The sequence below is a fragment of the Amycolatopsis ruanii genome, from assembly GCF_003385175.1.
Taxonomy (GTDB): domain Bacteria; phylum Actinomycetota; class Actinomycetes; order Mycobacteriales; family Pseudonocardiaceae; genus Amycolatopsis_E; species Amycolatopsis_E thermalba.
This window is the reverse complement of the sequence record NZ_PQHY01000057.1, coordinates 1-46,993: the sequence shown is the minus strand read 5'-3', so window position 1 is coordinate 46,993 and position 46,993 is coordinate 1. Positions and strand designations below refer to the sequence as shown.

The window sequence follows — 46,993 nt, the reverse complement described above, 5'->3', positions numbered from 1 at the left end:
CGTCCGCAGCGTCATATTTGTATAAAAGCCAGATCCCCCTCCCGCCCGAGCCGGACGACGAGGAAGCCATGATGGCCGAGGCGGGCGGCCCCGTGCCGGACAGCGCGCCCGCCCCGCAGAACGACCCGGAGGAGCTGGCGCGCCGCCTGCTGGCCGAGCACCTGGGCGCCCAGCCGATCGACTGACCGCCCGGCGCGGGGAGCTGGCTGCCTGCTGGCGGGTGTTGGAGCCCGAGCCGATGGGCTGATGCGCGCGGTGAGCTGGGGAGCTGGTGGGCCCGCCTGCTAAGCGGGACGTTGGAGTCCGAGCTGATGTGCGCGGGGAACTGGCGCGCCGCCTGCTGGCCGAGCACCTGGGCGCCCAGCCGATCGACTGACCGCCCGGCAACGCACCTCCGCCCAGTACGAAGATCCCCGCCACCGCGCCGAACGCGGCGCAGTGGAGTGGAACTGGACAGCGCGAGCGCAGAACTCGCGCGCCGGAACGTGGAACTCGCGCACCGGAGCGTGGGACTCGCGCACCGGAGCGTGGGACTCGCGCGCGGGAAGGTGGGACTCGCGCGCCCCGCGAGTTCCACGCTCGGGCGGGCGAGTCCCACCCTCGGGGGCGTGAGTTCTGCGCTTGGGGGCGTGAGTTCTGCGTTTGGGGGTGCGGTCAGAAACCTCCGTGCTGCCTCAGGAACGACACCACCCCGGCGGCGATTCCCGCCGCGTACCGCTGTCGGCCGTCCACACTGGACAACACAGCGGCCTCCGCCGGGTTTCGCATGTTTCCGCACTCCACCAGGACCGCCGGCCGCTCCGAGAGGTTCAACCCGGCGAGGTCGTCGCGAGGTGCCAAGCCCTCCGCGCCCAGGTAGTTCGACACCGGGAAACCGCCCGACGACAGTCCCGCGCGCACGGCCTCCGCCAGCGCCACCGACGGCCCGCCCTGCGCCTCGTTCAGCGGTGGGCTCGAGTACGCGACGTGGAACCCCCGGGCCCCGGCCACCGTCGAGCCGTCCGCGTGGATCGACACCACCGCGGCCGCGCCGGCGCGGTTGCCGACCGCCGCTCGTTCGTCCACGCACGGGCCGACCCCGGAATCGTCCGGGCGCGTGTAGATCACCCGCACCCCCCGCGCCGTCAACAACGCACCCACCCGCTGCGCGACATCCCAGTTGAACGCGTGCTCCGCATACCCCCGGTCGGTCGCGGTGCCCGTCGTGTTGCACGGTTTCGTCCTGCCGCGTCCGGCCGGCACCGGCGCGTTGATCACGTCCGGCCGCCGCGCGTTGCCGCCGTTGTGCCCGGGGTCCAGCACCACCGTCACCGGCTCACGCGCGGCCGACGACGACACCGGCGAAGCACCGGACGACACCCGGGCCACCCCGGACGGCACCGGCCCGGGCGACGAGCACCCCGCGACCAGCAGCACCCCGCTCAGCACCAACCCCACCAGACTGCGCACGGCGAACACGGTCCCACAGCCGGCCGAGCTACGCTGGGACCCACAGGACAGGACGACGAAACGGGGATCATGGTGCAACCCGGCGGTGGAATGCCCGACATGCAGGCCATCCTGCAGCAGGCGCAGCAGATGCAGCAGCAGCTCGTCGCCGCGCAGGAGGAGCTCGCCCGCACCGAGGTGACCGGCACGTCCGGCGGCGGCCTGGTCAAGGCGACCGTCACCGGCGGCATGGAGCTGAAGTCCCTGCAGATCGACCCCAAGGCGGTCGACCCGGAGGACACCGAGACGCTCGCCGACCTGGTGGTCGCCGCGGTGCGCGACGCGATGAGCAGCGCGCAGAAGCTCACCGAGGAGAAGCTCGGCCCGGTCGCCGGCGCCCTCGGCGGCGGTGGCGGCATGCCCGACCTCGGCGGACTCGGTCTGCCCGGCCTGAAGTAGCGGGCCCCGTTGTACGAAGGGGTAGTCCAGGACCTGATCGACGAGCTGGGACACCTGCCCGGCATCGGTCCGAAGAGCGCGCAGCGGATCGCGTTCCACCTGCTCGCCGCCGACCCGGCGGACATCGCGGGGCTGCAGGACGTGCTCGGCAAGGTCCGCGAGGGCGTGCAGTTCTGCGAGATCTGCGGCAACGTCTCCGAACAGCAGCAGTGCCGCATCTGCCGGGACGCCCGGCGCGACACGTCGCTGATCTGCGTGGTCGAGGAACCCAAGGACGTGCTCGCGGTCGAGCGCACCCGCGAGTTCAAGGGCCGCTACCACGTGCTGGGCGGCGCGCTCGACCCGCTGTCCGGCATCGGCCCGGACCAGCTGCGCATCCGCGAGCTGCTGGCCCGGCTCGGCGCGGAACAGGTCACCGAGGTGATCATCGCGACCGACCCGAACACCGAGGGCGAGGCCACCGCGACCTACCTGGTGCGGATGCTGCGGGACTTCCCCGGCCTGACCGTCACCCGGCTGGCGTCCGGCCTGCCCATGGGCGGCGACCTCGAATTCGCCGACGAGCTGACCCTCGGCCGCGCCCTCTCCGGCCGCCGCGCCCTTTGACGCTGGTCGACGACGTACTGGCCGGCCCGCACCGCTATGGGCGGGTCCGGCTGGTCGCCGTCGACGGCCCCTCCGGCGCCGGCAAGACCACCTTCGCCGGGAAACTCGTCGAAACCTTCCGCGCGCGCGGCGCGAAAACCGCGCTCGTCGCCACCGACCACTACGCCACCTGGGACGACCCGGTCGCCTGGTGGCCGCGGCTCGTCGCCGAGGTCCTCGATCCGCTCGCCGCGGGCCGCCCCGCCACCTACCGACCACTGGACTGGACCACCGGCGAGCCGCGCCCCGGACCGGTCCGCGCGGTTCACCCGGTCGACGTAGTCGTCCTGGAGGGCGTGTCCGCCGGCCGTGCCTCGATCCGGCCCCGCCTGTCCGCCCTGTGCTGGGTCCCCGGACCGGACCCGGAAACTCGGCTCGAACGGGCAGTCTCCCGGGACGGGGAGGGCATCCGCGGCCCGCTGACCGCGTGGCAGAAGTTCGAGTGTGGTTGGTTCGCCGTTGACCTTACTTCCGAACACGTACACCCGAACGGCCTAGTACTTTCGTCCGCTCTCACGCAAAGTGACCACTGAACGTAACCTCGTAAGCCAAATGTGAGCGTCCGTCCGGTCTTACGTAGCGCGATCGTAACCTCACGCGCTTAACGAAATCCCACCATGCGGACTAGGGTCGTCGATCACGTACCCGAACTTTCTCCTAGGAGTGCCACCATGCTCCCCACGCGGGCAGTTGGGTTGCGCCGCATAGCCCTGATCGGGCTTGCCGGCGCCCTCGCGGTCACGACAGCAGCCTGCGCTTCCGAGCGCGGCTCGGGTGACAGCGCCAGCGACACCTTCATCTTCGGCGCGGCCGGTGCCCCGAAGAACTTCGATCCGCTCTTCAACGACGACGGCGAGAGTTTCCGCCCCGCGCGCCAGATGTACGACACCCTGGTCACCTACAAGCCGGGCACCACCGAGCTGCAGGGCGGCCTGGCCACCGCCTGGACGCCCAGCAACAACAACACGACCTGGACGTTCACCCTGCGCCAGGGCGTCAAGTTCCACGACGGCACCCCCTTCAACGCCGCGGCGGTCTGCTTCAACTTCGACCGCTGGTACAACATGAAGGGCGCCGCCGCCCAGAGCCAGATGATCTACTACGGCGACGTCTTCGAGGGCTTCGCCACCAACGAGGGCGACATCAGCGGCGACCCGGTCTACAAGAACTGCGAGGCCAAGGACGAGCACACCGCCGTCCTCAACCTCAACAAGGCCAAGGGCGCCTTCCCGGACGCGTTCGGCCTGACCTCGCTGTCCATGTCCAGCCCGGACGCGCTGAAGAAGTACAACGCCGACACCGTCACGCAGAGCGGGGAGGCGTTCACCTACTCCGAGTACGCCACCGCTCACCCGACCGGCACCGGGCCGTACAAGTTCGAGAGCTTCGACAAGGCCAACAACACGATCACCCTGGTCCGCAACGAGGACTACTGGGGCGAGAAGGCCAAGACAGCCAAGCTGATCTTCAAGATCATCCCGGACGAGAACGCCCGCAAGCAGGAGCTCGCGGCCGGCACCATCGACGGCTACGACTACCCGAGCCCGGCGGACTACAACTCGCTCAAGCAGGCCGGTGACCAGGTCCTGATCCGGCCCGCGTTCAACATCCTGTACCTGGGCATCAACCAGAAGAACAACCCGAAGCTGCAGGACGTGCGGGTCCGCAAGGCGATCGAGTTCGCGATCAACAAGGACCAGCTGGTCCGGAACCGGCTGCCGCAGGGTGCCTACGCGCAGGACCAGTTCCTGCCGAACAACGTGCCCGGCTACACCACCGCGGTGGAGAAGCACAGCTACAACGTCGACACCGCCCGGCAGCTGCTGGCCGAGGCCGGCGCGACCGACCTGACGCTGAACTTCTACGTCCCGACCGAGGTCACCCGGCCCTACATGCCGAACCCGGTGGACATCGCCGCGGCGATCACCGACGACCTGAAGGCGGCCGGCATCAAGGTCAACGTGGTGCAGGAGCCGTGGAACGGCGGGTACAAGGACTCCGTGCAGAAGGCGGGCAAGCACGACCTGCACCTGCTCGGCTGGACCGGTGACTACGCCGACGCGGGCAACTTCGTCGGCACGTTCTTCGGGCGCACCAAGCCGGAGTTCGGGTTCGACAACCCGCAGATCTTCGACGCGCTGTCCCACGCCGACGCCCAGACGACGCCGGAGACCAAGAAGGCGGCCTACGAGAGCGCCGGTGTGCTGATCTCGCAGTACGTCCCGGCGATCCCGATCTCGTCGTCCCCGCCGGCGATCGTGGTCCGGTCCGACGTCCAGGGCCTGATCCCGACCCCGCTGACCGACGAGCGCTTCTACACGGTCACCAAGGGCTGAGTTCCGCTGCCGACGGCGGGGAAGCGCGCCGCGCTTTCCCGCCGTGGCGCGGTGCTGAGGCAATCACATGCTCCGATTCGTGATTCGTCGGTTGCTGCAAGCGATCCCGACGCTCCTCGTGCTCTCCATCCTGGTCTTCGCCTGGCTCCGCCTGCTGCCCGGTGGCCCCGCCACCGCGTTGCTCGGCGACAAGGCGACGCCGGAGAAGATCGCGTCCCTGAACTCCGTGCTGGGCCTGGATCAACCGATCTTCGTCCAGTACTTCAAGTTCCTCGGCCGCGTTCTCACCGGTGACTTCGGCTCGTCCCTGATCAGCGGCGACACCGTGCTCGCCGAGATCGCCCGTGCCTTCCCCGCGACCGTCGAACTGTCGCTGGCCGCGCTGGTCCTCGCGGTCGGGTTCGGTATTCCGATGGGCTACCTCGCCGCGCGTCACCGGGGCCGGTTGCTGGACAACGCCACCGTCCTCACCACGCTGGTCGGTGTCGCGGTGCCGGTGTTCTTCTTCGGTGTGCTGCTCAAGTACGTGTTCGCGCAGAAGCTGGGCATCCTGCCGCCGTCCGGGCGCCAGGACGTCACCATCGACGCCACGCACATCACCGGGTTCTTCACCCTGGACGGGCTGCTCACCGGTGAGCTGGACGCCACCTGGGACGCGATCAAGCACCTGATCCTGCCCGCGATCGCGCTGGCCAGCATCCCGTTCGCGGTGATCGTGCGGATCACCCGCGCCTCGGTGCTGGACGTGCAGCAGGAGGACTTCGTGCGCACCGCGGAGTCCAAGGGCCTGACCACGGCGACGATCCGCCAGCGGCACGTGCTGCGCAACGCGCTCCTGCCGGTGTCGACGACGATCGGTCTGCAGACCGGTCTGCTGCTCGCCGGGGCCGTGCTCACCGAGAAGGTGTTCAACTGGAACGGCGTGGGCGCGCTGCTGGCGCAGGGCATCGAACGCCGCGACTACCCGCGGCTGCAGGCGTTGCTGCTGCTGGCCGCCGCGGTGTACGTCATCGTGAACCTCCTGGTCGACATCTCGTATGCGATCATCGATCCGAGGGTGCGGGTGCGATGACCTCCATGTTGCGGCGCAAGGCCGAACGCCTCGACGACCTCGCCGAATCCGGGGGCACCAGCCTCGCCAAGGACGCGGTCCGGCGGATGTCGCGCAGCCCGGTGGCGATCACCGGCGCGGTCATCACGGTCCTGTTCGTGCTGCTGGCGATCCTGTCCCCGTTCCTGGCACCGAAGAACCCCTACATCCCCTACGACGAGCTGCGCCTGAACCTGCGGCCGGACTTCATCCCCGGTCCGATGGACGGGTTCGTGCTCGGCAGCGACCACCGCGGGTACGACTTCTTCTCCCGCCTGCTGGTCGGCGCGCAGCAGACGCTGATCGTCGGTGTCGTCGCCACCCTGATCGGGCTGGCGGTCGGCATGGTCATCGGCGGTCTGGCCGGTGCGCTGGGCGGCTGGGTGGACACGCTGCTGATGCGGTTCACCGACATCCTGCTCGCGATCCCCTCGCTGCTGCTGGCGATCTCGGTGGCCGCGTTGTTCTCGCAAGGGACACAGTGGACGGTCATCATCGCGGTCGCGGTGGTGAGCGTGCCGGTCTTCGCGCGGCTGCTGCGCGGGGCGATGCTGTCGCAGAGATCCAGCGACCACGTGCTGGCGGCGACCGCGCTGGGTGTCCGGCGCAGCACGATCGTGTTCCGGCACATGCTGCCGAACGCGCTCGGGCCGGTGGTCGTGCAGGCCACGCTGACGCTGGCGACGTCGATCATCGACGTGGCGGCGCTGTCGTTCCTCGGCCTGGGGGACAACGATCCCAGTCGTGCCGAGTGGGGGCTGATGCTGGCCCAGGCCCAGAACCTGCTGGACGTCAAGCCGAGCCTGGCGTTCTACCCGGCCATCGCGATCGTGGTGGTGGCGCTGGGGTTCACGCTGCTCGGCGAGTCGCTGCGCGAGGCGCTCGACCCGAAGAACAGGCGGTAGCGCGTTGAGTCTCCTGCAAGTACGCGACCTGTCGGTCGTCTTCTCCCGCAAGGGAACCCGGCCGTTCACCGCGGTGGACGGGGTCAGTTTCGACGTCGAGCCGGGCCGCACGGTCGGTCTGGTCGGCGAGTCCGGCAGCGGCAAGTCGGTGACCGCGCTGGCGATCATGGGCCTGCTGCCCAAACGCGGCGCGAAGGTGACCGGCGAGGTCCGGTTCGAGGACACGGACCTGTTGCGGCTGTCCGACCGGCAGCTGCGCGACCGGCGCGGCCGCGACCTCGGCATGGTGTTCCAGGACCCGCTGTCGTCGCTGAACCCGGTGATCCCGATCGGTCTGCAGATCACCGAGGTGCTGGAACGGCACCGCAAGATGGACCGCAAGCAGGCCCGGGTCGAGGCCGTGGACCTGCTGGACCGCGTCGGCATCCCGGACCCGAACCGGCGGCTGTCGGAGTACCCGCACCAGCTCTCCGGCGGGATGCGCCAGCGCGCGCTCATCGCGATCGCGCTGGCCTGCCGTCCGCGGCTGCTGATCGCCGACGAGCCGACCACCGCGCTGGACGTGACGATCCAGGCGCAGATCCTGGCGCTGCTGTCCGAACTGGTGCGCGACACCGGCACCGCGCTGATCATGATCACGCACGACCTCGGCGTGGTCGCCGGGCTGTGCGACGAGGTCAACGTCATGTACGGCGGCCGGGTGGTCGAGCGGGCGGAGCGGCACGCGTTGTTCGCCTCCGCCCGGCACCCCTACACGCACGGGCTGCTCGCGTCGATCCCGCGGCTGGACGCGCCGCGCGGCGAGAAGCTGGTGCCGATCAAGGGGTCGGTCGCCGACAACATCCCGTGGTCGCAGGGGTGCGCGTTCGCGCCCCGCTGCCCGAACGCGCTCGACCTGTGCCGGGAGGTCACGCCGGAGCTCGAACCCGACGCGGACGGGATGTTGCGGTGCCACAATCCGGTGGGCCGTCCGGTCCCGGCGGGCGAGGGGGTGCGTTGATGTCCGAACCGCTGGTGCGCGTGGAAGGCCTGCAGGTGCACTTCCCGATCAAGCGGGGTCTGGTGCTGGACCGCACGGTCGGGCACGTCTACGCCGTCGACGGGGTCGACCTGGAGATCCAGCGCGGCGAGACCTACGGCCTGGTCGGCGAGTCCGGCTGCGGCAAGACGACGCTGGGCCGCAGCCTGCTGCGGCTGGTGGAGCCGACCGGTGGGCGCGCCGTGTTCGACGGGACCGACCTGTCCACGCTCAAGGGCGAGTCGCTGCGGAAGATGCGGCGGCGGATGCAGATGGTGTTCCAGGACCCGCTGTCCAGCCTCGACCCGCGGCAGTCGGTCGAGTCGATCCTCATCGAGGGCATGCGGGCGCACGGCCTGGACCGGGACCGGGACAGCACGCGCAAGCGGTTGCGTGAGCTGCTCAACGCGGTCGGCCTGCCGGAGAGTTCGCTGCGGAAGTACCCGCACGAGTTCTCCGGCGGGCAGCGCCAGCGCATCGGCATCGCGCGGGCGCTGGCGGTGGAGCCGGACCTGATCGTCGCCGACGAGCCGGTGTCCGCGCTGGACGTGTCCGTGCAGGCGCAGGTGATCAACCTGCTGGAGGAGCTGCAGGACTCGCTGGGCCTGACCTACCTGGTGATCGCCCACGACCTGGCGGTCGTCCGGCACATCTCCGACCGGATCGGCGTGATGTACCTGGGCTCGCTGGTCGAGGAGACCGACTCGGAGACCCTGTACGCCGAGCCGCTGCACCCGTACACGCGGGCGCTGCTGTCGGCGATCCCGGTGCCGGACCCGGTCGTCGAGGACAGCCGGGAGCAGATCCTGCTGGCCGGAGACCTGCCCTCGCCCGCCAATCCGCCGTCGGGCTGCCGGTTCCACACCCGCTGCCCGTGGCGGCAGGAGACCAAGTGCGACACCGAGCGGCCCGCGCTGCGGGAACTCGGCGCCGGGCACCGGGTCGCCTGCCACTGGGCGGAGGACATCCAGGCCGGCCGGATCACCCCGCACGAGGTGAAACCGGAATTGGTCGCGGCGCAAACATCACCCGATGCGGCGGTTCCGCAGGCCGCTTCCGTGGCCGAAATGCTGGAGCCCTGACCAGGGGTACCCTGGCGGCAATTCCGCCGGGGTACCCGAGGGGGCTTTTTTCGTGCACATCGACGCGTGGCTGGAGACCATTCCGCCGCTGGCCGTCTACCTCGCGGTCGGGCTGGTGATCGGCTGCGAAAGCCTGGGCATCCCGTTGCCGGGAGAGATCGTGCTGGTCAGCGCGGCTCTCCTGGCCTCGCACCACGACGGCCTGAACCCCTGGCTGATCGGTGCCCTCGGCAGCGGGGGCGCCATCGCCGGGGACAGCATCGGTTACCTCATCGGGCGGAAGGGCGGCCGTCGCCTGTTCGACTGGGCCGGGCGGAAATTCCCCCGGCATTTCGGTCCGTCGCATGTGGCCGCCGCTGAGCGAATGTTCCGGAAACGGGGGATGTGGGCGGTTTTCTTCGGCCGTTTCGTCGCTATTCTGCGCATTCTGTGCGGTCCGCTCGCCGGGTCGCTGCACATGCACTACCCGCGGTTCCTGCTCGCCAACGCGCTCGGCGGGATCGTCTGGGCGGGCGGCACGACGGCGCTGGTGTACTCGCTCGGCGTGGTCGCGGAGAAGTGGCTGTCCCGGTTCTCCTACCTCGGGCTGGCGATCGCCGTCGTGCTGGGCGTGGTCATCAGCCTGGTGATCAAGAAGCGGATGGGCCGCCGTCACGAGGAGACGAGCAGCGCCTCGGCCGAGCGCTGACGTCTGGGCAGCGAGCCGAACAGCACACCGGCCACCACGACCAGGCCGGCCAGCACCTCGACCAGCGCCGGGGTCTCGTCGAGCACGAAGAACGCCGCGGACATCCCGACGACCGGCACGAGCAGTGAGAACGGCGCGACCACGTTGGCCGGGTTGCGGCGCATGAGCACGGTCCAGACGCTCGACCCGAGGACCGTGCCGACCAGCACGACGTAGCTGAACCCGGCCAGGCCGAGCAGGCCCTCGCCGGTGCCGAGCGTCGCCAGCGAGTGCCACTGCACGGCCGGGCCCTCGAAGATCGTGGACAGGGCGAACATCGGGATCGGCGGGATCACCGACATCCACAGCGTGAAGTGGATCGGGTTCTCCGGCCTGGCTTGGCGGGAGCAGAGGTTGCCCGCGGCCCAGCACAGCGCGCCGAGCAGGGTGAGCACGACCGGCATGAGCACGGCGTTCTCCGCGCGGTGCCAGGCGATCACGCCCATGCCGGCGACCGCGGCCAGGATGCCGGTCAGCTGGCGGGCGGACAGCGGTTCGCGCAGGAAGATCCCGCCGAGCAGGACGGTGAACGGCGCCGAGGCCTGCAACACCAGCGACGCCAGGCCGGTCGGCATGCCGTGGGTCAGCGCGAGGAACAGGAACGCGAACTGCCCGGTGCCGAACCCGAGCCCGAAGCCGAGCAGCCAGCGCAGCTTCACCTTCGGCCGCGGGATGAACAGGATCGTCGGGACCGCGATCACCGCGAAGCGCAGCGCCCCCGCGAAGAGCGGCGGGAAGTGGTCGAGCATCGGGTGCATCGCGATGAAGTTGAGGCCCCACAGGACGACGACGAACAGGGCGAGGAGACGGTCGCGAGTAGGCACTCACCCAGCTTGCCCGCCACAACTTTGAAGTACAATCGAGATTGTTTGCATCTACTGTGTAGTGTTGCTTCATGGATGTCGGGCGGCTTCGGGTGCTGCGCGAGTTCGCCGATCGCGGCAGCGTGACGGCCGCGGCGAAGGCGCTGCACTGCACGCCGTCGGCGGTGTCGCAGCAGCTCCGGGCGCGGCGGGCGGAGGTCGGGCTGGTGCTCACCGAACCGGCCGGGCGCGGGCTGCGGCTCACCGACGCGGGCCGGGCGCTGGTGGTGCGCGCGGACGAGGTCATCGCCGCGATGGACCGCGCCGAGGCCGAGATGGACGTGTTCCGCAGCCTGCCGCGCGGCCGGGTGCGGGTGGCGATCTTCCCGTCCGCCGCGCTGATGCTGCTGCCCGGGCTGCTGCACCGGTTCGCCGAGGTCGAGGGCCTGGACGTGGAGGTGCGCGACGTCGACATGACGCCGGCCGAGGTGCCGGAGCTGGTCGCCGACTTCGACATCGTCGTCACCCACCGGGACGAGCACGCGGAACCGTTCCCGTCCGCCCGGCTCGACGTGGTGCACCTGCTGCGCGAGCCGTTGGACGTCGCGCTGCCGCTCGGCCACCGGCTCGCCCGGCGCCGCCGCGTGGACCTCACCGAGCTGGCCGGGGAGCAGTGGATCTCGGTGGACGTCGGCTTCCCGGTCGACGACGTGCTGCGGTCGCTGGCGGTGCGCACGGGGGTGCGGCCGCGGGTCAAGCAGCGGATCAACGACTTCCGGATCACCGAGGCGCTGGTCGCGGCCGGACACGGCATCGCGTTGCTGCCGCGCTACACGCTGGCCGGGACGTGGTCGCGGCGGATCGTGCGGCGGCCGCTGGCCGGCATCCGCGCGGCGCGGCTGATCGAGGCCGTCCTGCGCACCGGCGCCGGGACGCGCCCGGGGGTCGCCACGGTGCTGGAGCTGCTGCACGCCGAGGCGGCCGCGGTGACCACGTGACGACCGTCACTGTCACATCCGGGGCATGGCCGGTGCCTTGTGGTCGAAGCAGGAGCGACCACGAGGAGGACGAAGTGATGGAAACCCGGTTCAACCTGATGGCCAACGAGACCGGCGTGAAGCTGGCGAAGCGGTTCGCGGGGGTGGCTGCGGTGCTGCACTCGACGGAGTTGCCGCAGTCCACGCAGGAGCTGGTGTCGTTGCGGGCCAGCCAGATCAACGGGTGCGCGCCGTGCGTCGACATGCACACCAAGGAGGCCGCGGCCGCCGGGGAGACCGCGACGCGGCTCAACCTGGTCGCGGTCTGGCGCGAGGCGACGGTGTTCACCGAGGCCGAGCGGGCGGCGCTGGCGCTGGCCGAGGAGGGCACCCGCCTGGCCGACGCGCACCAGGGCGTGTCGGACGAGACGTGGGCGCAGGTGCGCAAGCACTACGACGACGACCAGACCGCCGCGCTCGTCACCCTGGTCGCGGTGATCAACGCGGCCAACCGGATGAACGTGATCGTTCGCAACCAGGGCGGCTCGTACCAGCCGGGAATGTTCTCCGCCGCGGCGAACTGAACGCAGAAGGCCGGCCGCTCCGGGGGAGCGGCCGGCCTTCGCGTCAGCGGTGGGCTCGGTTCACCGCGGAGACGACCGCCCGCAGCGACGCCGTCACGATGGACGGGTCGATGCCGATGCCCCAGAACACCTTGTCCCCGATGGCGCATTCGATGTACGAGGCCGCGCGGGCGTCGTCGCCCGGGGTGAGGGTGTGTTCGCTGTAGTCCAGCAGCCTCAGGTCGTACCCGACGGTGGACAGCGCGTCGAAGAACGCGGCGATCGGGCCGTTTCCGGAGCCGGTGATCTCCTGCTCCTCGCCGTCCACCCGCACCGTCGCGCGCAGCTGGTAGTCGCCGTTCGCGGTGACGTGCTGGCTGATCAGCTGCAGCGGCGACTGCGGCTCCAGGTACTCCTTCGCGAACGCGTCCCACATCGTGCGCGGGTCGACCTCGCCGCCCTCGCTGTCCGTGTAGCGCTGGATGACCTGCGAGAACTCGATCTGCAGCCGGCGCGGCAGGTCGAGCTGGTGCTCGGTCTTCATGATGTAGGCGACGCCGCCCTTGCCCGACTGCGAGTTGACCCGGATGACGGCCTCGTAGCTGCGGCCGACGTCCTTCGGGTCGATGGGCAGGTACGGCACCTCCCACGGGAACTCGTCCACCGGCACCCCGGCCTTCTCCGCGGCGCGGTGCAGCGCGTCGAAGCCCTTGTTGATCGCGTCCTGGTGGCTGCCGGAGAACGCGGTGAACACCAGGTCACCGCCCCACGGGGTGCGCTCGTGCACGGGCAGCTGGTTGCAGTACTCGACCGTGCGCTTGATCTCGTCGATGTCGGAGAAGTCGATCTGCGGGTCGATGCCCTGGCTGAACATGTTCATGCCCAGCGCGACCAGGTCCACGTTGCCGGTCCGCTCGCCGTTGCCGAACAGGCAGCCCTCGATGCGGTCCGCCCCGGCCTGGTAACCCAGCTCGGCGGCGGCGATGCCGGTGCCGCGGTCGTTGTGCGGGTGCAGTGACAGGATCACCGCGTCGCGGCGGTCCAGGTTGCGGCCCATCCACTCGATCGAGTCAGCGTAGACGTTCGGCGTCGCCATCTCCACGGTGGCCGGCAGGTTCAGGATGACCGGCCGCTCCGGGGTGGGCTGCCAGATGTCGGTGACCGCGTTGCACACCTCGGCCGCGTAGGACAGCTCGGTGCCGGTGTAGGACTCCGGCGAGTACTGGAAGCGGAAGTCGGTGTCGGAGTACTTCTGCGCGTACTCCACCACCAGGTCGGCGGCCTGCAGCGCGATCTTCTTGATGCCCTCGCGCTCTTCGCGGAACACCACGCGGCGCTGCAGGATCGAGGTCGAGTTGTAGATGTGCACGATCGCCTGCGGCGCGCCCTCCAGCGACTGGAAGGTGCGCTCGATCAGCTCGGGACGGCACTGGGTCAGCACCTGGATGCGCACGTCCTCGGGGATCGCGCCGTCCTCGATGATCTCGCGGACGAAGTCGAAGTCGGTCTGGCTCGCCGCCGGGAACCCGACCTCGATCTCCTTGTAGCCCATGCGTACGAGCAGCTCGAAGAACTTGCGCTTGCGGGCCGGCGACATGGGGTCGATCAGGGCCTGGTTGCCGTCACGCAGGTCCACCGCGCACCACAGCGGGGCGCGCTCGATGCGCTTGTCCGGCCAGGTGCGGTCGGGCAGCTCGATGTTCTCCACCAGCTTGTACCAGGGCTGGTAGCGGTGCACCGGCATGGAACTGCCGCGCTGCGGGTTCCACGCGGGCTGGTCGGCGGGGGCCGGACGCGACGGCTTGCGGATGCGGCTCACGGTGGGATCGGAGCTGGTCATTGCTGGGAAACTCTCCTGCCGGGTGATCGGGCGACCGGCGGCGTGACGAAGCCCCGCGACGGGGGGCCGGTCCGGATCAGGCCCCGTCGCGGCAGCGAAGCAGGAGAGCACGCGCCACGGATCCACTGTAGCCCGGTCGTGATGATGTTGAAAAGTGACCCGGTCGATACCCCCTCGGTTACTGGCAGGTAGCCAAGTGCGGCCGGGCGTGGGAAACTCTGCGGCATGGCCGAGCACGCCGAGAAGCGCAAGAGCGACGTCGACGAAGACGCGCCGCCGCGCCCCAAGCGGCAGGTGCCGTGGGGGCGCGTGAAGGACCAGACCGTGGGGCTCATCGCGGGGATCGTCCGCTGGGTCGGCCTGATCTTCGCGCTCATCCTGGTGCTGCACGTGATCTTCGTGGTCGGCGGCGCCAACCCGGACAACGGGATCGTCTCGTTCGTCCGCGACTGGTCCGACGGTCTGGCGCTGGGCTTCAAGGACCTGTTCGAGCCCACCGACGAGAAGCTGCGCGTCCTGGTGAACTACGGCATCGCGGCGCTCTTCTGGCTCGTGGTCTCGTCCATCGTCACCCGGATCGTCCGCCGCCTCGGCGGCAGCTCGGTGTGAATTTCGTTCGGGTTGAGCCGAAGCCGACCCTAAGCGGAGGTTAAGGCCACCGGAAGACCAGCCACCTAGCTTGTGCCCGGCGGTGCCGTGGCGACCAAGCGAGGTGGCATGGACGAGTACGAGCGATTCTGCATGGCCGACTCGTCGTTCTACGACGCCATGCACTCCGAGCGCACCGCCGGCCCGTCCTTCGCCACCGCGTACCGGGCCCTGCCCGACGGCTGGCGCCGGTACGAGCAGGACGACTGGTTCGTGCTCGACCCGGGCGCCACCGACCTGCCCGCCCAAGGGTGGAAGATCCACGTCTCCGCCACGCCGGGAAACGCCGGGAAGATCCTCGACGCGGTGTGGGACTACTGCGTGCCGCGGCGGATCGAGTTCAAGTTCCTGCGCTCGCCGGCCGCGCTGACCGCCCGGGTCTCGAAGTACGCGCCCCGCGGCTACAGCGGCAAGCTGGTGACGATCTACCCGCCGGATCTCGGCACGTGCGAGACGATCCTGCGTGAACTCGGCGAGACGCTCGACGGCGAACCGAACCCCTACATCCTGAGCGACCTGCGCTGGGGGCGCGGCCCGCTGTTCGTGCGCTACGGCGCGTTCGTCAACCGGTACATGGTCACCGACAACGGCGATGTGGTGCCGGCGATCGCGGACGCCGACGGCCGGCTGGTCCCGGACCGGCGCGGACCGGTGTTCCACGTGCCGCCGTGGGTGACGCTCCCCGATTTCCTCGCCCCGCACCTGGAAGCCCGCAACGCGGTCACCGTCGCCGGCCTGCCCTACACGATCGAGCGGGTCGTGCACTTCTCCAACGGCGGCGGGATCTACGTCGGCCGGGACAACCGCACCGGCGCCCAGGTGGTCCTCAAGGAGGGCCGCCCGCACGCGGGACTCGACGCGTGGGGCAACGACGCGGTGCGGCGCGTCGAGCACGAGCACGACGTCCTGCGGCGGCTGGCCGGCATCCCCGGGATCCCCGCCGTGCACGACCTGTTCTGGCTCGGTGAGCACCGGTTCCTGGTGATGGAGTACGTCGAGGGCGACGTGCTGGGCAAGGCGATCGTCCGGCGGTACCCGCTCATCGACCCGAGCGCCGGACCCGCGGACTACCGCGCGTTCACCGACTGGGCGATGGGGATCCAGCGGCAGATCGAGGAGACGATGCGCGCGGTGCACGAGCGCGGGATCGTCTACGGCGATCTGCACCTGTTCAACGTCATGGTGCGGGTGGACGACACGATCCGGCTGCTCGACTTCGAGGTGGCCGCCCCGGTCGAGGACGCGGTCCGGCCGGGCCTGGGCAACCAGGGGTTCGCCGCGCCGCGCAGCGTCACCGGATTCGACATCGACCGCTACGCGCTCGCGTGCCTGCGGCTGGCGCTGTTCCTGCCGATGACCTACCTGTTCGGCCTGCACCGGGTGAAGGCGCGGCAGTTCGCGGAGATCATCGCCGAGCACTTCCCGGTGCCGCGGCACCACCTCACCGAGGCGATCGACGTGATCGTGCCACCGGGGACCCCGCACCTGCCGCACCCGCGGATCGAACCGGACCCGGCGGACTGGCCGCGGCTGCGCGACGACCTGGCCCGCGCGATCGTGGCGAGCGCGACCCCCGAGCGCGACGACCGGCTCTTCCCCGGCGATCCCGAGCAGTTCGCCACCGGCGGCATCGGCCTGGCCCACGGCGCCGCCGGGGTGCTTTACGCGCTGTCCGCCACCGGCGCGGACCCCAGCCCCGCCTTCGCGAAGTGGCTCGTCGACCGGGCGACCAACCCGGCGAGCGGCACCCGGCTCGGCCTGTTCGACGGGCTGCACGGCGCTGCCTTCGCCCTGGACCACCTCGGGTACCGGCAGGAGGCGCTGGACGTCCTGGACATCTGCCTGCGCGAGAACTGGGCCGCACTCGGCCCGGACCTGGGCGGCGGGCTGGCCGGAGCCGGCCTGAACCTCCTGCACTTCGCCGGCCGCACCGGCGACCCCACCCTGCGGCAGGCCGCGCACCGGGCGGTGGAACTGGTCGCCGACCGGGTCGGCGACGCCGTCGACGGTCCGCGGGTCAGCGGCCGGGACGGCTCCTTCGCCGGCCTGATGCGCGGCGGCGCGGGCAAGGCGCTGCTGCTCCTGCGGGCCTACGACGACACCGGGGACACCGGCCTGCTCGACCGCGCCGCGATCGCGCTCCGGCAGGACCTGAGGCAGTGCGTCGTCCGCGACAGCGGCGCGATGGAGGTCGATGAGGGCTGGCGCACGATGCCCTACCTCGATGTCGGCAGCGTCGGCATCGGCCTGGTCCTCGACGAGTTCCTCGCGCGCCGGGACGACGCCGAATTCGCCGAGGCGAACCGCCGCATCCGGCTGGCCGCCCAGTCGCCGATGTACATCCTGCCCGGCCTGTTCTCCGGTCGCGCCGGGATCCTGCTCTACCTCGCCGGGCGCTCGCCCGACCCGCCGCGCGACCCGCCGGTCGCCCGGCAGGTGCGCGCGCTGGCCTGGCACGCGCTGCCCTTCGGCGGCGGCACGGCCTTCCCCGGCACCGGACTGCTGCGCCTGTCGATGGACCTCGCCACCGGCACCGCCGGGGTGCTCCTGGCGCTGGGGTCGGCGCTGGCCGATCCGCCGGTCCACCTGCCGCTGCTCGCGCCCGCCCGGGCCCCGCAGACCTCCGCGCCGGCAGTCGGCGCGGCAGGGTGATCCCCGTCCAACCCACTCTCCAAGGAGGAGAAATGGCCCTTCTCGATCTGCAAGGCATGGAAAGCGCGGCCCCGGAGCACGGCGGTGGCGGCAGCAGCGCGAGCGGCAAGAGCTGCCCGAGCAACCTGAGCGTCACCCTCTGTGGCGGCACCAGTGGCCTGAGCGTCCTGATCTGCCACTGACCCCGGGTGCAGCCGCGGTCCCGGACGACTGGCGTTCGTCCGGGACCGCGGCCTTGAGGAGGAGACTACGTGTCCACGACCTTCGGTGCGATCGTGCGGCGAGGGGGCGCATGGCTGCCGGTGATCGGTTTCGCCGCGCTGGCCGGCACCCTGAGCACGCTGGCGTTGCCCGCCGTGCTCGGGCGTGCGGTCGACGCGATCGTGGCCGGGGACGACAGCGGCCGCTGGCTGGTGCTGGCGGCCGCCCTGGTCGTGGTGGGCATCCTCGCCGACCTGATCGACGCCTCCGCGGGCATCGCCTGCGTCGCGAGCACGACCGCGTGGCTGCGGAACCGCCTGGTGCGGCAGGTTCTCCGGATGGGGCCGGACCGCGCCCGCCGCTTCGACACCGGTGACCTGGTGAGCCGGATCTCCGGCAACGCCGTCGACGCCGCCCAGGCCGGGCCCGCCGTGGTGACCGTGGTCGCCGCCGTGCTGCCGCCGGCCGGGAGCCTGGTGCTGCTGGTCGTCATCGACCCGTGGCTGGCGGTCGCGTTCGTCGCCGGGCTCGCGGTGGTCGCCGCGGTGCTGCGCGCGTTCACCATCCGCAGCACCGCCGTCGTCACCGCCTACCAGCGGACGCAGGGCCGGATCGCGGCCCGGCTCGCGGAGTCGCTGGCGGGTGCGCGGACCATCGCGGCCGCCGGCACGGCCGGGCGGGAGGAGAGCCGGGTGCTCGAACCGCTTCCCGAACTCCACGGCCACGGCAGGCAGACCTGGCAGGTGCTGTCCCGCGCCGCCGCCCAGGGCGCCGTCGCGGGCCCGCTCGTCCTGGTCGCCGTCCTCGCGGTCGGCGGGCTCGCGCTGGTGGACGGCCGGATCACCGCCGGGGACCTGTTCGCGGCCAGCCGGTACGCGGTGCTCGGCGCGGGGCTCGGCGGGCTCGCCGGGGTGTTCGGCCAGCTCGCCAGGGCGCGGGCCGGTGCCGCCCGCGCCGCCGAGGTGCTCACCGTGCCCGCGGTCGGTCACGGCTCGCGCGGGTTGCCCGAGGGCACCGGCCGGCTGGAGTTCCGCCACGTCACCGTCCGGTCGGACGGGACCACCCTGCTCGACGACGTCGACCTGACCGTGCCCGGTGGCGCGACCGTGGCGGTGGTCGGCCGCTCCGGCGCCGGCAAGTCCGTGCTCGCGGCGCTCGCCGCGCGCCTGCGCGACCCGGACGAGGGAGAGGTGCGGCTCGACGGCGTTCCCCTGGGGGAGCTGAGCCACGCGGCGTTGCGCACGGCGGTGTGCGCCGCGTTCGAGCGCCCGGTGCTGGTCGGGGCGACCGTGGCGGACGCGATCGGGCCGGGACGGGACCGGGCGGAGCTCATGACCGCCGCCCGGGCCACCCACGCGCACGAGTTCGTGAGCCGCTATCCGGAGGGCTACGACACCCCGCTGGCCGACGCGCCGATGTCCGGCGGCGAGGCCCAGCGCCTCGGCCTGGCCCGGGCCTGGCACGCGCGGCGACTGCTCGTGCTGGACGACGCGACGTCCAGCCTCGACATGGTCACCGAAATGCAGATCAGCCGCACCCTGACCGGCGACGGCGACCGCACCCGCCTGATCGTCACCCACCGCGTGTCGACCGCCGCCCGGGCCGACTGCGTGGTGTGGCTCGACGGTGGCCGCGTGCGGGCCGTCGCGCCCCACCACCGGCTCTGGCAGGACGCGGCCTACCGGGAGGCGTTCGGATGAAACGGGAGATCCGGTTCGGGATCCGGGCGCTGCGCCGCCGGCCCCTGCTCGCGCTCCTCGCGTGGTCGATCCCGGAGGCGCTGCCCACGGCGCTCTCCGGACTGGCCATCGCGAAGGCGATGGACGACGGGTTCCTCGCGGGGCGGCCCTGGACCGGGCTGGCCTGGCTGGGCGCGTTCCTGCTCGCGGCCTGCCTCGGGGCGTGGGGATCGCGCCAGGTGTTCCGCAGGCTGGGCGATCTGGTCGAACCGTTCCGCGACGACCTCCTCCGCCGGGTGGTCGGCGGAGCGCTGGCCCACGCCGTGGCCGGCCGCCGGGACGACGGGGCGCTGGCGCGGGTGACGCGCCAGGTGGAGATCGTGCGCGACTCCTTCGCCGGGCTCATCGTGGTGACCCGGGGGTTCGCGGTCACCGTGGCCGGCGTCGTGCTGGGACTGCTGTCCATCGATCCGGTGATCGTGGTGCTGATCCTGCCGCCGTTCGCGCTGGGGTTCGGCGCGTTCGTCGCCACCCGCGATCTGCCCGCCGCGCGGGAGCGGGCGACCGTGCTGGCCGAGGAGCGGGTGGGCGACACGGCGAACGCCGTGCTGTCCGCCACCCGGGACGCGGTCGCGACGGGCACCGAGGGGCACGCGGCCGCGCTGGCCGCGGAGCAGGTGGAAGACCAGGCGGCCGCCGAGCGCGCGCTCGCCTGGGTCGCGGTGCTGCGCACGCTCTGCTTCGCGGTCGGGGTGTGGCTGCCGTTGGTCGTCCTGTTGCTCGCCGCGCCGTGGCTGGTGGGCCGCGGGCTCACCGCCGGCGCGATCATGGGCGGCCTGACCTACATCCTGATGGGCCTCAACCCGGCCCTGCAGACGCTGGTCACCGGCGTCGGCAGCAGCGGGCTGCAGTTCGTGGTGACGCTGGGCCGCATCCTCGACGCCACCGCGCCGCCCGAGCGACCCGCCCCGCTCGGCTCCGGCACGCCGTCCGGGCACGACATCACCCTCGACGGCGTCACGTTCGCCTACGGGCCGCACGCCGAGCCGGTGCTCGACGGCCTCGACCTGACCGTGCCCGAGGGGGACCACCTGGCGATCGTCGGGCCGAGCGGCATCGGCAAGTCCACCCTGGCCGGCCTGGTGTGCGGCCTGCTGCGGCCCGGCTCCGGTTCGATCCGGGTCGGCGGCGCGCCCGTCACCGGCCTGCCCCCGGCCCGGCTGGCCCGGCTGCGGGTGCTGATCCCGCAGGAGGCGTACGTGTTCAGCGGCACGGTGTGGGACAACCTGGTCTATTTGCGCCCGTCGGCCGAGGAGTCCCAGGTGAACCGGGCGGTGGCGGAAGTCGGCGCGGAAAATCTGGTGACCCGCCTCGGCGGATACCCGGCCGGATTGGTTCCCGCCGAGTTGTCGGCCGGGGAACGGCAGTTGATCGCCCTCGTTCGCGCGTACCTTTCCGACGCGCCTGTCGTGATCCTCGACGAGGCGACCTGCCACCTGGATCCGGTCGCCGAGCGGCGTGCCGAAGAGGCGTTCGCGGCCCGCGGCGGCACGGTGGTGGTCATCGCGCACCGGGTGAGTTCCGCCTTGCGCGCCAAGCGGGTTCTGGTTCTCGACGGGACCGAGGCGGTCGCCGGCGATCCGGTGGCGCTGCGGTCGGTCTCGCCGCTGTACCGGGAACTGCTCGGGTACTGGCACGCCGAGCCGCCGGTCCCGGTGAATTGAAAACCGGGTGCGTCCTGCGAGTGTATTTCCACCCGGGCTCCGGGCGAGAAAATCGCTCGTCGATTTGATTCCGGCCCGCTCCGGAGAATAGAATCGTCCGGCGCCATTCGTTTTCGATCTCGGATTATCCGGAGAATTCCACGGATGTGATCCTGGCGAATTCGGCGGTGGTTCGTGGCCGGGCAGAGGGAGGACCAGCCGTGACAGCAGGGGGGAGACCCGGCCGGGCGCGTGGGCTGCTCGATGAGGCATCGACCCGGCGAGTGGTGGTCGTGACCGGCGCCGCCGGCTGGGGAAAGACCAGCGCCGTGGCGGAGTGGGCGGAGTCCCGGCAGGCGGTGTGGGTCGGGGCCGGGGAGCACGACCGGTTGCTCCGCCCGATCGCCGGGGACCCGGCGCGGTTGCGGCGTCCGGGCGCCGGGGAGCTGTTCCTGGTCGTCGACGACGTTCAGGCGGTGAGTGCGGAAAACGATTCCGTCGCGGTTCTCGAAACGATTTGCCAGAACGCGCCGGACTGGTTGCACGTGTTGCTGTTGTCGCGCGCGGAACTGCCGTTCTCGCTCGCCCGGCTCCGCGGCCGGGGGATGGTGGCGGAGATCGACGCGACGCACCTGGCCGTCCGCCCGGCCGAGATCCACGCGCTGGTCCAGGCGACCGTGGGGGACGATCCGCCCGGGCTGGCCGCCCTGATCCACCAGTGCACCGCGGGCTGGCCGGTCGCGGTGCGGGCGGTGGTGGAGATGATGCGCGACGTCGCGCCCGGTCAGCGTGCCGCGGTGCTGCGGCGGCTGACCGCGGCCGGCGAGCGGTTCCACGGGTTCCTCACCGAGGAGGTGCTCGGCCAGGAGTCGCCGGCCGCCCGCGCGACGCTGCGCCGGCTCGCCGTCCTCGGCGAGATCCGCACTCCGGGGCCGGAGCAGGAACGCCTGCTGACCGAGCTGACCCGGCGCGGGCTGGTGACGCGCGCCGCGGGCGACGCGCTCCGCTGGTCGCTGATCCGTCCCCTGGCGCACTACTTCTCCCACGAGGCCGTGCTCTCCACACGGGAACGCGTCGAGCTGCACCTCGAAGCCGGGCGGCGCTACCTCAGCGAGGGGGCGCCCGCCGACGCGCTGCGGCACCTCGCGTCGGCGGGCGCGCACTCCGCCTGTGCCGCGTTGCTGGTCGAGCACGGCGACGCCCTGGTGGTGAGCGGCCACGGCGACGCGGTACTGGAGGCCGCCGGGCTGCCCACCGAGTTCCTCGACGACCCCCGCATCCACCAGGTGGTCGGTGAGGCACAGCGGACCGCGGGCCACTGGGCGGCGGCCATGGAGAGTTTCCGCCGCGCGAGCCGGTTCCACGAGGAACTCGACGCCGCGCTCGGCTGGCGCATCGGCATGCTCGCCTTCACCCAGGGCGAGTTCGGCAACACACTCGACGTGCTGGGCCGGACCCGGCTGGGCGACGAGGACACCCAGGACGAGGCCAGGGCACTGGCCCTGCTGGCGACGACGTGCCGGATGGTCGGCGAGACCGCTCGGGCGAGGCAGGCGATGGCGCGGGCGGAAGCCGCGGCCGTTCGGTCGGGCACCCCCGGCGCGCGGGCGGCGATCCACCAGGTGCTGGCGATGCTCGCGGCCGCCGAGCCGGACCGCCGCGAGGCCGACGTGCAGTGCCTCAACGCGTTGCACAGCGCGCAGGCGGCCGGCGATCTCCTGCAGGTCGGCTGGATCCGGGTCTGCCACGCCTTCCACGCGTGCGACATGGGGTCACCGCGGCAGGCGCTCGCCGAGGCCAAACTGGCGCTGCGGACGAGCGAGCAGTGCGGGTGCCCGTTCCTCACCGGGCACGCGCACACCGTCCGCGCGCGGGCGTACCTCAGCCTCGGCGCCCTGGACGAGGCGGCGGCCGATCTCGGCACGGCCGTGGACACCTTCCAGCGCCTGGGTTCCCGGTTCCTGGCCTGGCCGCTGTGCGTGCTCGGCGACCTGCACCGCACGCGCGGGCAGCTGGTCCGCGCCACCGCGGACTACGAGGAAGCGCTCGTGGTGGCGCAACCGCACCACGACCTGTTCGCCCTGGGGCACGCGTTGATCGGGCTCGCCCGCGTCCGCGCCGCCGACGACCTCGCCGCGGCCCGCACCCTCGCGGACCGCGCTCTCGGGTTGCGCGAAGGGCTGCTGGAGATCCCGGCACGGCTGACGAGCGGCTGGGTCGCGCTCCTGGCCCAGGACCGGGAGCGGGCCGCCGCCGACGCGTCGCGGGCGGCCAAGGCCGCGCGGCTCCGGCGGGACGGCCCCGGGCTGGCCGAGGCGATCACGCTCGGCGTGCTCGCGTCCGCGGACCCGGCCGCCCGGGCGGACCTGCTGGACGAGGCGGTGGACCTCTGGCACGAGCACGGGTGCCGCCTGGAGGAGGCGGTGACGCGGGTGGTGGCCGCGCGCGTCGGGGCCCCGGTGCCGGACGCCGACGTGTGCCTGGCCGAGGAAACCCTGCGGGCGGCGGGCGTCGACATCGGGGGGCGCCGGGCGGCGGGACCGCTGGCGGCTTCGCGCCCGTCCGGGCCGGCGGTGTTCATCCGCGCCCTCGGCGCCTTCCAGGTGGTGGTGGACGGCACGCCGGTGCCGAAGACGGCCTGGCAGTCGCGCAAGGCGCGGGATCTGCTGAAGATCCTGGTCACCCGCCGCCGCCCGGTGCCGCGCGAACAGCTGATGGAGCTGCTGTGGCCGGAGGCCGACCCGGTGAAGGCGGGCAACCGGTTGTCGGTCCTGTTGTCCCTGGTCCGGGACGTGTTGCGGCAGGGCCAGTCGGCCGGCGGCCCGCTGGCGAGCGACGGCGGCGCGGTGTGGCTCGACCGGTCCCGGGTGCGGGTCGACCTCGAGGAGTTCCTCACCGGGGCGGAGGCGGCGCTGCGGGCCGACCGCGCCGGACAGGCCGACGCGACGGCCCGGCTGACCGCGGCGGCGGCCGCCTGCACCGGGGAGGTCCTGGAGGACGAGCCGTACCAGGAGTGGGTGGCGGTGCTGGCGGAGGAGGTCCGGGCGACGCACTTCGCGGTGCTTCGCGCGCTCGCCTCCCGGTTGCGGCAGGCCGGGGACGTCGACGGAGCGGTGCGGTACACGCTGCGGCTGCTGGCGAAGGACGTCTACGACGAGGAGGCGTACCTGATGCTGATCGCCACGCTGCGCGACGCCGGGCGTCTCGGCGAGGCCCGCCGGTACGAGCGGATCTACCACGCGCGGATGAAGGAGATGGGCATCGCGCCGCACTCGTCGCCGCTCGGCCGGCTCCGGTCGTACCCGGCCTAGAACGCGGGCGCGCACCACTCGCCGGTGTAGGCGAGCTCGCCCAGCGGCAGCCGTTTCCGGGGCGCTCGTTCGCGCTCGATCAGCTTGTCCACCTCGAGCACAGCGGGATCACCGGCGTGCCCGACGGCGATCGCGACCCGGGGGACGGCGTCGCCGGGCACCGCGAACCGCTCGCGGACGGCGTCGGCGTCGAACCCGGCCATTTGGTGCGCGACGAGCCCCTCCGCGACGGCCTGGAGCACGAGGTTCTGCGCGGCGAGCCCGAGCCCGTACTCGGCGTAGGGGATCGGGCCCTTTTCGTTGCGGGACACCATGATCCCGATCAGCAGCGCGCCCGCGCGGTGCGCCCAGGCCTGGTTCCGCTCGGTGAGCGTGCCGAGGATCTGCCGGAAGGTCGCGTCACCCCGCCGGCCGGCCAGAAAGCGCGCCGGCTGGGTGTTCCCGAAGGACGGCGCCCACCGCGCGGCCTCCAGCAGCGCGCGCAGCTGACCCCAGCTCACCTCGCGCGTCTCGTCGAGCGCCCGCGGACTCCACCGCCGCGCGATGACGTCGGTCAGGGGCACGCTGGAATCGGCTGGCTTGTCCATCGGGTCGCCTACGTCCGGTCGCCTTGACGGGCCAGCGCCGCGTGAGCTGCCGCGATGTCGGCAGCGGACAGGGTGACCGCCGTCGCGGTCGTGGGAAGTCCGACGCCACGGAACTTGCTGCCCTGGCTCGTCTGAGCCCAGGTGACCAGCCCGAAGTTGATGACCGTGCCGGTCCCGTCGTGCCAGTAGCGGACGTGGACGTACCCGGTCTTGCACCAGAACGCCACGATCGCGGCGGCGTCCCGCTCCGGCGTATTGACGAACCGGAGAATGGGCTTGCCGCCGTTGAGCGCCGGTTCCAGGATGGTGACGAAGCTGTCGGCCTCGGAAGGCATGGTTTCTCCTCGCATCAGATCGCATACTTCCAGACCGTCAGCGCGTACGCGCCGAACCACGCGCTCGCCAGCGCCACGCCGGAGCACACCCACCACACCGTGGCCGTCCGGCGCTTCACCAGTGCCAGCGCCGCCGGGACCAGCAACGTGAACGCCGGCAACAACAACCGCGGTTTCGCGTGCATCAGGCTGCTCGATCCGAGGACCATCACCGCCACCCCGGCCGCGTACACCACCAGCACCGTCTCGCGCCGCGCCAGCAACGCCAAACCGGCCAGCGCACCGAAGATCACCGCCACCGTCAGCACGCTCATCGCCGAGTCGCTGCGCGTCACCACCTCGGCCACGAACCGGATCGTCGACACCCCGCCGTCGAACCGCGTCCGCCACCCCTGCCACTCCAGGTCGGACCACGTGCTCAGCTGCGCCTCGAAACCGGACTCCGGCCGCACCCGCAGACCGGTCCACCACAGGTAACCGAACAACCCCGCCGGCGCCAGCGCCAGCGCCACCAACGGACGGCCGCCGTCCGCCCGCCGGGCCAGCGCGCACAGAGCCGCCACGACCACCGCGACGACCAGCGCCAGCGCCGTCGACCGCACCAGCCCGGCGCCCAGGCAGCACACCCCGGCGAACTCCCACCGCCGCTCCAGCACCGCGACCAGCGTCCACACGGCCAGCGCGCAGAACAGCGCCTCCGTGTAAGCCATGGTCAGCACCACGCTCATCGGCGTCGCCGCGAACAGGGCGACCAGGAGGTAGCCGGCCCGGCGCGAACCGCCGCGCACGAGACGGCCCAGCCGTGCCAGGCCGTAGGCGGCGGCGAGCCCGGCGACCAGCGACACGACCAGCGCCGCCGCGGGAAACCCGAACGCGGGCGCCAGGATCCGGATCAGGAACGGGTAGGCCGGGAAGAAGGCCCGCGGCGTGTGCGGATTGGGGTGCCCGAGCGCATCGGGAACCGGCCCGAGTTCGTAGCCGGACGCGGCAATCTTCAGGTACCACTCGCCGTCCCAGGCGGCGATCCTAGACAGCAGGCTCGTTTCGTGCAGCGCGGCGAACACCGTGAGCACCACAACACCGAGAGCCCGGACACCGAGGTAGACGGCGGCGGGCAGCAGGAGCGCCCGGCGTCTCCAGATCCGCTCTTCCAGGTCCAGCAGCAGGCCAGGGGCCGCTTGGTCCGGTTTCCGAACGGTTTGGCTGCTCGCCTGCACGGTTGGAGATTTTCCCACGAACCCACGCCGGGGCAGTGGCCGGAGCCACATAACGGGGTGGCCCGGGCCGTAACCCCCGGTAGGCTGCTCCGAAAGGTGCGAAATAGGAGGTCGGCAGACAAGTGGCGCTCGTGGTCCAGAAATACGGCGGTTCGTCGCTGGAGAGCGCTGATCGCATCAAGCGCGTGGCCGAACGGATCGTGGCCACCAAGAAGGCGGGCAACGACGTGGTCGTCGTGTGCTCCGCCATGGGCGACACCACCGACGAGTTGCTCGACCTGGCCCAGCAGGTCAACCCGGTGCCGCCCGAACGAGAGATGGACATGCTGCTCACCGCTGGGGAGCGCATTTCCAACGCGCTTGTCGCGATGGCGATTTCGGCACACGGTTTCGAAGCGTGGTCGTTCACCGGGTCCCAGGCGGGCGTGGTCACGACGGGCGTGCACGGCAACGCGCGCATCATCGACGTGACACCCAGCCGGGTCACCGAGGCGCTCGACCAGGGCTACATCGCGCTGGTCGCCGGCTTCCAGGGCGTCGCGCAGGACACCAAGGACATCACCACGCTCGGCCGCGGCGGTTCGGACACCACCGCGGTGGCGCTGGCCGCGGCGCTCAACGCGGACGCGTGCGAGATCTACTCCGATGTGGACGGCGTGTACACCGCCGACCCACGGATCGTGCCCAACGCGCGTAAGCTCGACACCATCCCGTACGAGGAGATGCTCGAACTCGCCGCGAGCGGTTCGAAGATCCTCCACCTGCGCTCGGTCGAGTACGCCCGCCGCTACGGCGTGCCGATCCGGGTCCGTTCGTCCTACAGCGACAAGCCGGGCACCACCGTGGCCGGTTCGATTGAGGAGATCCCCGTGGAACAAGCGTTGATCACCGGTGTGGCGCACGACCGGTCGGAGGCCAAGGTCACCGTCACCGGGGTGCCGGACCACGCCGGCGCCGCGGGGCGGATCTTCCGGGTCATCGCCGACGCCGAGATCGACATCGACATGGTGCTGCAGAACGTCTCCAACACCGCGGGCCGCACCGACATCACCTTCACGCTGTCCAAGGCCAACGGCCCGAAGGCCGTCGCCGAGCTGGAGAAGCTGAAGGGCGAGCTGGAGTTCGACTCCGTGCTCTACGACGACCAGGTCGGCAAGGTCTCGCTGGTGGGCGCCGGCATGCGCTCGCACCCCGGCGTCACCGCGACCTTCTGTGAGGCGCTGGCCAAGGTCGGCGTCAACATCGAAATCATCAACACCTCGGAGATCCGGATCTCGGTCCTGATCCGCGACGCGCAGCTGGACGACGCGGTGCGCGCGATCCACGAGGCCTTCGAACTGGGCGGCGACGAGGAAGCCGTCGTTTACGCAGGGAGTGGTCGCTGAAATGGCTCCAACGTTGGCTCTCGTCGGTGCCACCGGCGCGGTCGGCACCGTCATGATCGACATCATCAACGGGCGCCCGAGCGTGCCGTGGGGTGAGATCCGGCTGATCGCCTCGCCGCGGTCGGCGGGCAAGAAGATCACGGTGCGGGGCGAGGAACTGACCGTCATCGCGCTGTCCCCGGAGGCCTTCGACGGCGTGGACGTCGCGATGTTCGACGTGCCGGACGAGGTGTCCGCCGAGTGGGCGCCGATCGCGGCCGAGCGCGGCGCGATCGCGGTCGACAACTCCGGCGCGTTCCGGATGGACGACGAGGTGCCGCTGGTGGTGCCCGAGGTCAACTCGGACAAGGTGCGGCAGCGGCCGCGCGGCATCATCGCCAACCCGAACTGCACGACGCTGTCGATGATGGCGGCGCTGGGCGCGCTGCACCGCGAGTTCGGCCTGACCGAACTGGTGGTCGCCTCCTACCAGGCGGCCTCCGGGGCCGGCCAGCCCGGCATCGACCGGCTGCAGGCCGAGCTGGCCGCGGTGTCCGGCAAGGGCCTCGGCTCGACCGCCGGGGACGTGCGCGCCGAGCTGGAGTCGGCCGGTCTGCCGCTGGCGGACAGCCCGTTCGCCGGCACGCCGCTGGCCTTGAACGTCGTTCCCGCCGCCGGTTCGTACAAGGGGGACGGCTGGTTCTCCGAGGAGCTGAAGGTCCGCAACGAGTCGCGCAAGATCCTCGGCATCCCGGACCTGAAGGTGTCCGCTACCTGCGTGCGCGTCCCGGTGGTCACCACGCACTCGCTCGCGGTGCACGCCACCTTCGCGCGCGAGGTCACCGTGGAGGCCGCGCACAAGGTGTTCGACGCCCAGCCCACGATCGTGCTGGTCGACGACCCGGAGAACGGCAAGTTCCCCAGCCCGGCCGAGGTGGTCGGCGGCGACCCGACGTACGTCGGACGGGTGCGGCAGGCGCTGGACTTCCCGAACACGCTCGACTTCTTCGTGTGCGGCGACAACCTGCGCAAGGGCGCGGCGCTGAACACCTACGAGATCGCCGAGCAGCTGGCCCCCGAGTTCGGCTGACCGACACTCAGCGTTGCTCTGATCTCCCCGAAATCACCCGATGGGGAGCCGACTTCTCCCTGGCCTGACGTGAACGCGCTTCTAGGGTGGGCCCAGTCAGTGGCAGGGAGAAGTCGGGGAGCTCGCGTTGGCAAGGCATGTCCTGGCCGCGTTGGTGTGCGCGGCGGCGGTGCTCGGGTTGAGCACGCCCCTGCTCGTGGCGACCGCGGACGACACCGACGGCCCGCTCACCGTGCGGGTCGTGCGGGGTGAGACCGGGGTCGGCGGCATCCTCGTCGTGGCCACCGACCCGAGCGGCGCGAGCGTCAGCGGCGTCACCGGGCCGGACGGGTCGGTCCAGCTCGCCACCACCCCGCTGTCCGGCGGCAAGTACCGCGTGGACGCCGCCATCCCGGCGTCGATGCCCGACGTCAAGCCGGCCGTCGAGGACCAGAGCCGGGCCAGCCTGACCGAGTTCGTCGACGTCGGCGGCGGTAAGGCCGTCACACTGACGATGGGCGTCGGCGGTATGGACGGTCCGGTCCAGCTGGGCGACCGCACGTGGTTCGACACCGACGGCGACGGCATCCAGGACGGCGACGAGCCCCCGCTGCCCGGCGTGCGGGTCCAGCTCCTGGGCTGTGACGGCGGTGGCGCGCCGCTGGCGGAGAAGACCACCGACCGCGCCGGGCGCTACCTGTTCGGCCCGGCCGAGGGCCTGCAGCCCCACAGCTGCTACACGCTCAAGTTCGACTTCAGCGGCGTCGACACCGGACCGCTGCCCGGATCCCCGCCCGTCGAGGGTCTGAAGTGGACCGTGCCGCACGCGGGCGACCAGTCGCTGGATTCCGATGTGGACCCGGCGGACGGGTCCGTGCGAGTCGCGATCGGACCGCCCGGCGCGGTGGACCACACCGTCGACGCGGGCGTGGTCGGCGGGCTCAACCGGGTGGGCGACCTGGTGTGGGCCGACAGCAACCGCAACGGCCTGCAGGATCCGGGCGAGCCGGGGATCGCCGACGTCGGCGTGCGGCTGCAGAAGGCCGACGGCACCCCGGTCGCCGGGACCAGCACCGGCCCGCACGGCCAGTACCAGTTCTCGCACCTGCCTGACGGCAGCTACCAGGTCTGCTTCGACACCGCGAAGCTCCCGCCGCAGTACGGCGACTACCAGCTCACCCGGCAGCGAGCCGGCAGTCCGGGCCAGGACTCCGCGCCCGACCCGGCCACCGGCTGCACCGCGCCGACCGAGCTGAAGCCGGACCGCACCCAGGACCTCACGATGGACGCCGGCCTCGCCCCGCCGGTCAACCGGATCGCCGCACTGGTCTGGCAGGACGTCGACGGTGACGGGCGGCCCGGCGCGATCGAACCGGGGATCGCCGGGGTGCCGGTCAAGCTGCGCGCCGAGGACGGCACCCAGTTCGCCATGACCACCACCGGCCCGGACGGGAAGTACGCCTTCGACGACCTGCCGTCCGGCGCGTTCGCGGTGTGCTTCGACCTGGCCAACCTGCCGCCGTCGGCCGCCGACTTCACCCCGGTGGAGAAGAGCGCGGTCTCCGGCGCCGACCCGGCCACCGGGTGCACCTCCGCGGTGACCCTCGGCCTCGGCAAGCGCGAGGACACCGCGCTCAACGCGGGCCTGGGCGCGCCGGTCAACCGCATCGGTGAGCGGGTGTGGGCGGACACGAACCGCAACGGCATCGCCGACGACACCGAATCGGGCCCGAGCGGGGTGCCGGTCAAGCTGCTCCGCGCCGACGGCGGCGAGGAGGCCACGACGACGACCGGCGCGGACGGGCAGTTCCGGTTCACCGGGATCCCGGACGGCACCTACCAGGTGTGCGTGGACCGCGGCGCGCTCCCGGCGCCGGTGGCCGGGTACCAGTTCACCAGGCCGCGTGCTGGGGAGTCCACAAAGGATTCCGATGTGGACCTGGTGAGCGGGTGCGCCCCGACGGTCGTGGTCGGGGTCGGCCATCGGGACGGCAGCGTCGGCGTCGGGCTGGCGCCCGCCCGCAACCGGCTCGGCGACCTGCTCTGGCTGGACCGCAACGGCAACGGCGAGCCGGACGCGGGCGAGCCTGGCGCGGCGGGCGTCGCGGTGACGATGAAGGACGCCGAAGGGCGCCCGGTCGCGGTGACGCGCACCGCCGCGGACGGTTCGTACCTGCTGGACGATCTGCCGGACGGTTCGTTCCGCGTGTGCTTCGACCTGACCGACCTGCCCGATCTCCGGCTCGTCGGTAGCGATGAGCCGGGCTGCTCGGGGCCGGTCGACGTCGGCCCGAAGCCGCGGGAGGACCTGTCCGCGCGGTTCGGCCTGGTCAGCGGCACCCCGGCGGTGGTGCCCGCGGCGCAGGAGTCCGTCAGCGGCGGCGGGTTCCCGGTCGGGTGGGTGCTGTTCGGTGTCGTGGCCGCGATCGGCCTGGTCGTCGGGGTGCGCTGGTGGAAGGCCGCCGGGCAGGAACCGTGATTCGGTAGTTTGGGCGGTATGAGAATTCTGCGGGTGCTCGGAGTTGTCGGGATGGCGGTCGTGCTGGCCGGTTGTGCGGAGGCCGCGGAGACGGCGGACCGGGTGAGCGCGTGCTCGCAGGCGCTCGGGCTGGCGAACCTGAACCCGTACGCCTCGGCCGAGGAGGTGGCGGCCCAGGCGCAGCAGAAGGCCGAGGAGCTGCGGAACCTCGGGAACCAGGTGACGGACCAGACGCTGCAGCAGAACCTCTTCGCGATCGCCGACTCCTACGTCGCGCTGGAGCAGCGCAAGAGCCAGGGCATCAGCGACATCAACGACTGGGTCCAGACCAACACCGCGAACCTGGAGCGCCTCCGCCAGGCCTGCACATAAGCACACCCCCCGCGAGTCCCACACTCCGCCACGCGAGTCCCACACTCACGCCCGCGAGTCCCACACTCACGCCCGCGAGTCCCACGCTCGGGCGCGCGAGTCCCGCGCTCCGGCGCGTGAGTCCCACGCGCAGGGGCTCGCGCTGCCCCGGGCGTCGGCTTCCTGTCCCCGGGACTCCTAGGATCGCGGGGGCTCTGCCTGTTCCCCGGCGCGCGGCGGATCGTGGAGCCCAAGCAGTCGAGAAGGGATTTCCATGACAGCGAACACACTGGCCGGCGGGACGTTCACCCTCACCGGCGGGCTCACCGTCGGGCGCATGGGTTACGGCGCGATGCAGCTGGCCGGCCCCGGGGTGTTCGGGCCGCCCGCCGACCGCGACGCCGCCGTCGCGGTCCTGCGCGAGGCCGTCGAGCTGGGTGTCAACCACATCGACACCGCCGACTTCTACGGCCCGCACGTCACGAACCAGATCATCCGCGAGGCGCTGCACCCCTACGACGGGATCGTGGTGGTGACCAAGGTCGGCGCGGTGCGCGACGACCAGGGCGCCTGGGTGCACCAGCGCTCGCCCGAGCAGCTGCGTGCCCAGGTGCACGACAACCTGCGCAACCTCGGCGTGGACGCGCTCGACGTGGTCAACCTGCGCGTCGGCGGCGGGGACGACGGCCACTCCGCGGTGCCGGGTTCGATCGCCGAACCGTTCACCGCGCTGGTCGAGATGCAGCAGGAGGGCCTGATCAAGCACCTCGGCATCAGCACGGTCAACGCCGAGCAGGTCGCCGAGGCGCAGTCGATCGCGCCGGTCGTGTGCGTGCAGAACGCCTACAACGTGGCCCACCGCGAGGACGACGAGCTCGTCGAGTCGCTGGCCGCGCAGGGCATCGCGTACGTGCCGTACTTCCCGCTCGGCGGGTTCTCGCCGCTGCAGTCGCAGGTGCTGGACTCGGTGGCCGCCCGACTCGGCGCGACGCCGATGGCCGTCGCGCTGGCCTGGCTGTTGCAGCGCTCGCCGAACATCCTGCTGATCCCCGGCACGTCGTCGGTGGCCCACCTGCGGGAGAACGTGGCCGCCGCGTCACTGGAGCTCCCGGCGGACGCCATCGGCGAACTGGACGCGATCGGCTGACCCACCGCGAACGCGGAACTCGCGTGCCTGAGCGTGGAACTCGCGTGCCTGAGCGTGGGACTCGCGCGACGGAGCGTGGGACTCGCGCTCAGCGCACCACGAGGTGGAGGCCCCGGCCGGCCGTTTCCCGGTCGATGACCGTGGTTTCGTTCCAGCCGCGGGGCCGGCCGTCGAGCAGCAGCGCGCGCACCCGGGGCAGGCGGCGCACGTGGCGGCAGAAGGACGCCTTCCGCAGCACCCGGCCGCGCGCGCGTTGCCCGGCCAGCGCCTCCTGCGGGGTGCAGTCCACCCACAGCAGGTGCCGTCGCCGTCCGGTGACCAGCCCGGTCAGCATCAGCCACGCCCGGGTCGCCGCGCCGGTCGCCGGGTCGTGCACCACGACCGGCCCGGGGGTGCGGATGGCCGCGAACATCACCCGCACCCGGTGCAGGACGTGCACCGCCGGGCGGTAGCGGCGGTACGGCGTGCCCGGCGGCAGGGCGGCGGCCAGCCGGTCGCGCATCTGGTCGGAATCGAGCACCTCGACCGGGCGGCTGGCCTGCGTGCTGCGCAGCAGGGTGCTCTTGCCCGAACCGGGCAGCCCGGCGATCACCAGCAGCGCCCGCGGTTCGATCGTCATCTCCAGGGTGGCGCCGGCTGTGCTGTTCATACCGGGCCAACGCGTGATCACACCGCCCGCGTTCCTCACTTACCGGTCAAACCGGTCGTTCACAGCGACGCCACAGCCGGCACCCGGGCTGACCGGCGGCGCAGCCCGAACGCGACCACGGCGAATCCGAGCCCGAACAGGCCCGCCGCCGCGAAGCCCCACCCGGGTGTGGTGTGGTCGATCACGAACCCCACCACCGGGCTGCCGGCGGCCATCCCGAGCCGGGTGGCCGCGTCGAGCAGGCCCATCGCCTCGCCGCGCACCCGCGGCGGCGCGAGGCCGGTGACCTCCTCGGCGGTCGAGGCGAGGGTCGGCGCGCAGGCCAGGTTGGTCGGCACCAGGGCGATCGCGCTCAGCCACCACGGCAGCCCGCTGGCCAGCCCGACCGGGATCACGAGCACGGTCAGCAGCACCATGAGCCGGGTTTGGGAAAGCGATTTCCGCACCGCGCCGTGGACGATGCCACCGACCGCGGACGCGACGCACATCACGGCGATCACCACGCCGGTCCAGCCCACCTCGCCGGTGGCGCGCAGCGCGGCGAGCGTCGCCAGTTCCGTGCCGATCAGGCAGAACAGCGCGCCCGACGCGACCAGCAGGGCGCCGACCAGCCGCGGCGTGAGCCACTCCCGCATGGGCGGCCGCGCCGCGCTGACCACCTCGGCCTCGTGCCGGATCGGCGGGTTGAACCAGCACAGCGCCACGGTGCCGAGGGCGAAGCAGCCCCCGATCCCGCTCAGCGCGAGCGTCGACGACAGCTGCGTCGAGACCGCGATGCCCGCGCTCGGGCCGACCATGAAGGTCGTCTCCAGCAGGATCGAGTCGAGCGAGTACGCCGAGCGTCGGGACTCCGGCGGCACCAGCGCGGTCAGCACCTGGCGGGCGATCGAGCTGGCCGGCAGCACGAGCGCGCCCGCCGGCAGCGCGGCCACGAGCAGCGCCGTGTACGGCAGGTGCGGGGTGGCCAGCCAGAACGCCGCCGAGGTCAGGCCGCAGACCGAGGTGACCGGGCGCAGCCCGTAGCGGTCGATCATCCGCCCGACGAGCGGGGCGCCGAGCGCGCTGCCGAGCATCGTCGCGGTCCCGACCAGCCCCGCTTCGCCGTACCCGCGGCCCAGGTCGCTGACGACGTGCAGGGTCAGCGTGATGCCGGTCGCGGTCATCGGCAGGCGCGTGAAGAAGAACAGCAGCATCGCCATGCGGACCCCGGGCACGGCGAGGACCTGGCGATACGGCTGGAGGGACATGTTCCCACTTTGGCACGCCCGTGCAACTCCATTTCCGCCGCTTGCTACGCACGCAAACTGACAGCTACTATCAAAAAACAGTGACTTTCAGTTTGGAGGGGCGATGGACGGCGTGAAGCGGTGGTGGGCGCTGGGTGCGCTCGCAGTGGCGTTGCTGGCCTTCGGGCTCGACGTGACGGTCCTGTCGGTCGCCCTGCCGACCCTGGCCGTTGACCTGCAGGCGTCCACGAGCGAGCTGCAGTGGTTCTCGAACGCGTACACGCTGGTGCTCGCCGCCGGACTGTTGCCGGCCGGCCTGCTCGGGGACAAGTTCGGCACCAAGCGGTTCCTGCTCGGCGGTCTCGCGCTCTTCGGCCTGGCCTCGGTGGCCTGCGCCTACGCCGGCACGGCCGAGATGCTGATCGCGGCGCGGGCGTTCCTCGGTCTGGGCGCGGCGGCACTGGTGCCGCTGTCGATGTCGGTGCTCAACGTGCTGTTCCCGGGTGCCGACCGGGCGCGGGCGATCGCCGTGTGGGCGGCGGCGATGGCGGTCGGCATCCCGCTCGGACCGGTGGTCGGCGGGTGGCTGCTGGACAACTTCTGGTGGGGCTCGGTCTTCCTGCTCAACGTGCCCGCGGTGCTCGCCGGCCTGGTGCTGCTGGCCTGGCTGGTGCCGAACCTGCCCGGCGACCGCGCCCGGCGCGTCGACCTCCCGGGTGTCGTCCTGTCCAGCGTGAGCCTGGCCGCGCTGACCTACGGACTGGTCGAGGCCGGCGACCGAGGCTGGGGGTCGGCCGCCGCGCTCGGGCCGGTCGCCGGCGGGCTGGTGCTGCTGGCCGGGTTCGTCGTCCACCAGGCTCGGGTGGACCAGCCGTTGCTGGACCTGAAGCTGTTCGCCTCGCCCGGATTCCGCTGGGGTGCCGTGCTCGCGACGCTGGCGTCCTTCACGATGATGGGCGCGTTGTTCGTGCTGCCGCAGTACTTCCAGGCGGTGCAGGCGACCGACGCGCTGGGGACCGGGTTGCGGTTGCTGCCGGTGGTCGGCGGTCTGCTCGTCGGCGTGCGGACCGCGGAGTGGCTGCGGCCCCGGCTGGGGGCGGGGGTCCTGGTGAGCGCCGGGTTCGTGGTGATGACGGCCGGGCTGGTCACCGGCACGGCCACCGGCGCCGGCGACGGGTACGGCTTCCCGGCGGTGTGGGTGTCGCTGGTCGGCGTGGGGCTGGGGTTCGCGCTGCCGCCGTCGATGGACGTCGCGATGGGTGCGTTGAGTCCAGGACGCGGCGGGGTCGGCGGCGGTGTACTGCAGGCCGTGCGGCAGGTCGGCGGCACCTTCGGGGTTGCGATCCTCGGGACGGTGCTGAACGCCGCCTACCGCACGCGGGTCGACGTGAGCGGGCTGCCCGGCGAGGCGGCGTCGGCGGTCCGGAGCAGTGCCGCGGCCGGGGTGGAGGTCGCGGCGCGTGTGCCCGCGCTGCTCGGCTCGGTGCGCGAGTCGTTCGTGTCCGGCATGGCCGCGGCGCTGTGGGTGTGCGCCGGCTTCGCCCTGGTGGGTGCGGTGCTGGCCGCGCTGTTCCTGCCGCGGCAGGCGCAGGACGTGGCCGGGGCAGAATCGGGGCATGAGGTCGTCGCGGGATGAGCAGCCGGTCGGGTTGCGGGAGCGGAAGAAGGCGCGGACGCGGGCCGCGATCCAGGGGCACGCGCTGAGGTTGTTCGCGGCGCAGGGCTACGCGGAGACCACGATCGAGCAGATCGCCGCGGCCGCCGAGGTTTCGCAGAGCACCTTCTTCCGCTACTTCCCGACCAAGGAGGACACGGTCCTCTACGACCGCCTCGACCCGGTGCTGATGCGGGCCTTCGTGGCGCAGCCGGCGGAGCTGACGCCGCTGCAGGCGGTGCGGGCCGCGTGCGCCGAGGTGTTCACGCGGCTGGATGCCGAAGAGTCCGAACTGGAGCGTGCCCGGCAGCGGCTGGTGTTCGCCGTCCCCGAGTTGCGGAACCGGATGTTGGAGCAGATCGCGGCCGGGGTGTCCATGCTCGCCGAGGCGGCGGCCGAGCGAGTGGGCCGGGACCCCGGTGACTTCTCCGTGCGGGTGTGGGCCGGAGCGGTGGTCGGCGTGGTCTTCGCGGCATACTTCAGCGCGGCCGACGCTCCGGAGAACCTGGCCGGCGTGGTCGACAGGGCGGTCACCCTGCTGGAGGACGGGCTGCCGCTGTAGGCCGGGCGGGGAACGTCACTCACCCGCCCGGGCAGTTTTCTTGACTCATTCCAGATTAACGGGCAAGCTTGGTTGCGATGCCTCACCAGTCGAGCCCCGTGCGGGACCAGCTCAAGGCCGCCGGCCTGCGGATCACCGCTCCGCGCGTCGCCGTTCTCGAGTGGCTCGCCGGGCATCCCCACGCGACCGCCGACCAGGTCGCGGCCGGTGTGCGGGACGTGCTCGGTTCCGTGTCCACCCAGGCGGTCTACGACGTCCTGGGTGCCTGCACGAACGCCGAACTGGTGCGGCGCATCGAACCGGCCGGCCATCCGGCCCGGTTCGAGAGACGTACCGGGGACAACCACCACCACCTCGTCTGCCGCGGCTGCGGCCGGGCCGAGGACGTCGACTGCGTCCACGGCGCCGCGCCCTGCCTGCAACCCTCGAACACCGCCGGGTTCGTCGTCGAGGAGGCGGAGGTCGTCTTCTGGGGCCTGTGCCCCGCCTGTTCCACCACCCACCACGAGAAGGAGGGCTCGGCGTGACCAAGCCGACCACCAACAACGTGGGCATCCCGGTGGCCAGCGACAACGATTCGCTGACCCTGGGCGCCAACGGCCCGATCCTGCTGCAGGACCACTACCTCATCGAGAAGAACGCGCACTTCAACCGCGAGCGCGTCCCGGAGCGCGTGGTGCACGCGAAGGGCGGCGGTGCGTTCGGTTTCCTCGAGGTCACCGAGGACGTCAGCCAGTTCACCAAGGCCGCGCTGTTCCAGCCGGGCACCCGCACCGAGAGCGTCATCCGCTTCTCGTCGGTGGCCGGCGAGAACGGCTCGCCCGACACCTGGCGCGACCCGCGTGGGTTCGCCGTGAAGTTCTACACCACGCAGGGCAACTACGACCTGGTCGGCAACAACACGCCGGTGTTCTTCATCCGGGACCCGATCAAGTTCCCGGACTTCATCCACTCGCAGAAGCGCCGCGCCGACAACCACCTGCGCGACCACAACATCCAGTGGGACTTCTGGACCCTGCGGCCCGAGTCGGCCCACCAGGTCACCTGGCTGATGGGCGACCGCGGCATCCCGTCGAACTGGCGCGAGATGGACGGGTTCGGCTCGCACACCTACCTGTGGGAGAACGCGGGCGGCGAGAAGTTCTGGGTCAAGTACCACTTCAAGACCGACCAGGGCATCGGCTACCTGACCCAGGCCGAGGCCGACCGCATCGCCGGTGAGGACGCCGACTACTACATCCGTGACCTGTGGACCGCGATCGAGCGGGGCGACCACCCGAGCTGGACCCTGTACGTCCAGGTCATGCCGTACGAGGAGGCCGCGGACTACCGGTTCAACCCGTTCGACCTGACGAAGGTGTGGCCGCACGGCGACTACCCGCTGATCAAGGTCGGCCGGTACGTGCTCGACCGCAACCCGTCGAACTACTTCGCGGAGATCGAGCAGGCCGCGTTCGCGCCGACCAACATGGTGCCGGGCATCGGGCCGTCGCCGGACAAGATGCTGCAGGGCCGCCTGTTCGCCTACCCGGACGCGCACCGCTACCGGATCGGCGCGAACTTCGCGCAGCTGCCGGTGAACGCGCCGAAGTCGCCGGTGAACAGCTATTCGCGGGACGGCGCGATGCGCTACCAGAACCCGGGCGACCCGGTGTACGCGCCGAACTCGTTCGGCGGCCCGCACGCCGACGCGGCTTACGCCGGCGAGACGGTGTCCTCCTACGGGGTGGTCGACGAGGTCATCCGGTCGGCTTACCGGCTGCACGCCGAGGACGACGACTTCGGCCAGGCGGGCACCCTGGTGCGCAAGGTGATGGACGACGCGCAGCGTGAGCGCCTGGCGCAGAACATCATCGGCCACGCCAAGAAGGGCGTGTCCGAGCCGGTGCTGGAGCGCGTGTTCGAGTACTGGCGCAACGTGGACAAGTCCCTCGGCGACAAGGTCGCCGAAGCGTTCGGCAAGTAGTCTCCCACCACGGAGCAGCGGCCCGGTGAGTCCTTTGTGGCTCGCCGGGCCGCTTTCGGTTGTGACACCGATGGGTGGTGATCACTCCCGGATCGGGTGGCAGGACGGTTGAGCGGCGGTGGTGTTGGTACTTCTCGCTGCGCGTCAGGTCACCCACACCAGGAGGTAGGGAATGAGAGGCAACTTCGCCCGGATCGTGGCCGCGGTGGTGGCCGGCAGCGTTCTGGCGTTGACCGGAGCCGCTGTCGCCGCGGCCGACGGATCGGGCACGTCCAGCACCCAGGCCGCCGGTGAGCAGTTGCTGCAGCTGCGCACCGAGCTGGTCGACTCGGCCTACTCGGCCGACGTGCCCGGCACCCAGCGCGCGCTGGGCCAGATGAGCCCGCTGCTGGGCGACCTCGCCGCGGGCGAGAAGTACACCGTGCAGTCGGATACGCGGGAAACAGCGGCCTCCGCGAAGAACGACGCCGACACGACGAGCCGGATCATCGCCGACCCGTCCCAGGCGAGCACCGTCAAGCAGGTGCCGTCGACGTCGCCGCTGCAGAACCCGCCGCCGCCCCTGGACATCGTGGCGGACCTGCTGAAGACGCTGATCCAGAAGCTGACGGAGCTGTTGAACGCGCTGACGGGCACCCCGCCGCCGGCGTTGACCGTGCCCGCAGCCTGACCAGAACGGCCGGGCTCCACTGTGGACACCCACAGCGGAGCCCGGCCTTTCTTTTGCGGCGCGCCAGCGCCGTGCAGTGAACCCAAGGTAGCTGGGTGGTCATCCCGTCGCCTGACACGTGACGATCACCTTGAGCCAGGGCCGCAACCCAGGCTCTCTCCGGCGGCCGACCTTGCCAACCTTGCGGCCCTGGCTCAAGGTGATACACACAAACCGGAAGGCGACGGGATGACCACCCAGCGACCACCTGCCCGAGGTGAGGTTCCTGCATTCCCCGTCATCCCGGAGCCTGCCCGTCCGGCGAGGACATCTTTTGATCTTTAGAGGTGACGTTGGGCAGGCGGGGAGTCCGCCCTGCGGGCGGTCCGCCCTACGGGCGGAGAGCGCCTCACGGCGCCGAACGGTCACCTTCCGACCACCCCCGCCCCCGATTCCGGATTGTGTTTCAGTCGCCGAGCAGGCGTGTCAAGGCGGGAAAGAGTACCTTGACACGCCTGATCGGCGACCAAAGACCGGCTGTGGATCGGGGGCGGGGGAGGTCTGGTTGGGGTAGTCGGTGCAGCTGCGTTGCCGGCCGCCGGTTGTGCGGGGCTGCCGCGCGGCCCCGGGGGTAGTCGGTGCTGATGCGTTGCCGGCTTGCGGTTTGCCGGGCTGCCGCGCGGCCCTGGGCCGTAGTCGGCCCACCGCCGTTGCCGGCCGCCGGTTCGCAGGCTGCCGCGCGGCCAGGTCCACTACCGCCCCACTTCCGTCACCCCCACTTGTCCACTGTTCTTCCACCCCCCACCCTCCAGTGCAGCGCTTCGAGTGAGTTTGGGGTACCGCCGGGTGACGCGACCACGCTGCGCAACCCCCGCTCCCCAAAACCTTGATCAGCTGGGCGATCGAGAACCGTTCGAGTTTCATCCGATGCGGGGCTACGGCGAGAAACCGAATCCGGCACGTGAGGGTTGGAAACCGTCACCTTCGGGTGCTGAGTGGTGGGAGATCAACACGCCAGGTACGCATGAGCCTGACAGGTCCACCGAGGCCAGGAGGTAGGGAGATGTTAGGCAAGTTCGCCAGGGTCATCGCGGTGGCGGTGGCCGGCAGCGTGCTGGCGGTGGGCGGCGCAGGCGTCGCCGCGGCCGGGGGGAAGGGTACGTCCAGCACGCAGGCCGCCGCGGAACAGGTTCTCCAGTTGCGCGACCAGCTCGCCAGGGCCGCCTACGCCGGGGACGTGCCCGCCACCCAGCGGTCGCTCGGCGCGATGAGCCCGGTGCTCGGCGACCTCGCCGCCGGGCAGAAGTACTCCATCCAGTCCGACGCGCAGCAGACTGCCGCCACGAGCAACGACTACGCCACCGAGGCGAGCCGCATCCTGGCCGATCCGTCGAAGGCCGGCGAGGTCCGCCAGCTGCCGCCGGTGCCGGACATCCCCGACCTGCCACCGCCGCTGAACCTCGTCAGCAACCTGCTCAAGAACCTGCTGAAGACCGTGACGAGCCTGCTCGCCTCACTGCTCGGCTCGGCTCCGCCGCTCCCGGTGCCGGTGCCGATCCCGGCAGCCTGACCAGCGATCCGGCAGGGGGGCCGGAATCCGATGTGGACGTCCACATCGGATTCCGGTCTTTTTACGCCCGCAGTCCCAGGCGCAGTGCGCCCGCCGCCTCCGAGGTCGCCTCCCGGAACCGCCTGCCGACGCCGAGGAAGTTGACGTAACCGTGAATGAGATCGCGCTGACGGCTCAACGTGACCGGCACACCCGCGTCCCGCAGCTTGGCCGCGTACGCCTCGCCCTCGTCGCGCAGCGGGTCGAACCCGGCGGTGGCGACGTAGGCGGGCGGCAGCCCGGTGAAGTCCTCGGCGAGCAGCGGCGACAGCCGGGTGTCCGTGCGGTCCACCCCGGTCGGCGCGTAGTGGTCGATGAACCACGTCATGTCGGCGTCGGTGAGGAAGAAGCCGCTGGCGAAGATCTCCCGCGACCGGCGCCGCGTGCTCGCGTCCACCCCGGGGTAGAGCAGCAGCTGGAACGCCGGGGCCGGGCCGCCGCGCGCGGTCGTCACCTGGGCGGTCACCGCCGCGAGGTTGCCGCCCGCGCTGTCGCCGCCCACCGCGATCCGGTCCGGGTCCACGCCCAGGTCGGCGGCCTTGGAGTGGGCGTAGCCGAACGCGGCGAGGGCGTCGTCGGTGGCCGCGGGGAACGGGTGTTCGGGCGCGAGCCGGTACTCCACCGAGAGCACCCGGACGCCCGCGTGCTTGGCGAAGTAGCGGGCGGTGTTGTCGTGGCTCGCGCGGCTGCCGATCACCCAGCCGCCGCCGTGGAAGAACACCAGCAGCGGCGACGGCGACGGCAGCCCCTCGGGCACGTACAGCGTCGCCGGCAGCGGGCCGTGCTCGGCCGGGATGACGATCTCCTGCGTGCGCACCGGCTCGATCGGCTTGCCGCTGACCAGGTGGCCGGACTCGAGGATCCGCTGCCGGGCGACCTCGGGCGTGCCCGCGCTCATGCTGACCCGGTTGAGCTGCTGGAGCCGGAGCAGCAGCTGGGCGTCGAGCGCGAGTTCCTGGCCGTCCAGCCGGATGGGGCGTCCGGCGATCAGCCGTCGCGCGGCCCCGGGGAGCCCGAAGATCAGTTGAGCCGCGAGGGCTTCCGCGCGGCTCCGCAGTGAGGTCGCCATGACCCGGGAGGTTACTCACTAGTAGGCAAACTGACCAGGGTGTGACCGCCGCCTCCGTCCCAGATCCTGGTCCTCCACCTAGGTGGAGGGGTTAGCCTCGAACTCGTGACTAGTGCGGCGGTCAACGTGGTCGGTATCGGCGGCTCCCTGCGCCCGGGCTCACAGTCCGAGCGCGCCCTGCGGATCGCGCTGGGCAGCGCGGCCGAGGCCGGGGCCGAAACGCTCGCCCTCACCGGCGACGACCTGGTGCTGCCGTTCTACGACTCGGCGATCGAGGAACGCACGCCGCAGGCGGTCCGCTTCGTGGAGGCGATCCGCCGGGCCGACGGGCTGATCATCGTCTCGCCCGGCTACCACGGCGCGCTGTCCGGGCTGATCAAGAACGCGCTGGACTACGTCGAGGACCTGCGGCCGGACGAGCGCCCCTACCTGGACGGCCGCGCGCTCGGGCTGGCCGCCGTCGCGTTCGGGTGGCAGGCCGCGGTGACCACGCTCGACCAGCTGCGGACCATCACCCACGCGCTGCGCGGGTGGCCGACGCCACTCGGCGGGTCGATCAACTCCGCGGAGGTCAAGTTCGACGAGGTCGGCGGCGCCTCCGAGGAGAAGGCCGTGACCACGCTCAAGCTGATCGGGCGGCAGGTCGTGGACTTCGCCCGCGCCCGCCGCTGAGGATTCGTCCACCGGCTCACGGGGTATCCACCCGCTGACACCTGCCGTCGGCGGAGGGGAACCAGGTGGAACCGGTTTACACAGCGGTCGCGACCGCCCGTGGCGACGGACGGAACGGCGAGGTCACGACGTCGGACGGCGTGATCGACGAACGGCTGGCCGTGCCCAAGGAGATGGGCGGCCCCGGCGGCGAGATGACCAACCCGGAGCAGCTGTTCGCGGCCGGGTACGCCGCCTGCTTCCACAGCGCCGTCCGGCTGGTGGCGCGCAAGGCCGGCGTCGAGCTGGACGACTCCGCCGTCACCGCCGAGGCCGTGCTCGGCCGGGTCGCCGGCGTCCTGGAGCTGGCCGTCAAGCTCGTGGCCCACCTGCCCGGCCTGGAGCAGGACCAGGCCGGTGAACTCGCGGCGCAGGCGCACCAGGTGTGCCCGTACTCGCGCGCCACCAGGGGAAACATCCAGGTCGAGATCACCGCGACGACCTGACGAAGAGTTGTCGACAAGGAGGATTTTTTCGATGGCGAACGCACCCATCAAGAGCCCGCTCAGCCCGGCCGACAAGGAGATCACCGGTAACGCGCTGCAGGCCGCGCTGGTCGACCTGGTCGACCTGTCGCTGATCGCGAAGCAGGCGCACTGGAACGTGGTCGGGTCGAACTTCCGCAGCGTGCACCTGCAGCTCGACGAGCTGGTGGCCACCGCGCGCAACTACGTGGACGAGGTCGCCGAGCGCGCCAACGCGATCGGCATCTCGCCGAACGGCAAGGCCAAGACCGTCGTGGAAAGCTCGGGTCTGAAGGACTACCCGGACAACTGGCAGAGCGTGGAGTCCACGATCGAGAACATCGTGAACATCCTCGCCGACCTGATCCAGCGCATGCGCAAGCGCATCGACGAGACGGACAAGAGCGACCTGGTCACCCAGGACCTGTTCATCGAGATCACGCACGAGCTGGAGAAGGCCCACTGGATGTGGCAGGCGCAGACCGCCTGACCGGCGCACGACGAGGGCCCCGGGAGCGTTCCCGGGGCCCTCGTCGCGTCAGCGCAGCCCGACCGCCTTCATCGCGAAGTGCACCTCCGCCGCGGTCTGCTTGATCGTCTCGGCGATCACCAGCGAGCCGTGACCGGCGTCGTAGCGGTAGAACTCGTACGGCAGGTCGCGCTTGGCCAGCCGCTCCAGGTAGTTCTCGATCTGCCGGATCGGGCAGCGCGGGTCGTTGTCGCCGGCCAGGACCAGCACCGGCGCCTTGACCGCGTCGACGTAGGTGATCGGCGAGCACTCCTGGTACACCGCGGGCACGTCCTCCGGTGACCCGCCGAACAGCGCCCGGTCGAACTGGCGCAGCTGCTCCATCTCGTCCTCGTAGGCGGCGACGTAGTCCGCCACCGGCACGACCGCGACCCCGGCCGCCCACCGGTCGGGCTGGGTGCCCACGGCGAGCAGCGTCAGGTAGCCGCCCCAGGAGGCGCCGGAGACGACCATCCGCGCCGGGTCGCTCAGGCCGCTGGAGACGGCCCAGTCGTACACCGCGGCGACGTCCTCCAGCTCGGTCAGGCCGGGGCGGCCCTCGATCGCGTCGCGCCAGGCCGAGCCGTAGCCGGTGGAGCCGCGGTAGTTGACCTCGACGACGGCGAACCCGGCGTCCAGCCACACCGCGCGGTAGGCGGAGAAGCGGTCCTCGTCGGCCGCGTGCGGGCCGCCGTGCAGGGTGAACACCGTGGGCAGCGGTCCGTCCGGCGCGTTCCGCGGGCGGGCGACCAGCGCGTGGATGCGGCCGCCCGCGCCCTCGACGAACGCGTCGGTGACCGGCGCGGAACCGGGTGCCGGGTCGCCGGGCGGGGTGAGCAGGACGGTGTCGGTACCGTCGGTCGCCCGGGCGCGGATGACGGCGGGCTCCGCGGCGCTGGACCAGGAGTACTCGACCGTGCCGTCGGGGCGCACCCCGGCGCCGCCGATCCGGCCCGGCGGGGTGTCCACAGCGGACAGTTCGCCGGTGGTCAGGTCGTAGCGGTGCAGGGAGCTGCGGGCCTCGTGGAAGTGCACGACGAGCAGCGCGTCGGCCGACGGATACCAGGTGGCGACGACCTCGCCGGGCAGGCCGAGGTCCAGCTCCTGCTCGGTGCCTGCGGCCACGTCCCAGACCAGCAGCTCCTCGCGGCCGCGGCGCTCGTGCAGCACGAGCAGCCGCTGGTCACCGGCGACGGGCGAGAACTCCAGCGGCGTGAGGCCCTTGCCCTCGCCGTCCCACTTGTCGGCGACGGCGTCGAAGTTCGTGGTGTCCAGGACGCGGACCGCGGGGTGACGGGAGTCACCGTGCTCGGCGTGGGAGATGGCGAGCAGCGACTCGTCGCGGGACAGCGCGGCGACGCCGGCGTCCTGCTCGCTGGCGTAGAAGCGGGTGGTCTGCCCGTCGCGGGTGGCGAACAGCTCGCTGCCGTCGTCGGTGGAGACGCCGCTGGCGATGACGCGGTGACCGATCTCGAGCCCGGCCGGGTAGCCGGCGTGGACGCCGGGCAGGGCGGGCTCGGCCGGGCCGCCGTCGAACGGCTGGCGCATCCAGGTGCCGAACTCGTCGCCGTCGGTGTCGTTGAACCACCAGATGGCGCTGCCGTCGGGGGAGGTGGTGGCGTGCAGGGTGCCGTTGGGACGGTCGGTGACCTGGCGGTGCTCGCCGGTGGCGCGGTCCCAGGAGTAGACCTCCCACACGCCGCTGGCGTTGGAGACGTAGATGTTGCGGTCGGGCGCGTCGAGGGACCAGTCCGGCACCGACACGCGCGGGGCGTGGAACCGGGCGCGCCAGCGGGACTCGGCCTCGGGGTCGTCGAAGAGGCGGTCGGGGATGTTCGCGGGCGGGTGCTGGGTAGTCACCCCTCGATCCTGCCAGCTCGTGCCCGTACCGTGTGCGTGTGCTGGAGGGATACGCGCCCGGGTTCGCGCAGGACGCGCTGTCGATCATGGCGTCACGCACCGCAACCGGCCGTGCGGAGTACGTGTTGCGACTGCTGCGGCCGGGCATGCGCGTGCTCGACGTGGGGTGCGGCCCGGGCACGATCACGGCGGGCTTCGCGACGATCGCCGGGCCGGGCAACGTGGTGGGGCTGGACCGGGAGCCGGGCCAGTTCCCGGAATCGTCCACAGTGGAGTTCGTGGCCGGGGACGTGTACGCGTTGCCGGTGGCGGAGGAGAGCGTGGACGTGGTGTTCGCGCACGCGTTGTTCGAGCACTTGGCGCGTCCCGCCGATGCCCTTGCCGAAATCCGCCGGGTGTTGCGGTCCGGCGGCATCCTGGCGTTGTCCACTTCGGACTGGTCGCGCGCGCGGCTGCGCCCGGGCACGGCGAACGTCGCTGCCGCTCTGCGGGGCCACTACCTGCTCTGCCGCCGGGCGGGCGGCGACCCGTTCGCCGGGAAGCACGTGGCGTCGTGGGTCACCGCGGCTGGTTTCCGGGACGTCCGCACCCACGGCCGCTTCCGGGCCGACATGAGCTACCGCCAGCTGGCGCGTTACGTGGAGTCACGCTTGGACGCCGCGCTGAGCGCCTCCCCGCTGGACCGCGACCAGCTGGCCTCCGCCGCCCGCTCCGCCTGGGCCTGGTCGCACACCGGCGACGGCGACTTCACGCAGTACTGGGTAGAGCTGCTGGCCGTCAAGTAGCCGCTACGCGGGTATCCGAAAGCGCCGGCTTCGCTCCGCTACGCCCCGGCACCCCCACCCGCCCCGATCTCGATTGTTCGGTTGCCGAGCAGCGGCGTCAAGGCGGGAAAGAGTACCTTGACCCCGCTACTCGGCAACCGAAGAAGGCTGGGGATCGGGTCCGGAGGGGGTGTGGTTGGAGGAGGCGGACACCACCTCACACGGCCGCCGGTTAGGGAGACGGCGAAAACCGGCTCTGCTCCGCTACGCCCGGCGCGGATGTCGCCCCGCGACACGCGCCACACGCGGCACCCAACCCACTCACCACGCAAATCGCGGGGGGTCCAGGGGGCTTGCCCCCTGGCGGGGGTCTGGGGGTTCGACCCCCAGAGAACACAAAGGAAAATCCCCCGTCCGCCAGCTTTACGGCGGACAGGGGATCCCCGGATTTTCCGTCGGGGTGGCGGGATTTGAACCCACGACCTCCTCGACCCGAACGAGGCACGCTACCAAGCTGCGCCACACCCCGATGTACTGCTTAGCGGGTCGAAGAAGAGTTTAGCGGATGTCGCTGGGGGCTTTGCGGGGGGTGGCCTTGGAGGCGTTCGTCGTGGTCTGGCCGCGTTCGACCAGGGTCAACAGGGTCGCTTCGGGTGGGCAGGCGAAGCGGGCGGGGGCGTAGGGGG

Annotated in this window: 43 protein-coding genes, 1 tRNA gene and 1 pseudogene; 33 read left to right on the top strand and 12 right to left on the bottom strand. The window is 71.7% G+C overall.

Annotation, left to right across the window (positions count from 1 at the left end; all coding sequences use genetic code 11):
• Positions 1–185, top strand: a 185-nt coding sequence (locus tag D0D28_RS25770) for a hypothetical protein (protein ID WP_162831191.1), incomplete at its 5' end; no start/stop codon positions are given.
• 469 nt (positions 186–654) lie between these two features.
• On the opposite strand, the gene D0D28_RS25765 is transcribed toward D0D28_RS25770, so the two are convergent.
• On the bottom strand, positions 655–1,458 hold the full coding sequence (locus tag D0D28_RS25765; RefSeq protein WP_116113156.1) for an N-acetylmuramoyl-L-alanine amidase: 804 nt from the start codon (positions 1,456–1,458) through the stop codon (positions 655–657).
• A gap of 60 nt (positions 1,459–1,518) precedes the next feature.
• On the opposite strand from D0D28_RS25765, the gene D0D28_RS25760 reads away from it, so the two are divergent.
• The 9 genes from D0D28_RS25760 to D0D28_RS25720 all read left to right on the top strand — a co-directional run bounded on the left by D0D28_RS25760 (position 1,519) and on the right by D0D28_RS25720 (position 9,651).
• Complete coding sequence (locus D0D28_RS25760) at positions 1,519–1,887, top strand: YbaB/EbfC family nucleoid-associated protein (protein ID WP_026153601.1); 369 nt, start codon at positions 1,519–1,521, stop codon at positions 1,885–1,887.
• Between the two features lie 9 nt (positions 1,888–1,896).
• The gene (gene recR, locus D0D28_RS25755; RefSeq protein ID WP_116113153.1) at positions 1,897–2,493 is read left to right on the top strand and encodes a recombination mediator RecR; all 597 of its coding nucleotides are present in this window, start codon (positions 1,897–1,899) and stop codon (positions 2,491–2,493) included.
• 2 nt (positions 2,494–2,495) lie between these two features.
• Entirely contained in the window at positions 2,496–3,065 is a 570-nt protein-coding gene (locus tag D0D28_RS25750; protein ID WP_116113158.1) for a uridine kinase family protein, read from the top strand.
• A 138-nt stretch (positions 3,066–3,203) separates the two neighbouring features.
• On the top strand, positions 3,204–4,868 hold the full coding sequence (locus D0D28_RS25745; protein ID WP_205413358.1) for an ABC transporter substrate-binding protein: 1,665 nt from the start codon (positions 3,204–3,206) through the stop codon (positions 4,866–4,868).
• A gap of 67 nt (positions 4,869–4,935) precedes the next feature.
• Entirely contained in the window at positions 4,936–5,940 is a 1,005-nt protein-coding gene (locus D0D28_RS25740) for an ABC transporter permease (RefSeq protein ID WP_094006325.1), read from the top strand.
• The gene (locus tag D0D28_RS25735) at positions 5,937–6,863 is read left to right on the top strand and encodes an ABC transporter permease (protein ID WP_094006324.1); all 927 of its coding nucleotides are present in this window, start codon (positions 5,937–5,939) and stop codon (positions 6,861–6,863) included. The genes D0D28_RS25740 and D0D28_RS25735 overlap by 4 nt, the downstream gene beginning before the upstream one ends.
• Positions 6,864–6,867: 4 nt before the next feature.
• Complete coding sequence (locus D0D28_RS25730; protein ID WP_116113148.1) at positions 6,868–7,863, top strand: ABC transporter ATP-binding protein; 996 nt, start codon at positions 6,868–6,870, stop codon at positions 7,861–7,863.
• Entirely contained in the window at positions 7,863–8,963 is a 1,101-nt protein-coding gene (locus D0D28_RS25725; RefSeq protein WP_116113144.1) for an ABC transporter ATP-binding protein, read from the top strand. The genes D0D28_RS25730 and D0D28_RS25725 overlap by 1 nt, the downstream gene beginning before the upstream one ends.
• 52 nt (positions 8,964–9,015) lie before the next feature.
• Positions 9,016–9,651: a DedA family protein gene (locus D0D28_RS25720; RefSeq protein ID WP_094006321.1), complete on the top strand. Its 636-nt coding sequence runs from the start codon at positions 9,016–9,018 to the stop codon at positions 9,649–9,651.
• On the opposite strand, the gene D0D28_RS25715 is transcribed toward D0D28_RS25720, so the two are convergent.
• Positions 9,615–10,514, bottom strand: a complete 900-nt coding sequence (locus tag D0D28_RS25715; RefSeq protein WP_116113141.1) for an EamA family transporter — start codon at positions 10,512–10,514, stop codon at positions 9,615–9,617. The genes D0D28_RS25720 and D0D28_RS25715 overlap by 37 nt on opposite strands.
• Before the next feature lie 71 nt (positions 10,515–10,585).
• Between D0D28_RS25715 and D0D28_RS25710 the strand changes: the two genes are divergently transcribed.
• The gene (locus D0D28_RS25710) at positions 10,586–11,491 is read left to right on the top strand and encodes a LysR family transcriptional regulator (RefSeq protein WP_116113139.1); all 906 of its coding nucleotides are present in this window, start codon (positions 10,586–10,588) and stop codon (positions 11,489–11,491) included.
• A 77-nt stretch (positions 11,492–11,568) separates the two neighbouring features.
• A complete protein-coding gene (locus tag D0D28_RS25705; RefSeq protein WP_094006318.1) occupies positions 11,569–12,054 on the top strand; it encodes a carboxymuconolactone decarboxylase family protein in 486 nt (161 codons plus the stop codon).
• Between the two features lie 43 nt (positions 12,055–12,097).
• On the opposite strand, the gene leuA is transcribed toward D0D28_RS25705, so the two are convergent.
• Entirely contained in the window at positions 12,098–13,873 is a 1,776-nt protein-coding gene (leuA, locus tag D0D28_RS25700; protein WP_116113136.1) for a 2-isopropylmalate synthase, read from the bottom strand.
• A gap of 225 nt (positions 13,874–14,098) precedes the next feature.
• On the opposite strand from leuA, the gene D0D28_RS25695 reads away from it, so the two are divergent.
• The 6 genes from D0D28_RS25695 to D0D28_RS25670 all read left to right on the top strand — a co-directional run bounded on the left by D0D28_RS25695 (position 14,099) and on the right by D0D28_RS25670 (position 24,067).
• Complete coding sequence (locus D0D28_RS25695) at positions 14,099–14,482, top strand: hypothetical protein (protein ID WP_116113133.1); 384 nt, start codon at positions 14,099–14,101, stop codon at positions 14,480–14,482.
• A gap of 108 nt (positions 14,483–14,590) precedes the next feature.
• Positions 14,591–17,173, top strand: a complete 2,583-nt coding sequence (gene lanKC, locus D0D28_RS25690) for a class III lanthionine synthetase LanKC (RefSeq protein WP_116113130.1) — start codon at positions 14,591–14,593, stop codon at positions 17,171–17,173.
• 32 nt (positions 17,174–17,205) lie between these two features.
• A complete protein-coding gene (locus D0D28_RS25685; RefSeq protein ID WP_094006314.1) occupies positions 17,206–17,355 on the top strand; it encodes a SapB/AmfS family lanthipeptide in 150 nt (49 codons plus the stop codon).
• Between the two features lie 69 nt (positions 17,356–17,424).
• A complete protein-coding gene (locus tag D0D28_RS25680) occupies positions 17,425–19,074 on the top strand; it encodes an ABC transporter ATP-binding protein (RefSeq protein ID WP_116113127.1) in 1,650 nt (549 codons plus the stop codon).
• Positions 19,071–20,777 (top strand): ATP-binding cassette domain-containing protein, encoded by a 1,707-nt coding sequence (locus D0D28_RS25675; protein ID WP_116113124.1) that lies wholly within the window; start codon positions 19,071–19,073, stop codon positions 20,775–20,777. The genes D0D28_RS25680 and D0D28_RS25675 overlap by 4 nt, the downstream gene beginning before the upstream one ends.
• 272 nt (positions 20,778–21,049) lie before the next feature.
• Entirely contained in the window at positions 21,050–24,067 is a 3,018-nt protein-coding gene (locus D0D28_RS25670; RefSeq protein ID WP_162831190.1) for a BTAD domain-containing putative transcriptional regulator, read from the top strand.
• On the opposite strand, the gene D0D28_RS25665 is transcribed toward D0D28_RS25670, so the two are convergent.
• The 3 genes from D0D28_RS25665 to D0D28_RS25655 are packed head-to-tail and all read right to left on the bottom strand — an operon-like array spanning position 24,064 to position 26,206.
• Complete coding sequence (locus D0D28_RS25665; RefSeq protein WP_116113118.1) at positions 24,064–24,654, bottom strand: nitroreductase family protein; 591 nt, start codon at positions 24,652–24,654, stop codon at positions 24,064–24,066. The genes D0D28_RS25670 and D0D28_RS25665 overlap by 4 nt on opposite strands.
• An 8-nt stretch (positions 24,655–24,662) precedes the next feature.
• Complete coding sequence (locus D0D28_RS25660; protein WP_116113116.1) at positions 24,663–24,989, bottom strand: hypothetical protein; 327 nt, start codon at positions 24,987–24,989, stop codon at positions 24,663–24,665.
• A 14-nt stretch (positions 24,990–25,003) separates the two neighbouring features.
• Positions 25,004–26,206, bottom strand: a complete 1,203-nt coding sequence (locus D0D28_RS25655; protein ID WP_116113113.1) for a hypothetical protein — start codon at positions 26,204–26,206, stop codon at positions 25,004–25,006.
• Between the two features lie 122 nt (positions 26,207–26,328).
• On the opposite strand from D0D28_RS25655, the gene D0D28_RS25650 reads away from it, so the two are divergent.
• From D0D28_RS25650 to D0D28_RS25630, 5 genes are all read left to right on the top strand, one after another.
• Positions 26,329–27,591, top strand: coding sequence for an aspartate kinase (locus tag D0D28_RS25650; protein WP_020420288.1), 1,263 nt, complete (start codon positions 26,329–26,331; stop codon positions 27,589–27,591).
• 1 nt (position 27,592) lies between these two features.
• Entirely contained in the window at positions 27,593–28,660 is a 1,068-nt protein-coding gene (locus D0D28_RS25645; protein ID WP_094006308.1) for an aspartate-semialdehyde dehydrogenase, read from the top strand.
• A gap of 127 nt (positions 28,661–28,787) precedes the next feature.
• A complete protein-coding gene (locus D0D28_RS25640; RefSeq protein ID WP_240323349.1) occupies positions 28,788–31,118 on the top strand; it encodes an SdrD B-like domain-containing protein in 2,331 nt (776 codons plus the stop codon).
• Between the two features lie 18 nt (positions 31,119–31,136).
• Positions 31,137–31,490 (top strand): hypothetical protein, encoded by a 354-nt coding sequence (locus tag D0D28_RS25635; protein WP_167481542.1) that lies wholly within the window; start codon positions 31,137–31,139, stop codon positions 31,488–31,490.
• Between the two features lie 253 nt (positions 31,491–31,743).
• A complete protein-coding gene (locus tag D0D28_RS25630) occupies positions 31,744–32,616 on the top strand; it encodes an aldo/keto reductase family oxidoreductase (protein ID WP_116113108.1) in 873 nt (290 codons plus the stop codon).
• Positions 32,617–32,704: 88 nt separating this feature from the next.
• Here D0D28_RS25630 and D0D28_RS25625 read toward each other — a convergent pair whose 3' ends face one another.
• Together D0D28_RS25625 and D0D28_RS25620 are read right to left on the bottom strand one after the other, a co-directional pair.
• Entirely contained in the window at positions 32,705–33,265 is a 561-nt protein-coding gene (locus D0D28_RS25625; protein WP_094006304.1) for an AAA family ATPase, read from the bottom strand.
• Positions 33,266–33,324: 59 nt separating this feature from the next.
• On the bottom strand, positions 33,325–34,512 hold the full coding sequence (locus D0D28_RS25620) for an MFS transporter (RefSeq protein WP_116113106.1): 1,188 nt from the start codon (positions 34,510–34,512) through the stop codon (positions 33,325–33,327).
• Between the two features lie 103 nt (positions 34,513–34,615).
• On the opposite strand from D0D28_RS25620, the gene D0D28_RS25615 reads away from it, so the two are divergent.
• From D0D28_RS25615 to D0D28_RS25590, 6 genes are all read left to right on the top strand, one after another.
• Positions 34,616–36,127, top strand: coding sequence for a DHA2 family efflux MFS transporter permease subunit (locus tag D0D28_RS25615; protein WP_116113104.1), 1,512 nt, complete (start codon positions 34,616–34,618; stop codon positions 36,125–36,127).
• The gene (locus D0D28_RS25610) at positions 36,108–36,707 is read left to right on the top strand and encodes a TetR family transcriptional regulator (protein ID WP_094006301.1); all 600 of its coding nucleotides are present in this window, start codon (positions 36,108–36,110) and stop codon (positions 36,705–36,707) included. The genes D0D28_RS25615 and D0D28_RS25610 overlap by 20 nt, the downstream gene beginning before the upstream one ends.
• Before the next feature lie 77 nt (positions 36,708–36,784).
• A complete protein-coding gene (locus D0D28_RS25605) occupies positions 36,785–37,234 on the top strand; it encodes a Fur family transcriptional regulator (RefSeq protein WP_094006300.1) in 450 nt (149 codons plus the stop codon).
• The gene (locus D0D28_RS25600) at positions 37,231–38,673 is read left to right on the top strand and encodes a catalase (RefSeq protein WP_116113102.1); all 1,443 of its coding nucleotides are present in this window, start codon (positions 37,231–37,233) and stop codon (positions 38,671–38,673) included. The genes D0D28_RS25605 and D0D28_RS25600 overlap by 4 nt, the downstream gene beginning before the upstream one ends.
• 172 nt (positions 38,674–38,845) lie before the next feature.
• Complete coding sequence (locus D0D28_RS25595) at positions 38,846–39,343, top strand: hypothetical protein (protein WP_094006298.1); 498 nt, start codon at positions 38,846–38,848, stop codon at positions 39,341–39,343.
• Between the two features lie 1,042 nt (positions 39,344–40,385).
• Positions 40,386–40,892 (top strand): hypothetical protein, encoded by a 507-nt coding sequence (locus D0D28_RS25590; protein WP_116113099.1) that lies wholly within the window; start codon positions 40,386–40,388, stop codon positions 40,890–40,892.
• 61 nt (positions 40,893–40,953) lie between these two features.
• On the opposite strand, the gene D0D28_RS25585 is transcribed toward D0D28_RS25590, so the two are convergent.
• Positions 40,954–42,000 (bottom strand): alpha/beta hydrolase, encoded by a 1,047-nt coding sequence (locus D0D28_RS25585; RefSeq protein WP_094005548.1) that lies wholly within the window; start codon positions 41,998–42,000, stop codon positions 40,954–40,956.
• 126 nt (positions 42,001–42,126) lie between these two features.
• Between D0D28_RS25585 and D0D28_RS25580 the strand changes: the two genes are divergently transcribed.
• The 3 genes from D0D28_RS25580 to D0D28_RS25570 all read left to right on the top strand — a co-directional run bounded on the left by D0D28_RS25580 (position 42,127) and on the right by D0D28_RS25570 (position 43,665).
• Positions 42,127–42,672 (top strand): NADPH-dependent FMN reductase, encoded by a 546-nt coding sequence (locus D0D28_RS25580; RefSeq protein WP_116113096.1) that lies wholly within the window; start codon positions 42,127–42,129, stop codon positions 42,670–42,672.
• Between the two features lie 65 nt (positions 42,673–42,737).
• A complete protein-coding gene (locus D0D28_RS25575) occupies positions 42,738–43,157 on the top strand; it encodes an organic hydroperoxide resistance protein (protein ID WP_116113093.1) in 420 nt (139 codons plus the stop codon).
• A gap of 31 nt (positions 43,158–43,188) precedes the next feature.
• On the top strand, positions 43,189–43,665 hold the full coding sequence (locus tag D0D28_RS25570; protein WP_094005552.1) for a Dps family protein: 477 nt from the start codon (positions 43,189–43,191) through the stop codon (positions 43,663–43,665).
• A 48-nt stretch (positions 43,666–43,713) separates the two neighbouring features.
• Here the strand turns inward: D0D28_RS25570 and D0D28_RS25565 are convergent, their stop codons facing one another.
• Positions 43,714–45,543, bottom strand: a complete 1,830-nt coding sequence (locus D0D28_RS25565; RefSeq protein ID WP_116113091.1) for a prolyl oligopeptidase family serine peptidase — start codon at positions 45,541–45,543, stop codon at positions 43,714–43,716.
• 38 nt (positions 45,544–45,581) lie between these two features.
• On the opposite strand from D0D28_RS25565, the gene D0D28_RS25560 reads away from it, so the two are divergent.
• Positions 45,582–46,328, top strand: a complete 747-nt coding sequence (locus tag D0D28_RS25560; protein WP_116113089.1) for a methyltransferase domain-containing protein — start codon at positions 45,582–45,584, stop codon at positions 46,326–46,328.
• 434 nt (positions 46,329–46,762) lie between these two features.
• On the opposite strand, the gene D0D28_RS25555 is transcribed toward D0D28_RS25560, so the two are convergent.
• A tRNA-Pro gene (locus D0D28_RS25555) sits at positions 46,763–46,836 on the bottom strand.
• Between the two features lie 29 nt (positions 46,837–46,865).
• Positions 46,866–46,993: pseudogene (locus tag D0D28_RS37025) on the bottom strand (metallophosphoesterase); the annotation flags it as partial.

Bases quoted from the DNA above. Each gene is read 5' to 3' on its own strand.
- D0D28_RS25760 (WP_026153601.1), top strand. From the start codon at position 1,519: ATGGTGCAACCCGGCGGTGGAATGCCCGACATGCAGGCCATCCTGCAG.
- D0D28_RS25745 (WP_205413358.1), top strand. From the start codon at position 3,204: ATGCTCCCCACGCGGGCAGTTGGGTTGCGCCGCATAGCCCTGATCGGG.
- D0D28_RS25740 (WP_094006325.1), top strand. From the start codon at position 4,936: ATGCTCCGATTCGTGATTCGTCGGTTGCTGCAAGCGATCCCGACGCTC.
- D0D28_RS25735 (WP_094006324.1), top strand. From the start codon at position 5,937: ATGACCTCCATGTTGCGGCGCAAGGCCGAACGCCTCGACGACCTCGCC.
- D0D28_RS25725 (WP_116113144.1), top strand. From the start codon at position 7,863: ATGTCCGAACCGCTGGTGCGCGTGGAAGGCCTGCAGGTGCACTTCCCG.
- D0D28_RS25710 (WP_116113139.1), top strand. From the start codon at position 10,586: ATGGATGTCGGGCGGCTTCGGGTGCTGCGCGAGTTCGCCGATCGCGGC.
- D0D28_RS25705 (WP_094006318.1), top strand. From the start codon at position 11,569: ATGGAAACCCGGTTCAACCTGATGGCCAACGAGACCGGCGTGAAGCTG.
- leuA (WP_116113136.1), bottom strand. From the start codon at position 13,873: ATGACCAGCTCCGATCCCACCGTGAGCCGCATCCGCAAGCCGTCGCGT.
- D0D28_RS25695 (WP_116113133.1), top strand. From the start codon at position 14,099: ATGGCCGAGCACGCCGAGAAGCGCAAGAGCGACGTCGACGAAGACGCG.
- lanKC (WP_116113130.1), top strand. From the start codon at position 14,591: ATGGACGAGTACGAGCGATTCTGCATGGCCGACTCGTCGTTCTACGAC.
- D0D28_RS25685 (WP_094006314.1), top strand. From the start codon at position 17,206: ATGGCCCTTCTCGATCTGCAAGGCATGGAAAGCGCGGCCCCGGAGCAC.
- D0D28_RS25675 (WP_116113124.1), top strand. From the start codon at position 19,071: ATGAAACGGGAGATCCGGTTCGGGATCCGGGCGCTGCGCCGCCGGCCC.
- D0D28_RS25665 (WP_116113118.1), bottom strand. From the start codon at position 24,654: ATGGACAAGCCAGCCGATTCCAGCGTGCCCCTGACCGACGTCATCGCG.
- D0D28_RS25660 (WP_116113116.1), bottom strand. From the start codon at position 24,989: ATGCCTTCCGAGGCCGACAGCTTCGTCACCATCCTGGAACCGGCGCTC.
- D0D28_RS25645 (WP_094006308.1), top strand. From the start codon at position 27,593: ATGGCTCCAACGTTGGCTCTCGTCGGTGCCACCGGCGCGGTCGGCACC.
- D0D28_RS25635 (WP_167481542.1), top strand. From the start codon at position 31,137: ATGAGAATTCTGCGGGTGCTCGGAGTTGTCGGGATGGCGGTCGTGCTG.
- D0D28_RS25630 (WP_116113108.1), top strand. From the start codon at position 31,744: ATGACAGCGAACACACTGGCCGGCGGGACGTTCACCCTCACCGGCGGG.
- D0D28_RS25625 (WP_094006304.1), bottom strand. From the start codon at position 33,265: ATGAACAGCACAGCCGGCGCCACCCTGGAGATGACGATCGAACCGCGG.
- D0D28_RS25620 (WP_116113106.1), bottom strand. From the start codon at position 34,512: ATGTCCCTCCAGCCGTATCGCCAGGTCCTCGCCGTGCCCGGGGTCCGC.
- D0D28_RS25615 (WP_116113104.1), top strand. From the start codon at position 34,616: ATGGACGGCGTGAAGCGGTGGTGGGCGCTGGGTGCGCTCGCAGTGGCG.
- D0D28_RS25610 (WP_094006301.1), top strand. From the start codon at position 36,108: ATGAGGTCGTCGCGGGATGAGCAGCCGGTCGGGTTGCGGGAGCGGAAG.
- D0D28_RS25605 (WP_094006300.1), top strand. From the start codon at position 36,785: ATGCCTCACCAGTCGAGCCCCGTGCGGGACCAGCTCAAGGCCGCCGGC.
- D0D28_RS25595 (WP_094006298.1), top strand. From the start codon at position 38,846: ATGAGAGGCAACTTCGCCCGGATCGTGGCCGCGGTGGTGGCCGGCAGC.
- D0D28_RS25590 (WP_116113099.1), top strand. From the start codon at position 40,386: ATGTTAGGCAAGTTCGCCAGGGTCATCGCGGTGGCGGTGGCCGGCAGC.
- D0D28_RS25585 (WP_094005548.1), bottom strand. From the start codon at position 42,000: ATGGCGACCTCACTGCGGAGCCGCGCGGAAGCCCTCGCGGCTCAACTG.
- D0D28_RS25570 (WP_094005552.1), top strand. From the start codon at position 43,189: ATGGCGAACGCACCCATCAAGAGCCCGCTCAGCCCGGCCGACAAGGAG.